51 protein-coding genes (2 of these 51 cut by a window edge) are annotated in these 57,671 nt (G+C 45.2%); 32 read left to right on the top strand and 19 right to left on the bottom strand.

The features are described from left to right. Positions 1-1,358: the 5' portion of a sensor histidine kinase gene (locus KHN79_RS05785; protein WP_182008056.1), read on the bottom strand. 445 nt of this gene lie to the left of the window's left edge; the window shows 1,358 of its 1,803 coding nt (coding positions 1-1,358); its start codon is at positions 1,356-1,358; its stop codon lies off the left edge, out of view. Between the two features lie 279 nt (positions 1,359-1,637). On the opposite strand from KHN79_RS05785, the gene KHN79_RS05780 reads away from it, so the two are divergent. The 12 genes from KHN79_RS05780 to KHN79_RS05725 all read left to right on the top strand — a co-directional run bounded on the left by KHN79_RS05780 (position 1,638) and on the right by KHN79_RS05725 (position 15,487). Further along, positions 1,638-2,621: a rhodanese-like domain-containing protein gene (locus KHN79_RS05780; protein WP_182008057.1), complete on the top strand. Its 984-nt coding sequence runs from the start codon at positions 1,638-1,640 to the stop codon at positions 2,619-2,621. A gap of 27 nt (positions 2,622-2,648) precedes the next feature. Continuing rightward, positions 2,649-4,445: an FAD-dependent oxidoreductase gene (locus KHN79_RS05775; RefSeq protein ID WP_182008058.1), complete on the top strand. Its 1,797-nt coding sequence runs from the start codon at positions 2,649-2,651 to the stop codon at positions 4,443-4,445. Further along, a complete protein-coding gene (locus tag KHN79_RS05770) occupies positions 4,442-5,212 on the top strand; it encodes a (Fe-S)-binding protein (protein WP_182008059.1) in 771 nt (256 codons plus the stop codon). Before KHN79_RS05775 ends, KHN79_RS05770 begins: the two co-directional genes overlap by 4 nt. 24 nt (positions 5,213-5,236) lie before the next feature. Beyond that, positions 5,237-5,914 carry a TVP38/TMEM64 family protein gene (locus KHN79_RS05765; protein WP_182008060.1) on the top strand — a complete coding sequence of 226 codons (678 nt, stop codon included), beginning with the start codon at positions 5,237-5,239 and terminating at the stop codon, positions 5,912-5,914. 205 nt (positions 5,915-6,119) lie between these two features. Further along, positions 6,120-7,265 carry an ABC transporter substrate-binding protein gene (locus KHN79_RS05760; protein ID WP_182008061.1) on the top strand — a complete coding sequence of 382 codons (1,146 nt, stop codon included), beginning with the start codon at positions 6,120-6,122 and terminating at the stop codon, positions 7,263-7,265. 9 nt (positions 7,266-7,274) lie between these two features. Next, positions 7,275-8,984, top strand: coding sequence for a thiamine ABC transporter permease (locus KHN79_RS05755; protein WP_182008062.1), 1,710 nt, complete (start codon positions 7,275-7,277; stop codon positions 8,982-8,984). After that, entirely contained in the window at positions 8,950-9,597 is a 648-nt protein-coding gene (locus KHN79_RS05750; RefSeq protein ID WP_182008063.1) for an ATP-binding cassette domain-containing protein, read from the top strand. Before KHN79_RS05755 ends, KHN79_RS05750 begins: the two co-directional genes overlap by 35 nt. Continuing rightward, positions 9,590-10,201: a CDP-alcohol phosphatidyltransferase family protein gene (locus KHN79_RS05745; protein WP_182008064.1), complete on the top strand. Its 612-nt coding sequence runs from the start codon at positions 9,590-9,592 to the stop codon at positions 10,199-10,201. Before KHN79_RS05750 ends, KHN79_RS05745 begins: the two co-directional genes overlap by 8 nt. A gap of 125 nt (positions 10,202-10,326) precedes the next feature. After that, positions 10,327-10,803 (top strand): glycine zipper 2TM domain-containing protein, encoded by a 477-nt coding sequence (locus tag KHN79_RS05740; RefSeq protein ID WP_182008065.1) that lies wholly within the window; start codon positions 10,327-10,329, stop codon positions 10,801-10,803. 207 nt (positions 10,804-11,010) lie between these two features. Then, positions 11,011-12,540, top strand: coding sequence for a nitric oxide reductase transcriptional regulator NorR (gene norR, locus KHN79_RS05735; protein ID WP_182008066.1), 1,530 nt, complete (start codon positions 11,011-11,013; stop codon positions 12,538-12,540). Between the two features lie 174 nt (positions 12,541-12,714). After that, positions 12,715-14,376, top strand: a complete 1,662-nt coding sequence (gene hcp, locus KHN79_RS05730) for a hydroxylamine reductase (protein ID WP_182008067.1) — start codon at positions 12,715-12,717, stop codon at positions 14,374-14,376. 67 nt (positions 14,377-14,443) lie between these two features. Continuing rightward, positions 14,444-15,487: a hybrid-cluster NAD(P)-dependent oxidoreductase gene (locus KHN79_RS05725; protein WP_182008068.1), complete on the top strand. Its 1,044-nt coding sequence runs from the start codon at positions 14,444-14,446 to the stop codon at positions 15,485-15,487. 63 nt (positions 15,488-15,550) lie between these two features. Here the strand turns inward: KHN79_RS05725 and KHN79_RS05720 are convergent, their stop codons facing one another. The 4 genes from KHN79_RS05720 to KHN79_RS05705 all read right to left on the bottom strand — a co-directional run bounded on the left by KHN79_RS05720 (position 15,551) and on the right by KHN79_RS05705 (position 20,524). Then, positions 15,551-16,483 (bottom strand): class I SAM-dependent methyltransferase, encoded by a 933-nt coding sequence (locus tag KHN79_RS05720; protein WP_182008069.1) that lies wholly within the window; start codon positions 16,481-16,483, stop codon positions 15,551-15,553. A gap of 18 nt (positions 16,484-16,501) precedes the next feature. Beyond that, positions 16,502-17,194, bottom strand: coding sequence for a TIGR01621 family pseudouridine synthase (locus KHN79_RS05715; RefSeq protein ID WP_182008070.1), 693 nt, complete (start codon positions 17,192-17,194; stop codon positions 16,502-16,504). 49 nt (positions 17,195-17,243) lie between these two features. Then, positions 17,244-18,857, bottom strand: coding sequence for a methyl-accepting chemotaxis protein (locus tag KHN79_RS05710; RefSeq protein ID WP_182008071.1), 1,614 nt, complete (start codon positions 18,855-18,857; stop codon positions 17,244-17,246). A gap of 239 nt (positions 18,858-19,096) precedes the next feature. Further along, positions 19,097-20,524, bottom strand: a complete 1,428-nt coding sequence (locus tag KHN79_RS05705; protein ID WP_182008072.1) for a sodium-dependent transporter — start codon at positions 20,522-20,524, stop codon at positions 19,097-19,099. Positions 20,525-21,159: 635 nt separating this feature from the next. Between KHN79_RS05705 and cls the strand changes: the two genes are divergently transcribed. Together cls and KHN79_RS05695 are read left to right on the top strand one after the other, a co-directional pair. Then, entirely contained in the window at positions 21,160-22,614 is a 1,455-nt protein-coding gene (gene cls / locus KHN79_RS05700; RefSeq protein WP_182008073.1) for a cardiolipin synthase, read from the top strand. Positions 22,615-22,855: 241 nt separating this feature from the next. Beyond that, on the top strand, positions 22,856-24,061 hold the full coding sequence (locus tag KHN79_RS05695; protein ID WP_182008074.1) for a cystathionine beta-lyase: 1,206 nt from the start codon (positions 22,856-22,858) through the stop codon (positions 24,059-24,061). A 49-nt stretch (positions 24,062-24,110) separates the two neighbouring features. On the opposite strand, the gene KHN79_RS05690 is transcribed toward KHN79_RS05695, so the two are convergent. The 4 genes from KHN79_RS05690 to pspA all read right to left on the bottom strand — a co-directional run bounded on the left by KHN79_RS05690 (position 24,111) and on the right by pspA (position 26,184). Further along, entirely contained in the window at positions 24,111-24,683 is a 573-nt protein-coding gene (locus KHN79_RS05690; RefSeq protein ID WP_182008075.1) for a DNA-3-methyladenine glycosylase I, read from the bottom strand. Between the two features lie 199 nt (positions 24,684-24,882). Next, entirely contained in the window at positions 24,883-25,272 is a 390-nt protein-coding gene (gene pspC / locus KHN79_RS05685) for an envelope stress response membrane protein PspC (protein ID WP_182008076.1), read from the bottom strand. Next, entirely contained in the window at positions 25,265-25,498 is a 234-nt protein-coding gene (pspB, locus tag KHN79_RS05680; protein WP_182008077.1) for an envelope stress response membrane protein PspB, read from the bottom strand. The genes pspC and pspB overlap by 8 nt, the downstream gene beginning before the upstream one ends. 14 nt (positions 25,499-25,512) lie before the next feature. After that, positions 25,513-26,184: a phage shock protein PspA gene (gene pspA / locus KHN79_RS05675; RefSeq protein WP_182008078.1), complete on the bottom strand. Its 672-nt coding sequence runs from the start codon at positions 26,182-26,184 to the stop codon at positions 25,513-25,515. A 232-nt stretch (positions 26,185-26,416) separates the two neighbouring features. On the opposite strand from pspA, the gene pspF reads away from it, so the two are divergent. From pspF to KHN79_RS05645, 6 genes are all read left to right on the top strand, one after another. Next, positions 26,417-27,442, top strand: coding sequence for a phage shock protein operon transcriptional activator (pspF, locus tag KHN79_RS05670; RefSeq protein ID WP_182008079.1), 1,026 nt, complete (start codon positions 26,417-26,419; stop codon positions 27,440-27,442). Positions 27,443-27,682: 240 nt separating this feature from the next. Beyond that, positions 27,683-29,302 carry an ABC transporter substrate-binding protein gene (locus tag KHN79_RS05665; protein WP_182008080.1) on the top strand — a complete coding sequence of 540 codons (1,620 nt, stop codon included), beginning with the start codon at positions 27,683-27,685 and terminating at the stop codon, positions 29,300-29,302. Next, complete coding sequence (locus KHN79_RS05660) at positions 29,302-30,264, top strand: ABC transporter permease subunit (RefSeq protein ID WP_182008081.1); 963 nt, start codon at positions 29,302-29,304, stop codon at positions 30,262-30,264. Before KHN79_RS05665 ends, KHN79_RS05660 begins: the two co-directional genes overlap by 1 nt. After that, positions 30,251-31,138 (top strand): ABC transporter permease subunit, encoded by an 888-nt coding sequence (locus KHN79_RS05655; RefSeq protein WP_182008082.1) that lies wholly within the window; start codon positions 30,251-30,253, stop codon positions 31,136-31,138. The genes KHN79_RS05660 and KHN79_RS05655 overlap by 14 nt, the downstream gene beginning before the upstream one ends. Beyond that, entirely contained in the window at positions 31,138-32,133 is a 996-nt protein-coding gene (locus KHN79_RS05650) for an oligopeptide/dipeptide ABC transporter ATP-binding protein (RefSeq protein WP_182008083.1), read from the top strand. The genes KHN79_RS05655 and KHN79_RS05650 overlap by 1 nt, the downstream gene beginning before the upstream one ends. Further along, positions 32,130-32,912, top strand: coding sequence for an ATP-binding cassette domain-containing protein (locus KHN79_RS05645; RefSeq protein WP_182008084.1), 783 nt, complete (start codon positions 32,130-32,132; stop codon positions 32,910-32,912). Before KHN79_RS05650 ends, KHN79_RS05645 begins: the two co-directional genes overlap by 4 nt. 67 nt (positions 32,913-32,979) lie before the next feature. Here KHN79_RS05645 and KHN79_RS05640 read toward each other — a convergent pair whose 3' ends face one another. After that, on the bottom strand, positions 32,980-33,369 hold the full coding sequence (locus KHN79_RS05640) for a DUF2750 domain-containing protein (RefSeq protein WP_182008085.1): 390 nt from the start codon (positions 33,367-33,369) through the stop codon (positions 32,980-32,982). Positions 33,370-33,444: 75 nt separating this feature from the next. Beyond that, the gene (locus KHN79_RS05635; protein WP_182008086.1) at positions 33,445-34,350 is read right to left on the bottom strand and encodes a manganese-dependent inorganic pyrophosphatase; all 906 of its coding nucleotides are present in this window, start codon (positions 34,348-34,350) and stop codon (positions 33,445-33,447) included. Between the two features lie 192 nt (positions 34,351-34,542). Here KHN79_RS05635 and KHN79_RS05630 point away from each other — a divergent pair, with 192 nt between their 5' ends. Beyond that, positions 34,543-35,754, top strand: a complete 1,212-nt coding sequence (locus tag KHN79_RS05630; RefSeq protein ID WP_182008087.1) for a putative manganese transporter — start codon at positions 34,543-34,545, stop codon at positions 35,752-35,754. A 72-nt stretch (positions 35,755-35,826) separates the two neighbouring features. On the opposite strand, the gene torA is transcribed toward KHN79_RS05630, so the two are convergent. The 3 genes from torA to torE are packed head-to-tail and all read right to left on the bottom strand — an operon-like array spanning position 35,827 to position 39,729. Further along, a complete protein-coding gene (torA, locus tag KHN79_RS05625; RefSeq protein ID WP_182008088.1) occupies positions 35,827-38,289 on the bottom strand; it encodes a trimethylamine-N-oxide reductase TorA in 2,463 nt (820 codons plus the stop codon). 25 nt (positions 38,290-38,314) lie between these two features. Further along, a complete protein-coding gene (gene torC, locus KHN79_RS05620; protein ID WP_182008089.1) occupies positions 38,315-39,499 on the bottom strand; it encodes a pentaheme c-type cytochrome TorC in 1,185 nt (394 codons plus the stop codon). Between the two features lie 50 nt (positions 39,500-39,549). Then, the gene (torE, locus tag KHN79_RS05615) at positions 39,550-39,729 is read right to left on the bottom strand and encodes a trimethylamine N-oxide reductase system protein TorE (RefSeq protein WP_182008090.1); all 180 of its coding nucleotides are present in this window, start codon (positions 39,727-39,729) and stop codon (positions 39,550-39,552) included. Between the two features lie 438 nt (positions 39,730-40,167). On the opposite strand from torE, the gene KHN79_RS05610 reads away from it, so the two are divergent. Then, on the top strand, positions 40,168-40,971 hold the full coding sequence (locus KHN79_RS05610) for an ABC transporter permease (protein ID WP_182008091.1): 804 nt from the start codon (positions 40,168-40,170) through the stop codon (positions 40,969-40,971). Positions 40,972-41,187: 216 nt separating this feature from the next. Further along, on the top strand, positions 41,188-41,325 hold the full coding sequence (locus tag KHN79_RS05605; RefSeq protein ID WP_182008092.1) for a hypothetical protein: 138 nt from the start codon (positions 41,188-41,190) through the stop codon (positions 41,323-41,325). Positions 41,326-41,405: 80 nt separating this feature from the next. Here KHN79_RS05605 and focA read toward each other — a convergent pair whose 3' ends face one another. Further along, on the bottom strand, positions 41,406-42,266 hold the full coding sequence (gene focA, locus KHN79_RS05600; protein ID WP_182008093.1) for a formate transporter FocA: 861 nt from the start codon (positions 42,264-42,266) through the stop codon (positions 41,406-41,408). A 305-nt stretch (positions 42,267-42,571) separates the two neighbouring features. On the opposite strand from focA, the gene KHN79_RS05595 reads away from it, so the two are divergent. From KHN79_RS05595 to KHN79_RS05585, 3 genes are all read left to right on the top strand, one after another. Then, the gene (locus KHN79_RS05595; RefSeq protein ID WP_182008094.1) at positions 42,572-42,808 is read left to right on the top strand and encodes a TIGR02647 family protein; all 237 of its coding nucleotides are present in this window, start codon (positions 42,572-42,574) and stop codon (positions 42,806-42,808) included. A gap of 227 nt (positions 42,809-43,035) precedes the next feature. Next, a complete protein-coding gene (locus KHN79_RS05590; RefSeq protein ID WP_182008095.1) occupies positions 43,036-43,863 on the top strand; it encodes an NAD(P)H-binding protein in 828 nt (275 codons plus the stop codon). Next, positions 43,860-44,498 carry a YdcF family protein gene (locus KHN79_RS05585; protein ID WP_182008096.1) on the top strand — a complete coding sequence of 213 codons (639 nt, stop codon included), beginning with the start codon at positions 43,860-43,862 and terminating at the stop codon, positions 44,496-44,498. The genes KHN79_RS05590 and KHN79_RS05585 overlap by 4 nt, the downstream gene beginning before the upstream one ends. Positions 44,499-44,593: 95 nt before the next feature. On the opposite strand, the gene ribA is transcribed toward KHN79_RS05585, so the two are convergent. The 3 genes from ribA to gyrA all read right to left on the bottom strand — a co-directional run bounded on the left by ribA (position 44,594) and on the right by gyrA (position 49,027). Continuing rightward, the gene (gene ribA / locus KHN79_RS05580) at positions 44,594-45,190 is read right to left on the bottom strand and encodes a GTP cyclohydrolase II (RefSeq protein ID WP_182008294.1); all 597 of its coding nucleotides are present in this window, start codon (positions 45,188-45,190) and stop codon (positions 44,594-44,596) included. Positions 45,191-45,458: 268 nt separating this feature from the next. Then, entirely contained in the window at positions 45,459-45,635 is a 177-nt protein-coding gene (locus KHN79_RS05575) for a hypothetical protein (protein ID WP_182008097.1), read from the bottom strand. Between the two features lie 746 nt (positions 45,636-46,381). Beyond that, on the bottom strand, positions 46,382-49,027 hold the full coding sequence (gene gyrA, locus KHN79_RS05570; RefSeq protein ID WP_182008098.1) for a DNA gyrase subunit A: 2,646 nt from the start codon (positions 49,025-49,027) through the stop codon (positions 46,382-46,384). 309 nt (positions 49,028-49,336) lie between these two features. Here gyrA and ubiG point away from each other — a divergent pair, with 309 nt between their 5' ends. The 4 genes from ubiG (at position 49,337) to KHN79_RS05550 (ending at position 54,319) form a co-directional block, all read left to right on the top strand. Beyond that, on the top strand, positions 49,337-50,044 hold the full coding sequence (gene ubiG, locus KHN79_RS05565) for a bifunctional 2-polyprenyl-6-hydroxyphenol methylase/3-demethylubiquinol 3-O-methyltransferase UbiG (protein WP_182008099.1): 708 nt from the start codon (positions 49,337-49,339) through the stop codon (positions 50,042-50,044). 489 nt (positions 50,045-50,533) lie between these two features. Continuing rightward, positions 50,534-52,816 (top strand): class 1a ribonucleoside-diphosphate reductase subunit alpha, encoded by a 2,283-nt coding sequence (nrdA, locus tag KHN79_RS05560; RefSeq protein WP_182008100.1) that lies wholly within the window; start codon positions 50,534-50,536, stop codon positions 52,814-52,816. 91 nt (positions 52,817-52,907) lie between these two features. Further along, on the top strand, positions 52,908-54,041 hold the full coding sequence (gene nrdB, locus KHN79_RS05555) for a class Ia ribonucleoside-diphosphate reductase subunit beta (protein WP_182008101.1): 1,134 nt from the start codon (positions 52,908-52,910) through the stop codon (positions 54,039-54,041). Then, entirely contained in the window at positions 54,041-54,319 is a 279-nt protein-coding gene (locus tag KHN79_RS05550; RefSeq protein ID WP_182008102.1) for a 2Fe-2S iron-sulfur cluster-binding protein, read from the top strand. The genes nrdB and KHN79_RS05550 overlap by 1 nt, the downstream gene beginning before the upstream one ends. Before the next feature lie 247 nt (positions 54,320-54,566). On the opposite strand, the gene KHN79_RS05545 is transcribed toward KHN79_RS05550, so the two are convergent. After that, the gene (locus tag KHN79_RS05545; RefSeq protein WP_182008103.1) at positions 54,567-55,799 is read right to left on the bottom strand and encodes a CinA family nicotinamide mononucleotide deamidase-related protein; all 1,233 of its coding nucleotides are present in this window, start codon (positions 55,797-55,799) and stop codon (positions 54,567-54,569) included. 376 nt (positions 55,800-56,175) lie between these two features. Here KHN79_RS05545 and KHN79_RS05540 point away from each other — a divergent pair, with 376 nt between their 5' ends. Together KHN79_RS05540 and KHN79_RS05535 are read left to right on the top strand one after the other, a co-directional pair. Next, positions 56,176-57,078: a DUF3943 domain-containing protein gene (locus tag KHN79_RS05540; protein WP_182008295.1), complete on the top strand. Its 903-nt coding sequence runs from the start codon at positions 56,176-56,178 to the stop codon at positions 57,076-57,078. A gap of 212 nt (positions 57,079-57,290) precedes the next feature. Further along, positions 57,291-57,671, top strand: the 5' portion of a protein-coding gene (locus KHN79_RS05535) for an ACT domain-containing protein (protein WP_182008104.1). It continues 132 nt past the right edge of the window; only the first 381 of its 513 coding nucleotides appear in the window; the start codon lies at positions 57,291-57,293; its stop codon lies off the right edge, out of view.

Raw genomic sequence — 57,671 nt, 5'->3', positions numbered from 1 at the left:
ATCAAGCCACGCAAATCAACCCAACGTTTCTCAACCGGTTTTTTCTTAATTAAAGCACGCAGCCTTTGGATAATGTCACTGGCAACCCCGACCTGTTGTTGAATTCTGTTCAGCACCGGTTCAAGTTCTTCTGGTGTAACACCCTGCTCTAATCGGTTTTTCGCGCCTTGACTGTAATTCTTTATTGCAGCTAGGGGCTGGTTGATCTCGTGCGCGAGGCTACTGCCTAATTCACCGACAATCGTCACACGCTGAGCATATTCCAACAAACTGCTCTTTGTTCTCAGGTCGTTTAATGTTGATGACAATTTCCTTTGGTTGTGCTTGAAGCGCCACGCCAAAGAGATGTGATATAGGGTCAGAACTAAAAAGGATAGCAGTATCACGATGACGACTGAGCGATGTTTCACCAGCCAACCCGTCGCACTCTCAGAAAAGTCTTTCTGCAGCGGGTGTAGATCGAGATGTTTGTATACATTATCAACATCCACACTCGGTACCGCCAGCATCCAGCCTTTATTATTTGCAGCCGAGGCCGCAGGGTGGTCACTCGGCATTGCAAACAGTGTTTGGGCAACGTACTGCCCTACTTCAATTGGCGTTCGCTCTGTCATTGCGAGCGTCCAGTTAGGATAGAGAGGAGTACTCACTGCGCAGATCGAATTGGCTGGCCGCTGTTCATTCAGGACGCGCACGTCTTTTAAATTAACTCGCCCCTCTGCCACTAAACTCTCTAAAGTACAAGCTGGCACAATCGCAACATCACGATCATGATTTATTACATCCAAGATAATTTGATCGGTTGGCGGGCCGGTAAACTCAATGTTCTTAAAGAAAGACGAACTGAAAAAACCTAACTTATCCACTTCATATCTCAATGCCAGAAAACCACCGAAGGCTTTTTCTGACACTGCACCTATTCTCGCTTCGTCAACCTGCGAAAGCTTCTTATATTTCGAGTCTTCTCTGACTATCACCACAGAAGCTATAGACTTATTCGGGATATCGCTATAAGCCGTTTTTTGTGTTGCAAGCCAGCTAATAGGAAACTCACGGGCTAGCTTCGTCGCCTGCCCCGGACTCGTCAGAATGAAGTCTAACTGATTGTTAAGAAACGCCGTTTCCAACTGGTCGAAGTCATAAGTGTGAAGCTGAAATTTATATTCTGAACTCTCGGAACTCAGCCAGTCCACAGTTGGTTCCCAAGCTTGTCTAGCGTGATCATGCCCTCGTAATGCCAACACTCCGACATCAAAGGTTTCTCTTTGTTTTTGTTGCGCATATACCGTCGCGCAGAACATTAAGCCTAGAAGAAGAATTATTAACCGTCTTAATGTTTGAGAATAGTTATCAATCACTTATCAATCGTTTTCCTAAAAAATCACGTGCATATTTTATCACTTTAAACCTTGCTAACTTTGTTGTTTTAGATCAATCACACACCATTATTGTGGAAAACCACAATAGAGTCAGAGTTCTAATTTCCACAAAATCCATACCTATTAAGAGGTAATCGCTAAATCCGCACAGAGCAACAAAAAATGAATAAAAAAATGCTCATGTACCTCACACCAAATTCAATTCGTTTGATTCAAGAGTCAGGCGATAAATTTTCTAAACATTATGGAAGCAATCTAATGAAAAAATCGACTATCGCACTAGGTGTATTGGCAGCGGCTGTAGCTATTGGTTACCCAACGTACAAGTCAATGTTTGCAGCTCAAGCAGTATCGGTAGATACCTCTGAGCAAATCAGCAAATTTGGTCAGTATGCACATGCTGAACACTTCATTTCTGCTGAGCAGCTAAAACAAATGATGAACAGCGATAAAGACGTTGTCGTTATCGGTGCGCTTAACCCTCTAAAGCCTGACAGCCCTATCTCTGGCTCTTTCACTATGTGGCGTAACGACTACTCAGCGAAAAGTGGCGAGTACGAATTCGGTGGTATGCGTAACACAACTGAAGAGATGGAAGAGATCCTTAGCAACTACGGTGCTACTGCTGACTCTACTATCGTAGTTTACGCGGCAAACTCTCACCACGATGCTGCACGTCTGTACTGGCAAATCAAAAACCTTGGTCACCAGGATGTTCGTTACCTAGATGGTGGTCTGAACGCATGGATTGGTGCAGGTTACGAAACGGGTAAAGCTAACGTACAAGTTGCTCGCTCTGATTACAAAGCACCAAACGCGGCTCAGGAAGCAAGCACTCTTGCAACCTTGGATATGGTAATTGCAGCTCAAAACAGTGACGACTGGGTAATCATCGATACTCGTGGTACTGACGAGTTTGATGGCAGCGCAACTAAGAAAGGAGCATTCGGCCCTGGCTCTATCCCGGGCAGTGTTCACATCAACTGGACTCAATCTGTAAACGCTGACACAACGCTTAAGTCTTCTGAAGAACTAAAAGCACTTTACGGTGACGTGATCAAAGGCAAGAAAGTTATCGCTTTCTGTCAGTCTGGTGTTCGTTCTGCGCACACAACAATGGTACTAACTGAAGCGCTGGGTGCGGAAGAGGTATACAACTACGACGGTTCTTGGATCGAGTACAGCCACGCGCACTACGAAGCAAAGCAGCCTGAAGTAAAAGTTATCAACGGCAAAAGCTAATTCGGTCACTTAAAGTAAGCAAAAACTATGAGCAATGTAATTTTTAGTCAAAAGCTGTACGAAACAGCTCAGATCATCGTTGATGGCTGTATGGGTGATGCCGATCCTGCTTGTCAAACTGCCTGCCCAATGCATACGGACGTTAAACAATACGTTCGTATGGCGGGTGAAGGTGACTTTCAGGGCGCACTGGACTTAATCCGTAGCAAGCTATTCCTGCCTCAAACGCTGGGTCGCATCTGTGCGCACCCTTGTGAGGCTTCTTGTCGCCGTAACACGGAATTTGGTCAGCCAATCAGTGTTGCTGGCATAAAACGATTTGTGGCAGAAAAGCTGGACAACCAGGAGCAATGGGATCTTAATATCGCCGCTCTTACCAACAAGCATATTGCAATTGTTGGTGCCGGTCCTGCGGGGGCTCAGGCGGCTATTGAACTGCGTCGCCAGGGCCACGAAGTCACAATTTACGAAAAGCTGGATGTTTATGGCGGTATGATGCGTGTAGGTATTCCTGAATACCGACTACCTCGTGACGTTATCGACTTCGAGTACAGCTACTTAAACCTGCTGGGTATCAACACTCAGTTCGGTATCGAAATCGGTAAAGACATCACTTTCGAACAACTACGCGCGGATCATGACGCAGTCATTCTGGCTCATGGTGCACACGTAGGTTCAATCATCCCTCTTCCGGGTCACGACAACGACGGTGTATTCTCGGCAGTAGAGTACCTGAAAGAGATCTCAGAAACTCGCCAGTTCCCTCGCGCAGGTAAACGCGTGATGGTCATTGGTGGTGGTGACGTTGCAATGGACTGCGCGCGCTCTTCCTGGCGTATCGGTGCAAACGAAGTATACCAATGTTCTCTAGAGAGTATGGACAATCTTCCTGCAAGCCAAATTGAAATTGATGAGTCGCTGGAAGAAGGCGTGGCATTCAATGCTGGCTGGGGTCCTGTCGCTATCGAACACGAAAACGGCAAAGTCACTGGTATCACAATCAAAAAAGTACTTTCTATCCTGGATGAACAAGGCAACTTCGCCCCTCAATACAGCGATGAAAGCAAAACTATCGCGGTAGACACCGTAATATTTGCAACAGGTCAGGTTGTTGCTGACATCACAGACGGCGCACTAGAGCAAACTCGCGGCGGCCGTTACGTTGTCGATAAGCAGACCCTCGCTACCAGCCTTGAAGATGTATTCGTTGCAGGCGATGCGTGTGGCGGTAACATCGTTATCGAAGCGATGGCACTCGGCCGCAAGGCAGCAATGAGTGTTGAACGTTTCTTTGCGAAACAACCTCTTACTGAAGGTCGTGACTTTACTCAAGAGTACGCTTACGAATCTCGTCTAGACGTACCACTGCCAAAAGGTACGGTTGATCTGCCTCGCCTGCACGGTGAGTTACGTGATGCAGACGAACGTAAACAAGACTTTGCTCAGGTTGACTTGGGCTTCACAGAAGAACAAATCAAACAAGAAGCATCCCGCTGTCTGCAATGTAGCTGTAAGCTATGTATGAGCGAGTGCATCATGATGAACGACTTCAGTGACTGTCCTAAGACCATGTTCACTGATTTCATCAACAATGAGTCGATGGATCCGCTACTGGCATACTCATGTAACGCATGTGACCAGTGTACCCTCGTGTGTCCGAAAGATTTCCCTATGAAAGAGATCTTCCTTGGTGCCCGTGCTGACTTTGTTAAAGCGAATAATGGTCAATCCCCTATTGCCGGACACAAAGCTATCAACATGCACCAGAAGCTGGGCTTCTCAAAAATCTTTACTATGGCGAAAAGAGCGGTATCTGCAAAATGAGTAATAAAGTATTTATGCCAGGATGCAGCTTGCCATCCTATTCACCAGAAGGCGTCGCAGCAATCGCGAGTTACTTGAAAAAAGTATACCCAGAGATGGGCGCTGTACAAAAATGCTGTGGTAAACCAACTGCAGCAATCGGTCAAACAGACAAGTTCAAAGAGCGTTACGGTCAGCTTCAGGACGATTTTGATAAGCTCGAAGCACAAGAAGTTATCGTGGCATGTCAAAGCTGTTTCGGCATGATCAAAAAAGCGGGCGCTGCGCAAAAGCCAGTATCACTTTGGAAGCTACTGCCAGAAATCGGTTTGCCTGAAGAGATCCGTGGTAAAGCGAAAGACAGTGATGTGGTATTTACCATTCACGACTCTTGCTCTACTCGTTACGAGCGCGAACTTCAGGATGGTATCCGCTGGATTCTAAACGAACTAGGCTACAAAACGTCTGAGCCTGAACACACTCGTGAAAATACACGCTGCTGTGGTTTTGGCGGCATGGTTGTGCCAGCTAACCCAGATGTAGCGACTCGTGTTATCAAGCGTCGTGTTGAAGAGTTCAAGACTGACCACGTAGTGGTGTATTGCTCTGCATGTCGTGCATCAATGATGGGTGTAGACACAAAAGCGTGGCACATCCTGGACCTGATGTTTGGTCCTGTCGTGATGAATGGCGATGAGCCACCAGTAAACGTACTTGCTAGCCCGGTTAAATCTTGGTTTAACCGCTACAAGTCGAAGTCTGGCCTGATCAAGTGTATGTCTGTTTAACTATTTTGAAGTGAAGATTAATTCATGAAATTCGTAAAAATCGCTCTAATCGTTGCGGTAGTTGCTCTTGTACTATTCGTTGCGAAACAAACTGGCATCCTTGAGATCATCACTGATATCAAGAGCCTACAAGAATGGATCGCAAGCTTTGGTGTTTGGGGTTACGCGGTATTCGTTGCTGCATTCGTGTTTGCTTGTGTATTCCTGCTACCGGGAAGCGCATTCACTATCGTAGCTGGTATTGTTTTTGGTCCGGTTAAAGGTGCTATTTTAGCCCTATTCTCTGCAACACTGGGCGCGGTTGCGGCATTTATCGTAGCTCGTTTCCTACTACGTAACACCATCATGAAGAAGTTTGGCGACAACCCAATCTTCAAGAAAATTGATGATGGCGTAGCGCAGAACGGCACAAGCTTCCTTATCCTGACTCGCCTAGTTCCTGTATTCCCATTCAGTCTGCAGAACTACGCTTACGGTCTGACTAGCTTAAACCTAGGTACTTACGCATTGGTTTCTCTACTGACAATGGCACCAGGTGCATTCATCTTCGCTTACATGGCAGGTGACATTGCAACTAACGGTGTATCACCAATGTTGTTAGTTAAGTTCGCGGTTGCTGGCCTTATCCTATTTGGCATGTCACTTATTCCTAAGTACATCGCTAAGAAAAAAGGCATCAACATGGAAGAATTAGCGAAGTAGTCCGGTCTATCCAGAAACTCACAATCAGAGTGCAACTCAGTATGGGTTGCACTCTTTGTTTCAAGATGCTGACAGAACACCGCTTTGATTCATAATTAGCATTCATATTGATATTAATGGAAGATAGCTTACTATCCATGTAAGAGGTTGATTTTCTCAATCTTATTGCCCATCAGTAAGTAAATAAACATAGCGCGGATAAACTATGAAAAAGCTACTTAGCACCATCGGCCTTTTAGCCACCACTTTCACGACCCATGCTTTGGCTCAAGACTGGAAAGCGATCGAACAACAAGCGGACGGAGAAACCGTCTACTTTCATGCCTGGGGCGGCAGCCAAGAGATCAACCGCTACATTCAGTGGGCAGGTAAAGAGCTAAAATCACGCTACAACGTGACACTTAACCACGTAAAAGTCACCGATATTTCTGAAACCACGACTCGTTTAATCGCCGAAAAAGCAGCGGGAAAAAACAGTGGCGGCAGTGTTGATATGGTTTGGATCAACGGCGAAAATTTCAAATCAATGAAAGACAATAAACTTCTCTTCGGTCCATTCGTAGACAAGTTACCAAGCTGGCAATACGTCGACAAAACATTGCCAGTGAATGTAGATTTCTCCGAACCGACTGAAGGGCTAGAAGCGCCTTGGGGTGTTGGACAATTGGTGTTCATTCATGATGCAGAGGAGCTCAACAACCCTCCTCACTCGTTTGTAGAAATGCTAAGCTATGCAAAAGCGTTTCCTAATCGCCTGTCTTACCCTCGACCACCAGAGTTCCACGGAACAAGCTTCATCAAAGCACTATTGATTGAGCTAACCAATAATGATCCTGCGCTGCAAAAGGCAGTAACACCAGAATCGTTTGAACGCGTTACACAGCCGCTGTGGAAATATTTAGATGAATTTCATCGTGTTGCCTGGCGTGGTGGTAAACAGTTCCCTGCTGGTACGGCAGAAACCATCCAGTTGCTGGATGACGGCCAGATTGACTTAGCCATCACGTTCAACCCGAATGCGGTTTTCTCTGCTCAATCTAGTGGCAACCTGACTGAAACCACTAAAGCGTATGCGATGGACGCAGGTGCATTGTCAAATATTCACTTTTTGGCCATTCCGTGGAACGCAAATGCCAGTGCGGGTGCGCAAGTTGCTATAAACTTCTTACTGAGCCCAGAAGCACAATCACGCAAAGGCGACATTAACGTCTGGGGTGATCCTTCTGTTCTGAGTAGCCAGTACCTCACCGGTTCGGCTAAGAACACTCAACACTTTAAGTCTATCGACGAGCCACACCCAAGCTGGCAAGCCGCATTAGAAAAAGAGTGGTTAAAACGTTACGGGAATTAGTACGAGCCCATGTTAAGAGCGCTCTATTTAGTTATTATCGCAGTTTGTATATTACCTACCGTCCCAGGGTTACTTGGGGTGGTAGTTTCTGCGCTCGGTTATGTACCTCCGATCGGTCTGACCCAGTTCTCGTTAAACGGCTTTTATGCTGTATTTGACTGGGAAGGGGTTTGGACCTCCATCAGCTTGACCTTCTATTCTGCTATTGTGAGCAGCTATTTAGCTTGCCTACTCACTTTTGCCATTCTGCAATCTGCTTGGGGAACTAAGTTCTGGCGTAAGATAGAAATCTGCCTTTCCCCCCTTCTTGCGATGCCACACGTTGCGTTTGCTATCGGCTTTGCCTTTTTGTTCGCGCCAACTGGCATGGGAGTTCGTATTGCCAGCGAACTATTTGGCTACGATCCAAACGCACAGACAGTGAATGATCTAGCGCTGCTGATTAAAGATCCCCATGCGCTTGGCTTAATCATCATGCTGGCGATAAAGGAAACCCCTTTCCTGCTGCTGATGAGCATTCCTGTTTTGCAACAGCTAAACGTGGATAAGATTGAAAAAGTCAGTCACTCAATGGGTTACAGCTCTACGCAAACCTGGTTGAAATGTATATTTCCGCAATGGTTGTCGAAGCTGCGTTTCCCTATGTTGGCTGTTATGGCTTACAGCCTATCCGTCGTTGATGTCGCACTGATCATCGGCCCTACCAACCCACCGACTTTTGCCGTATTAGTGTGGCAATGGTTTAATGACCCTGACTTGTCTTTACTGCCAAGAGCGGCGTCCGGTGCAGTTATTCTCTTTGCGATAGCATCACTGTTGATAGGCTTTGCACGCTTTGTTGAGTGGGCCGTAACTAAAGGCGTTAAGCGCTGGCAATACTCTGGACGCAGCGGGATTCCCCTACCGGGAAAAACGCTATTCTCGCTTATCACTTTGCTTGCTTTTATCATGGTGCCTTTGATGGTGTTGTGGAGTTTTGCTCAGCGCTGGCGCTTCCCTGACCTCTTGCCTAGCCGTTATAGCCTGCGCTTTTGGGAATACGAATGGAGCAGTATTTTAGGCACAGTAGAACAAAGCATGACTATCGCAGTGATAAGTGCCAGCATCGCATTGATTTTGGCTTTGATTGCGCACGAGTATCGCCTGCGCCATCGCTGGCAGGTACCGGGCTATATCATTGCCGTGCCTATGCTTATCCCACAGTTATCCGTACTGTTTGGTATGCAGGTAGCAACCTTATACTTTCACGGCAGCGCTTATTTTTTCTGGGTTTGCTGGGCACATGTATTCTTCGCTTTCCCGTTTGTCTACTTGTCTCTTGATGGGCCATGGCGCAGCTTCAATAACGGCTTAACCCGAGCCTCGCTCAGTCTGGGTAAGTCGCCGTTGCAAACATGGTTAAAAGTAAAATTGCCAATCCTGCTTCCGGCGATCGTTTTTGCATGGGCTGTCGGCATCAGCGTAAGCCTGGCTCAGTACCTGCCAACATTAGTACTCGGAGCCGGTCGTATCAGTACCATTACAACCGAGGCAGTTGCCCTTTCAAGTGGCTTCGACCGTCGTGTCACCGCGATTTATGCGATTTGTCAGGCACTGTTACCACTCATATTCTTCTCTTTTGCAATTATACTTAGCCGTTTAAACGTCAAGTATCGCCGTTTGTCTATTAAAGGTTTACTAACCAATGAGTCTTTGTCTCAAAAACCTCGCCATCCGTAAGGCAAATGGCGACACGCTTTTCTCCGCGTTTAATCTCAGCATAGAGGAAGGAGAAATTGTCACCCTGATGGGGCCAAGTGGGTGCGGCAAATCTACGTTGTTAGATGTCATTGCCGGCCACCTGTCTGACGAATTCGTCTATTCCGGTTCTGTCACACTCGATGAAGACACGCTGGATGCCGTGCCTGCACATAAACGTAAGGTCGGTATCCTATTTCAAGATGACATGCTCTTCCCGCATTTGACCGTGTGGGAAAACCTCGCCTTTGCATTACCGGATTCCGTCAAAGGTTCCGCGAGAAAAGAACATGCAATGCAGGCGCTGAAAAACATCTCATTAACCAAAGTAGCCAACTCCTTCCCTGATCAGATATCGGGAGGGCAGCGTGCGCGTATCGCACTGACAAGGATGCTGCTTGCACAACCTAAAGCGGCGCTGTTAGATGAGCCGTACAGTAAGCTTGATAAAGACCTTAGGGTTCAATTTAGAAACTGGGTAGTGGAGCAGCTTAAACAAGCCAATATCCCGACGTTAATGGTGACACATGATGAAGATGACATTCCTGAAGGCAGCCGCTGTATAAACTGGCCTTGGGAGGCTCAGAATGCTTGATAGCTTTAGTATTAAAGTCATACGGTGGCCACTTACTCAAACCGCTAAGTTCGTCGATAAATGCGGAATAACAGCAAACCAAACCACGTTATTTGGCTTTGCCGTTGGCTGTTTGGCCTTCCCTGCCCTTATCACCGAGCACTATTTGCTTGCCCTGATGTTTATAGGTCTGAACCGAGTCTGCGACGGTCTTGACGGCGCGTTGGCAAGAATTCAGGGAATCACTGATTCAGGCGGCTTCCTTGATATCAGCTTAGACTTTCTGTTTTACTCCCTGATTCCATTCGGGTTTGTACTCGCTAACCCCGAGCAAAATGCCATCGCTGGCGCTTTTTTGATTTTCTCTTTCGTAGGAACGGGAAGTAGCTTTCTGGCCTTTGCGGTCATGGCGGGAAAACAAGGTATTGATAACCCAGTTTATAAACACAAATCACTTTACTACATGAGCGGTTTAACCGAAGGCACGGAGACGATTGGAGCTTTTATAGCGTTTTGCATTTTTCCCCAATATTTTGCCGTGATTGCCTATGTTTTCGGCGCTGCTTGTTGGTTCACAACCTTTACGCGTATCTACTCCGGTTTTCATACACTCAAAGACAAATAACACTATTCAAAATTACTCGCCATTTACATAACAGCCTCTGTTAAATCGCTGTTTTTTCGTATATGTCTGCAGGTACTAAAACATACGTATATACTCTTTACGTATCTGAAGCATTTGGAGGTTATATGAAAAAACACGTCAAGGTAGCCATGATGATAGCGCTTACCATATTCACGTTAGGAGGCTGTACTTCTCCTAATCCGTACGGTGATGCATATGGCTCTGCAGACACTCGTAAAGTTCAGCAGGTTTACTACGGAACCGTGGTAAAAGCGGAACCGGTGACCATTGATGCCTCCACTCAAGCCAACGCGATTGGCACAGTAGCTGGCGCAGCCATTGGCGGGATTTTAGGCTCCGGCGTTGGTGGTGGGTCAGGTTCTGATATTGCAGCCATTGGTGGCGGTCTGTTAGGTGGTTATCTAGGAAGCAAAACCGCTGAAGAAACCGCGAAGCGAAACGGTGTCAACCTAACAATAAAATTAGAAGATGGGAAAATGATCGCAATTGTGCAAGAGGCGAATCCAAATATGATTTTTCAACCGGGTCAAGCGGTTCAAATCAATATGTATGGTAGCGAAGCCAGAGTTGTACCTCGCTAAATCTGAGCGACCATTATTAAGTTACCTCTTCCGCCTTCACAGTTAGATTTCAACATCAGCGCGAGCAAGTGCCCTTTTGCATTTACTCGCTCTTGTTGTCTTCAAAATTGATCGTCGTCAATCATACATCAACCCCTACCACCTTTTGATGTCCAAATAACATCAAACTGCTAGCATAGACGCATTCATTATGTTTGCGAGCTTGTTATGTCACCGACTGTTGACCACGTTTTACTTAATATTGCACTGAACCTCAGCTCTAACCGTTCTCATAAGCAGCAATATCAAAGCCTCATTGACGGTGTTGCTCAAGTCTTTCCATGCGATGCGACTTGTCTGTTTATATTCGATGAAGCTGGCTTTCTGACACCTGTCGCGGTGAGAGGGCTATCCAACTCAGTATTGGGACGTCGCTACTTCCCCAAAGCACATCCACGCTTAGAGGCCATCATTCATAGTCGTGAACCCGTTCGCTTTGACGCCGACTGCTCACTGCCTGATCCCTTTGACGGTACACTATTAGCTGAAGAGCAATGTATTGATGTTCATGATTGCATGGGATTTAGTTTGTATGTGGAGGGGCAACTGGTAGGCGCGTTAACTATGGACGCACTCACTATTGGCGCGTTTGACGATATTGATCCCGTTGCGATCGAAACATTTGCAGCTTTGACAGCTGCAACACTACGTAACATCGCTCAGGTCAAAGCACTTAAGGCACAGAATCAGAAGCAAAAAAATGTCACGCAAACTCTTATCCAACAAGCTCGATCTCAACATGGAGATATGGTTGGTTTAAGCCCTCAAATCAGTCAATTACGTAATAACATTGCTACTGTTGCTCAATCGGATTACGCCGTGTTAATTACTGGTGAAACAGGAACAGGCAAAGAACTGGTTGCCCACGCAGTACACGCTCAATCCCATCGTAGTGATAAACCGATGATATACGTCAACTGTGCAGCTTTGCCTGAAGGACTAGCAGAAAGCGAGCTGTTTGGTCATACAAAAGGAGCGTTTACTGGCGCAAACAGCCACCGCGCCGGTAAGTTTGAACTCGCAGATGGCGGGACCATTTTCCTCGATGAAGTCGGTGAACTACCGCTGATTTTACAGGCAAAATTACTACGAGTGATTCAGCAAGGAGAGCTGCAACGTGTGGGTAGTGACCAGAATTTGATGGTTAATGTCCGAATTATCGCCGCAACGAACCGACAACTGGAAAACGAGGTGGAGACAGGTACCTTTCGGGCTGATCTTTTTCACCGCTTAAATGTATTCCCAATCCATGTTCCACCACTTCGTGCCCGTGAAGGTGATATTCCTGTCTTAGCGGGATACCTGCTAGAAAAAGTGCGCCAGCAGTTCAATGCACCAAATCTGCATGTACACCCGAAGGCCCTGATTCAACTAGAGTCTTCGCCTTGGTACGGAAACGTCCGTGAACTGGAACATACACTCACACGCGCCGCTTTGCACGCAATTCAACAAGGCGCAAGCACCATCTTGCTAAACCATTTTGATACGTCACTGGCTGAAAATGATGTAAAAAACACATCACACTATCTTCCTAACGAAAGTCACCCCATGCGTGAACTCGTTGAGCGCTATCAATGTGATTTAATTGAACATGCTTTAAGCCAATCAGGAGGAGTTTGGGCAAAAGCGGCAGAGTTTCTGCAAATGGATCGCGGTAACTTATACCGGATGGGAAAAAAGCTCGGGATCAATAAATAGTCAACGTCAATCATACGATGTAATTAAGACATCAGTTACGCTGTCTTAATTACATCACAAATCTAGCAAATAACCATAAAAACACAAAATAATCAATGAGATAATAACTGGCACGCAACCTGCTCTCTAGTGGTCAACAACATAGCGATTATAACAAACACTGGAGAACCCAATATGTTCTGTATTCAATGTGAACAGACAATTCAAACCCCTGCTGTTAAAGGCTGTTCTTTTGCACAAGGTATGTGTGGCAAGACTTCCGAAGTCTCTGACCTGCAAGACGTGTTAGTTTACACGCTGCAAGGGGTTTCTTTTTGGGCATCACAAGCACTTAAATTCAACATCGTTAACGATGAAATCAACCAATGGGCTCCGAAAGCATTCTTCTCTACGTTAACCAACGTGAACTTCGACCCAGAGCGCATCCTAGAACTGACGTCTCAAGCGGCTATGTTCAAAGCCATTTTGAAAGAGCAAGCAGTCTCTGCTGCAACGTTAGCAAACGAAGAGTTAGTCAACATCCCAGCTGTCGCCAACTTTGAGCTTCCTAACAGCGCTGAAGCGATCTTAGCCTTCGCTCCTCAAGTTGCTGTCAACCGCGGTAAAGACCAGGTACACGAAGACGTAATCGGTCTACGTCTACTTTGCCTGTATGGCCTAAAGGGTGCTGCAGCATACATGGAACACGCGCGCGTACTTGAGCAAACCAACAACCACATTTATGCGGAATACCATGAAATCATGGCATGGCTTGGCACAGACCCAGAAGATCTAGGCGAGCTACTGGAGTGCTCTATGCGTATTGGTTTGATGAACTACAAAGTAATGGAAATGCTAGACCAAGGCGAAACTGCAACCTTTGGTCATCCAGAACCGACTACAGTTAACGTTAAGCCAGTTAAAGGCAAGTGTATTTTAGTATCAGGCCATGATCTGCATGACCTAGAGAAAATTCTGCAACAAACCGAAGGTAAAGGCATTAACGTATACACCAATGGTGAAATGTTACCTGCACACGGCTACCCTGAGTTGAAAAAATACCCTCACCTAGTCGGTAACTACGGTAGCGCTTGGCAAAACCAACAGAAAGAATTCGCCAACTTCCCTGGCGCAATCGTCATGACATCAAACTGTCTGTTAAACCCAAATACTGGCCAGTACGCCGACCGCCTGTTTACTCGTAGCATTGTAGGTTGGCCTGGCGTTGCACACCTTGAAGGAGATGACTTCAGACAAGTGATCGAATGTGCACTAGCACAGGAAGGCTTCAAACATGACGAAATCGAACACAACATCACTGTTGGTTTTGGTCGTAATGCGTTAATGAATGCAGCTCCTGCTGTCATCGACCAAGTGAAACAAGGTAACATAAAGCACTTCTTCCTAGTTGGTGGTTGTGACGGTGATAAATCAGAACGTAGCTACTACACGGATTTCACTGCCGAAGCACCAGAAGATACGCTAATCCTTACCCTAGCGTGCGGTAAATACCGCTTCAACAAAAACACCTTTGGTGATATCAACGGCATCCCTCGCCTATTAGATGTGGGTCAATGTAACGATGCGTACTCTGCGATTCAGCTTGCACTTGCACTGGCGAAAGAGTTCGACTGCGACATCAATGAATTGCCACTCACACTGGTGCTTTCTTGGTTTGAGCAAAAAGCAATCGTGATCTTACTGACGCTATTCGCTCTGGGCGTGAAAGGCATTTACACTGGCCCAACAGCGCCAGCCTTCCTCACGCCTAACCTAATCGCGATCATCCAAGAAAAGTTTGATATGCGCAGCATTAGTAATGTGCAAGATGATCTAAAAGCTATCCTAGCAGCGTAACCTCAACGCCTACTCAAACCGCCCCTTCATTGACGGGGCGGTTATACCTGAAATTGAAGAGAATACTATGTTTTTTGAATGGCAAGGCAATCAACCTGTCACACTACGTTGTATCGATAAATACTTCGAAACCCCTGACACGGTAAGTCTAAGATTGGCGGATTTATCCGAGTCACTTTTGTTCGAATTTAAAGCGGGTCAGTTCATCAATCTCGGTATTGAAGTTGATAACAAGATGGAGTATCGCGCTTACTCGCTGAGCTCTTTACCTGGTGCTGACCACCTTCAACTGACTGTCAAGCGTGTGGACGGCGGCAAAGTTTCTAACTTTATCATCGACAAACTTTTGATTGGCGATACCGTACAAGCGCTTCCACCAGCGGGTGAGTTTAACTGTATTGACCATCCACCCAAGGTGCATCAAGGTCAAAAGAAAGCATTACTGGTCAGTGCTGGCTGTGGAACTACACCGGTGTTTGCTATGGCAAAACAGTGGCTGAGCAACAAACAGGATATTGATATCGAGTTCTTACATATTGCTCGTTCACAACAAGAAACCATCTATTTTGATTTGCTAGAAACGTACAACTCAGTCTACCCAAATTTTAAGTTGAAACTCTTACTCAAAAACCGCGGTGAGACACTTCATCCCGAAGGCCGATTAGATGCACATTGGTTGCAAACCTTGGTGCCTGATTTTAAAGATCGAACCGTCTATCTATGTGGTCCAAATCAGTTCATGCTCGATGTTCAAGGCTACTTGAGCGAGCTAGGTTTTGACATGGAGAACTTCTGTCAAGAGAGCTTCACGCCAGCAGCCAGTGAACCATCAGAAGTATACTCTGAATCTGCCAGTATTTACGTGCCCGACTTTGCGCAAACCCTAGAGGCACAAAAAGGTGAAGTGCTTGCCGATGCTTTAGAAAATGCAAGTTTACCACTTATCGTGGCTTGTCGAAGCGGTATTTGTGGCTCTTGCAAGTGTAAAGTGAACAAAGGCGAAGTTTCATCTACTAGCCAAGAGACATTGACACCGGAAGAGATTGATCAAGGCTATGTCCTTGCGTGCTCGTCAACGGTTGAATCGGATCTCGACGTACAGATTGGTTAACAGAGACCTAGCCGAAATTTAAAAAGCGCCAACAAAGGCGCTTTGTCTAATCGAGATTTGCTTCTAGCTAAACAGCAACACTTTCAGTGCAGATTCACTGTCAACGTCCATAAACTCCGGCGGGTTATCTAGACGCTCACGGAAAGTCAGCTCTGGCGCTTCCTCTTGCATGCTTTCAATCAAGAAGTCACTGGTCACTGATGGCGAGTTTACACAAGCAAGAACTTGTCCCCCTTCCGCTAGTAAATCAGGTAATCGACGCAGGATCTTTTTGTAGTCTTTAGTCAGCGCGAAGCTGCCCTTTTGGAACGAAGGCGGGTCAATAATGATCAAATCGTACTGACCAGATTTCTTAATTTTTCCCCATGACTTAAAGATATCATGCCCCAAAAAGCTGACTTGATTGATGTTATGGTCGTTCAGCTTGTGGTTCTCGCGTCCTTTTGAGAGCGACGCTTTTGCCATATCCACGTTGACTACTTTATCCGCACCACCAGCAATAGCAGCCACAGAAAAACCACAAGTGTATGCAAATAAGTTAAGCACGTTTTTGCGTTGGGCATTATCACGCACCCAGTCACGACCATAACGCATATCCAAGAACAATCCGAAGTTCTGGTTACGACCAATATCCAGCTGGTATTTCAGACCACTTTCTTCCACAACCGGGCGAGCGTCAAGTTCACCAAGCAGCACTTCAGACGGCGCGCCATCGGCATAGCGGTGTTGAAGAACCATAGTCCGGCCTTGTTTGTCTAACCAAAGTGGCGACTCCGCCAAAGTTTTCAGACCGCTTTTGAGTTCAGCAAGAAACTCTTCGTCCACTTCTCTGAACAAGTTGATGATCAGCTGACCTTGCAACCAGTCACACGTTATCTGCTCTAGACCTTCAAAACGGCGACCACGACCGTGAAACAATCGACGAATCTCATTCGGAGCTTGAGTGAGTTCGGTTTCTAAATGCTGAAAAAACAGCGGAAGTTGTGATGCTTGCATCGAGTTCTCTTATCTATTTTATTTAATGGTTGGCCAGTTCAAATCCCAAGGATTTAGCCAGGTATCAATGCCCTGCGACACCTCCTCGGAATGCCATTCTCTCCCAAGCGCTTTGTAATCCCGCGGGTCGCAAACAAAACGAAATAGTTCATCCTGATAAGTAAAGCACAGGGAAAATGCGTGCAGATAACCCCGGTCGGCATCATTACCCGCATTATAAATCGGATCACCAACAATGCCCGAGCCAACAGACTTCAATGCCACGCGTATCTGGTGCGTTTTACCAGTATGTGGCTTGCACAGAAACAACCGCTCACCCGGTTCAGCGGCCAGAGAGAAGAACTGAGTCACAGCAGGATTGTTTTTGCTGTTTACCAGCTTCCAAGATGAGCGACGAGAACGCTCCATATCGCCGACAACCAGACCCTGTTTTTTCTTTGGCTTTTTGGAACCAATTGCAAGGTAGAACTTTTCGACTTGGCGATTCGCAAAGGCTTGTGACAATGTACTCGCGGCTTTGGCGTTACGTCCCAGGAGTAACATACCAGAAGTCATCTTATCCAGACGGTGAATAAGATAGAGCTGATCATCACCACTTTGCTTCGCCACTTCCTGCAGCAACATGGTGTCACCATCGTCTTTATGTACTGAGACGTTTGGGTGTTTATTAATGACCAAAAAATCTGGATGAGTATGTAAAATATTGAACATAAAAAAATGGCTCCGCATTGGGAGCCAAAAGTATACCGATTCTGTTTGATTAGGCGAGCTTAAACTTGCCTACTAATGTTTCCAGTTCCTTAACCTTGCGGTTTAGACCTTCAACGCTCTGCGAGCTCTCATTCGCCAGTTCTAGTGAGCGTAAAGAAATATCACTGATAGACGTAATGTCCGATGCAATTTCTTTGGTTACCGCAGTTTGCTGCTCTGCTGCGGTAGCGATGGAATTAACCATGCTTTGCACATCTCCCGCACCGGATACGATTTGCTCCAATGCGTCGACAGCATCAGAGCTTTGACTCACACCGATATCAACTAATCGACAGCCATCCTGGGTGTAGTTCACCGCATCTTGCGTACCGACTTGGATTGCCTGAATGATTTCCCCTACTTCCTGTGTCGCATTGGTAGTGCGTTCCGCCAGTGCTCGCACTTCATCAGCAACCACAGCAAAACCACGACCAAGATCGCCAGCGCGAGCCGCTTCTATCGCCGCGTTAAGCGCCAGTAGGTTTGTCTGTTCTGCAATCCCCTCAATCACTTTAATGACCGCGCCAATCTTCTCACCATGTTCGCCCAGATGGTTCATCTGTACTGACATATCCGCCATTTGATTAGATACTTGCTGGATACTGCTCACCATTTCAACAATGACCTGGCGTCCCTGCTCCGCGGTCTCTTCTGATTTGCGTGCCTGTTCAAAGGTAGAAGAACCCTGCTCGGCAACCTGCGAAATCGTAAGGCTCAGCTCTTCTGCGGCTGTCGCAATCAGATTTGCTTTATCTGCCTGGCTCCGAGCTCCGGATACCATGTCCTGACTCACCATAGATAAGTCACCGGATACCGATTTAACTTCTTCAGATACCACCGAAATCGAACCGATCAGACCGGTAAGCGATGACTGCATTTTATTTAGAGAAGAAGCAAGGTTAGCCAACTCATCGCCGGACTTATCTTCAATTGGCGCAGCAGTCAAATCACCTGCAGCAACCTTCTGTGCCAGCTCATCCAATCTGCTTAAACGTTTGGTGATGGAATTTGACAGTAAATAAGCGATTACAGCCGTAGTAATTAAGGCAACCGTGCTTAGCACAAAGATAGAGTTTTCAATACTGTTAAACGAGTCATTCAGACCTAACAGAGCCTCACGTGTACCTTCGCGCCCATCCGATGATTCTGCGTGAATAATTGACTCGATAGGTTCAATGTTGGTTTGATACAACTTACTTAGGAACGCCACATTGTCATCCATACTCGCCAAGCCAAGGTTAGTCAGAACCTGGGATTCAAAACCTTGAGTAAAGGCTTCCATGTAGCGCTCTATTTTTTCTATGTTGCGGTAATCTTCTCCGCCAACCGTCTCTAGTTTCTTAACTTCTTCGATTGCTGATGCAAAGTCTTTTTTACCCGACTGATAACGACTCTGAGCCCCTTCTACCTCGATCATACTGTTCAGGGCATTGCGATACATTTCGCCGACTTCGTGATTCAGAATTAAGTACTGGATCGTTTCAGGAACGTCGTCTGTTCTTACCTCTTCTGCGACCGCATGTGAACTAAACACTTCTTTGGTAATGACGGTCACCATCACCAACATAATTGCCAAAATGGCACCAAAACTCATATAAAGTTTTTTACGCACAGACATAGCCACAACTAACGCTCCTTAGCTTTTATTATATTCTGGAAAAACCAGACAATTTTACGTTTTCCTTATAGTTGTCGGCACAATCATCTAAATCTTGAATGTATTTTCATAGAAAGATAAACAAACGTGAAATCAATCCCATACTCTGCAGAATTTAATGTTATTTCAATCACTTCGGTATTTTTAAATACAAAAAAAGGGAGCCTTTACAGAGGCTCCCTTTTGCAAGCTATAAAATTAACTGGTTATAGTTTCTTAGAAAAGATACCTGCAACCACAATAGTTGCTAAACCAATTAGCATGATCTCACCCTTGCCGCTATCGAAACCTGATTTGATACCCATAAATGCAACAATAGCGATTGCGAAAGGAATCACGTATTTAACCAAGTTGTACCATAAGCCAAACATAGGGAACGAGACTTGACCGTCGTTGGTAATTTCTTTCTCAAGGTCTGCACGGTTAAGGCGCCAACCTGCAAAGATACACAGCAACATACCGCCAACAGCCATGAAGATTTTGTCAGTAAGAAGATCGAAAATATCAAAAGCGCCAGTACCGAACAGTGTTGGCCCCATACCGCCAAGAGACAATGATGCGAATACACAAAGTGTTGCCATCACTGCACTTGCTGAAAGTACTGCACTTGAGCGCTTCATGCCTTTTTCGTCAATTAAGTAAGCCACAACAACTTCAAGCAAAGATACTGAAGAAGTCAGTGCCGCAGCCGTCAAGCCAATGAAGAACATCAAAGCAAGCGCGAAACCAACCAATCCACCCATTTCAGCAAACAGTTGCGGAACTACAACGAACACCAAGCCAGGACCCGCTGCTGGCTCCATGCCAAAGGCAAACATTGCCGGGAACATTGCGATACCTGCAAGGATTGCCACGCCCGTATCCATCGCAGTAATAATACCAGTTGTCTGAACGATGTTTTCTTTCTTCTTCAGGTAAGAACCGTAAGTAATCATACAGCCCATACCTAAACTTAGTGAGAAGAACGCCTGACCTAGTGCAGCAAGTACAACGCTACTGTTAACCTGTGAGAAATCGGGCATGAACAAGAACTCGATGCCTGCCATTGCGCCAGGAAGCGACAATCCTTTCACTGATACAATGATCAGGATAAGGAACAATAACGGCATCAGGATCTTACCAGCTTTCTCGATACCACCAGAAATGCCCTTCATTACGATCATTACATTCAGGAACAGATATGCTGCCATCCATAGTAATGGCTGAACGGGATCAGAAATGAATCCACCAAAGCTGTCGCCGATAGCTTCAGGTGTGCTAAGAAGTCCGCCACCTACTTTAAATATGTAAGCCAGAGCCCAACCGCCCACTACAGGGTAGAAGCCCATGATTAAAAGACCACTTAAAACGCCCATTACGCCGGTAAATGTCCAGCGACGGTCAGCAGATTTAAATGCACCTACAGCTGCACGGCCAGTATGGCGGCCTACAGCGAATTCGGTCAGCATAACGCTAAAACCGATAAAAATAACAAAGACTAGGTAAATAGCAACGAACGCACCGCCACCACTCTCGCCTGCCGTATATGGAAATTTCCATATGTTACCCAGACCAACAGCGGAACCCGCTGCGGCCATGATGAAGCCTAGTTTAGACCCCCACGTATCACGTGGTGCTGCAGTTGTTGTAGCCACGCTTTATCTCCATATATTTGTGTTGTGTTTGCATCCCAATAGGCGTCGAAAATGTGTGTATAAATTTAGTTATAGTCTTATAAAATTATTGTTAGACGCCCAATCAGTCGCCAGTAAACCAGTTCCGCGTTAAAATTAAAAGCCTCAAGAAGTACATTTAACGCACAATTTCAACATTTCTCATGTTAAATGCTGATTTTTTATCCAAAATTTAACAAATAGCCTTACATATCAACCAACAGTAACAGATTCCCCTGTTATGAAATTCATTACTTATATAGAGTTAGCTCTAATTCTTAACGGGAAAACTATTTCCCCAAGCCACTTTTACGCTTAATATCCTAAAGGAATCTATTAGGGTCTGTTGACCTTTCGAGCTGATTTTTGCAGCAGTTTGTGGATTCTTTATACAAGGCAGAGGCTTTGAAATGTAGTTGCCCTACCTGATAAGCCGATAACGCAGTAGAAAGGAGCCACAAACGCTGCCCGAAGGGTTCGGCTAAAAGCGTTTTACTCTTTGTTGAGAGGTATTTTGCTTAGAATGCTAGGCTACAAACCTCTCGCCGCGATCAAAACGCTTTTATCTCGAACAAAATTTAACCGCGAAAGGTCAACAGACCCTAACTTGAGCATATATGGATAAGTTCTATCACTTTCTTACTATTGCAAGCATCGTACTCTATTGGCTTTTAGTCGCTGGTGTGACAATCAGGGTCGTTATACAACGCCGCTCCGTTAGTGTGTCACTGGCCTGGCTGATGATCATTTATATTCTTCCTGTACTTGGTGTTGCGTGCTACTTCCTGTTTGGTGAACTTAACTTAGGAAGAAAGCGAGCTGAACGTGCTAAAGAGATGTTTACTCCTTTTGCTAAGTGGTTCAGTCAGCTTAATGACTGCCACGCTCATATGCCGGAAACGATGGGACGCCACATCTACCGGATTGATGAGTTATGCAATAACCGTCTTGGATTACCAGCGCTAAGCGGCAATACACTTTCTTTACAGCAGCTCCCTGAAGAAATCCTACATTCAATCATTGAGGACATCGAAAATGCACAAACCAGCATTCGCATGGTGTTCTACATTTGGCATCCCGGAGGTTTGGCTGATGCTATCGCTTCATCTCTAATTCGTGCGTCCAAACGCGGTGTTGATGTAAAGCTCTTACTTGACTCTGCCGGCAGCCCGCGCTTTTTCAGAAGTCCTTGGTACAAAATGATGAAAGACGCCGGGATTCACGTGAGGCAAGCACTGGAAGTGAGTATGTGGCGTATTTTCCTGCGCAGACTGGATCTCAGACAACATAGAAAAATCATCGTCATCGATGACGAGATTGCTTATACCGGTTCAATGAACCTTGTCGATCCTGCTTACTTCAAACAGAGCAGCGGCGTAGGTCACTGGATCGATATTATGGTTCGAATTACCGGGCCAACGGTCAATGTACTTAGTGCAATTCATTGTTGGGATTGGGAGGTCGAAACAGGTAAACGACAACTACCTAAGCTTCCTGAATGCAAAATCGATAACTATGAATACCAGCATCCCATCCAAGTCGTCCCATCAGGCCCGGGGATGCCAGAGAACCTTATTTATCAGGTACTAACTCTGGCAATTAATCAGGCTAACCGTTCTGTCAGGATTACGACCCCATATTTCGTACCGAGTACGGACTTACTCGAAACACTTAAAATGACAGCTCACCGTGGCATTGAAGTAGAACTGATCATTCCACATAAAAACGACTCTGTGATGGTTCAGTGGGCTTCACGAGCCTTTTATAGCGAATTGCTCACCGCTGGGGTAAAAATATATGAGTTTTACGGCGGCCTTTTGCATACCAAATCCGTTGTTATCGACGACCAGTTTTGTTTAGTAGGAACGGTAAACATGGATATGCGAAGTCTGTGGCTTAACTATGAAGTCACCCTTGCTGTTGATGATGAACACTTCACCAAAGAGATGGCATTGTTACAAGATAGCTATATCAAACGATCCTATCCTGTTGAGCAAAAAGTCTGGGAAAAGCGGACTCTGTTCTCGCGCTTTCTGGAACGAGTATTCTATCTGTTTAACCCCCTGCTTTAATGATACTTTCCTCAAACGACAATCCCCTAACCCCTTACCTTAGGTAGCGCGATTGTCGTTTCTCCTATCCCGTCTTGCTTCATTAGAACAACTAATTCAGCTACAACTAACCAGCTATTCCATAGTGCTATGAGTTGTTCCAAGAGGTTATTGGCTGATAATTGAGTTTTCCCTTGCAAACAACAGGTCGTCCATGTTTTAAATAACGCATATCGTTATATTTATTTAGACAGGGATTTTTATGTCAGAGGGAAAGAAAACCAAACTGATAACCGCAGGGCGCGATAAAAAGTGGACAAACGGGGTAGTTAACCCACCAGTTCAGCGTGCTTCTACCATCGTATTTGACACGGTCGCGGAAAAGAATAACGCGGCGATTAACCGTGCTAACAAGACGCTATTCTACGGACGCCGAGGTACCAACACGCATTTTGCTTTTCAGGATGCAATGGTTGAGATTGAAGGTGGCGCGGGATGTGCTCTTTACCCTTGCGGTACTGCTGCGATTGCAAACACCATCCTCTCTTTTGTCGAGACCGGCGATCACATCCTTATGGTTGATACCTGTTACGAGCCAACTCGCGGCTTCTGTGACACCATCATGAAGAAAATGGGCATAGAAACGACCTATTATGACCCTATGATTTGTGAAAATATCCGTGATTTGATTCAACCAAATACCAAAGTACTTTTCCTTGAGTCTCCGGGCTCTATCACTATGGAAGTACAAGATGTTCCGACTCTGGCGCGTATTGCACATGAGCACGATATTATCGTGATTCTGGATAACACTTGGGGTGCTGGCGTTAACTTTTCTCCGTTTGATCATGGCGTCGATATCTCTGTGCAAGCAGCAACAAAATACATTGTCGGCCACTCTGACGTGATGCTGGGCACTGCCGTCGCATCTGAGAAGTACTGGGATCAACTACGTGAGCAAAGCTATCTGATGGGTCAGTGTGTTTCTCCTGACGATGTTTACCTTGGACTGCGCGGGTTACGTACTCTGGATGTCCGCCTTCGCCAGCACGCAGAAAGCAGCCTGAAAGTAGCAAAATGGTTAGAGTCTCGACCAGAAGTTGATCGTGTACTTCATCCTGCTCTGGAAACATCACCGGGACACGAGTTTTTCAAACGCGATTTTACCGGTGGTAATGGTCTGTTCTCCTTTGTTCTCAAAACGTCATGCCCTAAAGCAACAACGGCACTTCTCGACGGTATGAAGCACTTCAGCATGGGTTACTCTTGGGGCGGATACGAGAGTTTAATCCTTGCCAATGAGCCTAAGAGCTTTAACAGCCTGCGTACTGTCTCACACCCACATTTTGAAGGTACTTTGATCCGCCTTCACATTGGTCTGGAAGATGTGAATGACTTGATAGCTGATTTGGAAGCTGGATTTGCGCGGTATAACGCCCTGATTTTGGAGAAAGAAGTTTCTCTTTAAAAAGAAGTTTAATTAAAAGTATGCCCTCGATATGAGGGCATATTTTATATCAGTCAGTCTGTGAGGTCTTACACTTACAGCCAACAATGTGGTCATCTACCATGCCAACCGCTTGCATAAACGCATAGCAGATGGTCTCCCCAACGAATTTAAATCCCTTCTTCTTAAGGAACTTACTCATCGCTTTGGATTGCTCCGTCGAAGCGGGAACTTCGCTCATATCCTTCCACTGGTTAATGACGGGTTTGCCATCAACAAACTGCCACAACGCGTTTGATAAACTTCCGTACTCTTCAATCAGTTGTTTGGCGGCCTTCGCATTGCTGAACACCGAATTGATTTTTCCTCGGTGCTTCACCACATCGAAATGTTCGACAATATATTCAGTGCGAGACTCATCTCGATTGATCAACGCATCCAGATCGTAGTTTTCAAACGCTTCTCTGTAGCCTTCACGTTTCTTGAGAATGGTAATCCAGCTCAGACCTGCTTGTGCACCTTCCAGGGTAATGAACTCAAACAGAATCCTATCGTCATATACTGGTATGCCCCACTCTGCATCGTGGTATTCGCGCTCTAGCGGGTGATTCATCGCCCATGCACAAGATAATTGCTCTGTCATTATCAATCCTTATAGCAACGTTCCTTTGAGCCGCCTCTCATAGGGGTAACTAAATTACCCTGTTGACCAAAGTGAAATAAAAAAACCTGACTCCGACAGTGTACCGGAATCAGGTTTTATTAATAGCGGCTTATCAGATTTGTCAGCGTTGCGCAGACACTACCTAAAAGCTGGCTTTAGATATTCGCTAGGACTTACCTCAGAGTTTACTAAACTCTTGGTTTACCTTGAAAGTATCGGACGTTACGTAAGCTTCCATGTTGCGAATTTTTCCGTCGATACGGTCAAAATCACGTTCTAATACACTCAATAGCTGCTCTGGGCTTTGGCCTTGCTTCCACGGCTTGCTTTTCAGTGTATGGTCTTGTTGCGCTTTAATATTTTCCGAATACGTTACCGGCTGTTTTTCTAACATAAACGCTAACGCGACATACGCTAGTAATACCAGAAACGTCCCGCCCAGCAGCGCTGCAGAAATAACGATGATACGAATCAACCAAACCTCTGCACCAAAGTAGTTGGCAATACCGGCACACACGCCGGCGAGCTTGCCGTTGACGGGATCACGGTATAGCTCTCGCTTATTCATACTTACGTCTCCATGTTGGTGACTCAGTATCTAGAATGCGCTCCAATGTATCCACCCGGGACTGCATCGCTTCTGCTTTTTCAGACAGTACCTGAAGGCGCTCTAAGTCTTGGCTCGACAGTGCACTATCCGTTTTACGCTTACTGCGATAGTGTAAAAAGAGCCATAGTGGAGCGACAAAGATTAAAAAGACAATCAGCGGTCCTGTTAAAAAAAATGTCGACATAAATGGCTCCTTAATTATTTATCTTGAGATGACATCTGCTCTTTCAGTTTTGCCAACTCTTGTTCAATTTCATCTTGTGCCTGAAGCTCTGCAAACTCTTGTTCTAAAGACTTTGCTTTACCTGTAGCTGAATACAGATCCGCTTCTGCTTCCAGCTCATCAACTTTGCGTGAGTATTGCTCAAACTTCGCCATCGCTTCGTGAGTGCGGCTAGTATGAAGGTGCTTTTGCACATCACGACGATTAGATGCCGCCTGGCTACGAATCACTAATGCTTGCTGTTTCGCACGAGTTTCTGTGATTTTGCTTTCCAGTTTTCCAATTTCACCAGTTAGCTTCTCAATTGTTTCTTCAACCAGAGTCTGTTCTGTGTGAAGACCTTTGAGCATGTGTTCCAGCTTTTGCTTCTCAATAAGTGCAGCACGAGCCAAATCTTCGCGCTCTTTAACCAATGCAAGGCTGGCTTTTTTGCTCCACTCTCCAATTTGCTCTTCTAGTGAATCTACTTTACGAGCCAACTCTTTTTTGTCTGCGATTGCTTTCGCTGAGTTAGTGCGAACTTCAACAAGCGTATCTTCCATCTCTTGGATGATTAGACGGATCATTTTTTCAGGATCTTCCGCCTTGTCCAACAATGCGCTGATGTTTGAGTTAACGATATCTGCAAAACGAGAAAAAATACCCATGACGGAACTCCTACTTTTTTCTATTAAATCTCGACAAGGTGGTGATCTACCTTGTGTCTCCCTGAATATATAACAAGTAGCGTGCCAACTTTTATATGTTAACAAAATCAGCCTGTTACAGGTTTAGTTGTTGTTAGGCACTGTTGTGCTATGATGTTTTTCACCAACAGTTGGTGAATTTCACTAACACTCAATTTAATTCACACCTAGGCAGCTAAATAAGAAGGAATCTATGAAGCAAAACCTAATTGGTGAATCACCTGCTTTTCTCGCGGTCTTAGATAAAGTATCACAACTGGCTCCAATTGAACGCCCTGTTCTTATTATAGGAGAGCGCGGTACCGGTAAAGAGCTCATCGCACAACGTTTACACTACTTATCAAGACGTTGGGACAAACCACTTCTATCATTAAATTGCGCTACATTAAGCGAAGGGTTGATCGATTCAGAACTTTTTGGCCACGAATCCGGCTCTTTCACAGGCTCAAAAGGCAAACACAAAGGCCGCTTTGAGCGCGCAGAAGGGGGCACCTTGTTCTTGGATGAGCTTGCAACAGCCCCGCTTTTAGTTCAGGAAAAGCTGCTACGTGTGATTGAGTATGGCGAGTATGAGCGTGTCGGTGGGCATACGGCGTTAAACGCTGATGTGCGCTTAGTCTGTGCTACCAATGCGGATTTGCCCCGTCTTGCACAGCAAGGTGATTTCCGGGCGGACCTGCTCGACCGGTTAGCTTTTGATGTCATCATGTTACCGCCGCTTCGCGAGCGACAAGAAGATATACTCTCGCTAGCAGAACACTACGCAATGAAGATGTGCCGAGAGCTTCAACTTGAGTATTTCGTCGGCTTCACTCCAAGTGCCCAACAAGCACTACAAGCGTATTCCTGGCCCGGTAATGTACGGGAGCTAAAGAACGTCATCGAGCGTGCGATTTATCAGCACGGACTAAATCCTGAGCCAATCGACCAGTTAATATTTAATCCGTTTGAGACACATTGGAACAATGCTTTAGGGAACAACGCTTTGGGCCACAGCGCAGAAAAAGAGTCTTCAGAGCAGGAAAGCAAAGAACAGACATCATCAGCGCAATTCCCGCTCGACTATAAGCAATGGCAAGAAGAACAAGATATTGAACTGCTTAATCGCGCACTAGAAGAGGCTAAGTTTAATCAGCGTCAGGCTGCAGAGCTACTTGGGCTCAGTTATCACCAACTGCGTGGAATGGTGAGGAAGTACGGTTTAGTTGGACAAAGTTAACTTCTCCGATTTAACTCACAATCCCATACCGAAAATTGCAACTTGGCGTCAACAAGCAGCGAAAATTGCGTCTACAGTGATATATAGAACAGTAATTTCACCTAACACACTGCGAGTAAAAAGATTTTGTGTTTGGAGCAAGTTCTCAAAGGTGTTAAATTAGCGGGATCATTTTCGCTTGTTAACTCGGGAAGAGTCGCTCCAAATGAAACAAGCAGGATCCAATGAACATTTCATGATATGAATGCTTTTATAAGATTATCGCTGAGCCTTATCGGGATTAGCTTACTGACAGCCTGTGGTGATGAGATCGACCACAACGATATTCGCCAAACCGGATTCGTGTTTTGTGGCCAGGGTAAGCCAACCACGTTTAACCCGCAACTGATTGATAGTGGGATTACCGCTGAAGTGTTAAGCCCTCAGCTGTATGACACTCTGCTTACTCTCGATTCGACATCTCATCAACCTGTCGCAAATATCGCGGAGAGCTGGTACGTTAATGAAGATGGGACTGAATACACATTCAAGCTCAAACAAGGCGTTCAGTTTCAGACAACAGCGTGGTTTACTCCCAGCCGGGCTCTAAACTCCAAAGATGTCGTATTTAGTTTCAAACGAATCATTGATGATAGCCACCCTTTTCATGACGTTGGCGGCGGCCTATACCCGTGGTTTGCCGGACTGGATTTTAAGAATTTGCTGCAGGATGTTATTGCTGTAGACAATAACACCGTGACGTTCATACTTTCAAAACCTAACTTTTCTTTCTTATCTAATATTGCAACCAGCTATGCCGTGTTGTTATCGGCTGAGTACGGACAACAGTTAGCCGCAAAAGATCACAAAGAGCAGATAGATCAACTGCCTGTCGGAACAGGGCCGTACCAGCTCAAAGAGTTTCAAGTCAATGACTTGATTCGCTTAGAACGTCATTCCAAATACTGGAACTTCCCTGCAAAAATGGAGCAAGTTGTCTTTGATATTTCCCATCGTGGTACCGGAACCCTGGCAAAGTTGCTACGAAATGAATGTGATGTACTAGCGTCACCGATCTCTAATCAGATTCCGATCATCCAACAGAACGAAAACTTGGAGTTAACAGCAACGCCAGCTAACAACGTGTCTTTCATTGCGATTAATACCAGTAATCCAGCGCTCAGCGACGCCAGAGTACGTCAGGCGCTCAACCTGGCCATCAACCGTCAAAACATTCTGGACTCGGTCTATTACGGCACGGGAACTCAGGCTTACACCTTGCTCTCACCTAACTCATGGGCATATCAGAAAGACAGCGTAAAAATTCGCTACGACAGAAATTACGCTCTTGCCCTGCTTGACGAAGCTGGCTATCAAGATGGATTGGAGCTAAAAATGTGGGTACCTTTGGAGCCACGCGCTTTCAACCCTAGCCCGCGCAAAACCGCAGAACTTATTCAGTCAAGTTTCGCTGATATAGGCGTGAAGTTAACGCTGATTACTGAAGACCGTTTTGAACGTTCTGATCTGGACAACATTAATAATCTGGACCTGCTGCTCACCGGTTGGATTGGAGATACGGGCGACCCTGATAACTTCTTCCGACCACTGCTATCTTGCGAGTCTGATCGCGTAGGGCTGAACGTATCTATGTGGTGTAACGATGACTTCGATTTCTTGTTGGATCTGGCTTTAGAGACACAAGAACCCAGGTATCGACTGAACCTGTACCGACAGGCACAAAATATACTGAATGAACAGTTTCCGGTCATTCCATTGGCGCATGGTGTACAGTTCCGTGTTCATGACAAGTCACTGACCGGCTTCAAAACCAGCCCTTTCAACGCACAGCCATTTGATAGAGTAGAGAGAATCCACTGATGTTTTTGTATACCGTTAGAAGATTTAACCTGTTTATCATTACGTTGATGATTCTCACTATAGGTGGCTTCTCTCTGCTAAGGCTTGATCCTCTTTCACACTGGGCACAAGTCGATTTCTGGTCCGGGTGGAAAACGTATTTAGTCAGCCTGTCTCAACTCGATTTTGGGGTAAGTAAGCGCGGCAATGCGATTTATGATGAGTTGGCCGTCGTGTTTCCTGCTACCTTAGAACTGTGCTTTTTTGCCTTTCTTGTCGCTCTTTTAATCGGTCTTCCTCTCGGAACCATTGCAGGTATGAAGCAAGGCAAATGGGTAGACACTGGTATTTCATTCCTGTCTATGTCCGGCTACTCCGCACCCATTTTTTGGGTCGCGCTACTTATGATCATGGTCTTCTCTCTTGAGTATCAGTTTTTCCCGGTTGCGGGGCGATACGATCTTCTGTATGAAATTGACCATGTTACTGGATTTGCAATCATTGATGCTTTTATGGCGAAGAGTGAATACAGAGCTAACGCTTTACAAAGTGTTATCGAACATATGGTACTTCCTTGTCTGGTATTAGCGCTCGCTCCGACCACACAGGTTATTGGCCTGATGCGATCTTCAGTGGCAGAAGTAATGCGACAAAACTACATTCGCGCCGCAAGAATCAAAGGCCTGTCTAATCAAGAAATCGTCACGCAGCATGTACTGCCGAATGCAATTCCGCCCATCATCCCTAAAGTTGGTGTTCAACTATCAAGCATGATCACCCTCGCTATTATCACGGAGTCGGTATTTAACTGGCCGGGAATTGGTCGATGGCTATTGGATGCTCTTGCAAACCGGGATTATGTTTCTATTCAGGCTGGCGTTATGGTGCTTGCGACATTGGTTCTGACCGCGAATATACTCTCGGACTTGATTGGTGCCATGGTTAACCCTTTGGTGAGAAAGGAATGGTATGCTAACAAATAACGTTTATCAGGAAGAACACATTCCGACTCAGTTTGAGAGATTCTGGCGCAGTTACCGCGCAAACGGTTTAGCTATGTTTGGCCTATGGTGCCTTATATTCATTGTTTTAATAACCATATTTGCCCCACTTATAGCCCCCTTTGATCCGCAGGCACAGTCTGGTGAGTTACTCGTCCCGCCTTCCTGGTCACCATCAGGCACTGTCGATTACTTCTTAGGTACGGATGACTTAGGCCGAGATATTCTTTCGCGCCTTATCATAGGTTCTCAGCTGACATTTGGTGCAGCAGTCGGCATTACGCTAACAGCCGGTATCATCGGTTGTTTAATTGGCGTCTTGGCCGGTATGACCAAAGGCTTGCTTTCCAGCACACTAAATCACCTGCTCGATACTGTCATGTCTATTCCATCGCTGCTTTTAGCGATCATTTTTGTGGCATTTTTGGGCTTTGGTGAGTTTAATATTTTGCTCGCGATTTGCCTGGCGCTCATTCCGCGTTTTATTCGTTCCGTCTACATCGCAGTGCATACCGAAGTTGAAAAAGACTACATCATGGCGGCACGACTGGATGGTGCGAATGATTTCTACCTGCTATGGAACTCAATGCTGCCAAACATTCTCAATGTTATTGCAGCCGAGTTCACTCTGGCCTTGTCTACCGCTATCCTCGATATTACCGCGCTAGGTTTCCTCGGTTTGGGTGCACAAGCACCGAGCACTGAATGGGGTGCTATGCTGGGAGACTCCGTCGAACTGATTTATATTGCACCCTGGACAGTGACCTTACCCGGCCTGACCATCATGTTCACTGTAATTACCCTAAACTTAGTAGGTGAAGGGATACGCCGATCGCTTAATGCGGGGATCGAATAATGCCGTTATTAGACATTCGTCATTTGACCATTGAAATTGAAACACCTCAAGGAATGGTGCGAGCTGTTGACAGAATGAGCCTTACGCTAAATGAAGGCGAAATTCGCGGCTTAGTGGGTGAATCCGGTTCAGGGAAAAGCCTTGTAGCGAAAGCCATTGTTGGCGTGACTAAAGAAAACTGGCGAGTTACAGCCGACAGGATGCGCCTGGGTAATATTGACTTACTGCAGCTCACGCCGAAAGAACGCCGCCGGGTGATCGCTCGTGATATCGCGATGATTTTTCAGGAGCCGTCTACTTGTCTAGACCCGTCTGAACAAGTTGGCCGACAACTCATCGAGTCGATTCCATCCCGATCATTTGACGGCAAATGGTGGGAGCGATTCAAATGGCGTAAAAAACAAGCCACTGCCCTACTCCATAAAGTGGGAATCAAAGATCACAAAAGGGTAATGAGCAGTTACCCTTACGAACTGACTGACGGTGAGTGTCAGAAAGTCATGATTGCGATGGCAATTGCAACCAAACCAAAACTCTTGATTGCTGACGAACCAACCAATGATCTGGATCCGATTACTCAATCTCAGATCCTGCGTCTTCTGAGCCGAATGAATCAGCTTAACAATACGACAATATTGCTAATTGGCCACGATTTGACCACGATTACACAGTGGGCGGGCCGTATCACCGTTATGTATTGTGGTCAGTCAGTGGAATCGGCAGACACGCACAAGATCATTGCCGCACCTAAGCATCCTTATACCGACGCACTGCTTAAAGCGATGCCAGACTTTAATGACTGGGTGCCGCACAAACAAAAATTGCAGTCTCTACCAGGCTCAATTCCACCACTACAGCATCTTCCCATTGGTTGTCGATTAGGGCCTAGGTGCCCGTATGCACAAAAGCAATGTGTTGAGATTCCTCACACGAAAACAATCAAAAATCATAAGTTTAACTGTCACTTTCCACTGAACACGGAGAAGAAGTCATGAGTGCGCTACTAGAAGTCGATAACCTGTCGAAGCAGTTTGTCACGCGCTCTCGTTTTTTTAAACGTCAGACTAACGTGGCTGTAAAGCCTGTCAGCTTCACTCTAGAACCGGGACAGACCATCGGCTTTATTGGTCAGAATGGTTCGGGAAAATCGACGCTTGCCCGCATGTTAGCAGGCGTAGTAGAACCAAGCTCCGGAGAAATTCGCGTTAACGGTGAAAGACTGGAACATAAGGACTACGCAACTCGTTGTAAACTGATACGTATGATTTTTCAGGACCCAAATACTTCGCTAAATCCTCGTATTCAGATTGGTCGTATTTTAGAAGGGCCATTGAAGCGAAACACAAATATGCCGCCAGACGCACGTATGAAGCGTGTTAAAGAAACACTATTGCGTGTTGGACTGCTTGCCGAGCATGCCTATTTTTATCCGCAAATGTTGGCTGCAGGTCAGAAACAGCGTGTTTGCCTGGCTCGTGCTTTGATACTTCAACCGTCCATTATCGTTGCTGATGAAGCGTTAAACGGTTTAGATATGGCCATGCGTTCGCAGATTCTTAACTTATTCTTAGAACTGCAGGAGGAAATGGGGCTGTCTTTCGTTTATGTATCACAACACATCGGTATCGTGAAACATATCACCGATAAGGTCATGGTCATGCATGAAGGTGAAGTAGTTGAATCTGGCGATACCCAGCAGGTTCTTACTCACCCAGAGCACGCGATTACTCAACGGTTAGTTGAAAGCCATTTCTATAAAGCACCCAACCACTAAGCGTTATTGAAAAAGCCTGCATTATTGCAGGCTTTATTGGTTTTTACGCTGGATAATACCCTTTAGGCTATCGTCTTCCAGCAATCTTACGAAGTTCGAAGTCAAACTCATCCGGAAACAGAACAACACCCTCTTCGTTCTGATTTGGAAATACTACAACTGACAGCTCGTCGTCTTCCAAACCGGTAGTCCAGCGACTGTGCCATTTATTCAGTGAGATCGCTTCCGGTTCACAGTTTTCCCATTCACCTGTCGCCCACTGTTGGGCAAACTCTTCATTTGGCCAAACCGGGACACAATCGTCATCTTCTGTATTGAGCATTACACAGCCGTGTTCATCTTTAAGAATCCATACTTTACGATTCGCAACGATCTCTTTTACACAGTACTTTAATCGTTGCTCCTCGTTATAACGGTTAATGGTATCCATTTGCTCTTGGGTTAATGCTTCAGACATGTTCGTCTCCTGTATCCCATAGAAAAATGCCCACCTGATGGCGGGCATTTAAATTATAAACGGGTAATGTAGAAATTACGCAAGTTCGCCTTGAAGCCAAGGCCAACCTTGCTTCTTACGGCTTAGGGTATTTTCCATCATTAGCATGCCGTCTTTCTCATGCTTAACCAGCTTCTCAGCCCACTCACCTTTATAAAGAAGACGAGTTTGAGCCGTAGTGATGTCTGTCAGCATGACAGCAGCGAACGCTAGATTATCTTTCTCACAACGAGAGACTAGATCTGCTTCTAGCGCTTCGATCATGCCGTCAACCTGCTCAAGAGTTGCAAGTTCAACCTGACCAACAACGACGTCACGACCGTTGAATGGGTAACCTTTAAGGTCTTTTTCAACTAACTCAGCGGCAGATAGACCTTCGATGTTTGTCTTAGCAATCAGAAGATCTTTCGTGAATGCGTCAACATCTTGTACGTCAGCGATTTCAGCTAGCTCAGCAACTGCATCTTTGTCTTTTTGAGTACAAGTCGGAGAAGCAAAACCTACGGTGTCAGATAGGATAGCTGACATCATTAGCTTAGCAATTTGTGGAGTAATCGCATGGCCTTCAATCTTAAACATGTTGAATAGAACCGTGTTAGTACAACCAACAGGCCAGATCCATGCTTCCATTGGGTTCACTGTCATCACGTCACCTAAGCGGTGGTGGTCAACGATACCTGCGATTTCAGCTTCTGCGATGTCGTCTGGTGCTTGCGCTAGATCTGAGTAATCTACCAGCCAAACTGTCTCGCCCGCTACTGACGTGCGTAGTTCTGGAACTTCTGCACCAGCCACTTCAAGGATGTGCTGAGTTTCACGGTTGATTTCGCCCTGACGAATTGGCATTGCTTCAACACCACGCGCCTTTAGAAGTTCAGTTGCAACAAGTGCACTACAAATACTGTCACTGTCTGGGTTCTTATGACCTACAACTAGAATCATGTTTCTTCCTATTCAAGTCAATTTTATACGCTTCCGAAAATAGCACCCTGTGCTGAGGAAGCCGTTTGCTCACAAAGGCCCGTACTTTACCTGATTTAAGGTAATTTGACACGTAGAAAAGTTTTTATCAATATTACGAATTATTCGCATTTGCATATAATGAAAATATAACTATCGAATTCAGAGCCAATTATGAATGCAACCAAGCTGTATAACTCGGCCTACCAGTTACTGCAACCAACGCAGTTTCGCTTAGCCTATAAGCGACTATTGTTACCAATGGCTCTTCTTGCTTTGTTAGTAAACGAGTACACCAGGGATATCACCGTCACAACGCTTTCAGACTCTTTCTGGGCTGTGTCCTGTTACGTCGCAGCTACACTAGCTCTTTACCATTACTTATCAAATTTCATGTCAGACTCGAACCGTTTGACTGTGCTCTACCATACCTCCCGCAACCACCAAGTCTTCTTCTCAGCACTTCTTGGCGCACTTCCCGGGTGTGGTGGCGCTATTGTAGTCACCACTCAGTTCATTAGCGGACGGGTAGGCTTTGGCGCAGTAGTTGCCGTGCTTACCTCAACTATGGGTGACGCAGCTTTCCTTTTACTTGCTGCACAACCGACAACAGGCATTGGCGTAATCGTACTGGGTGTTGTTGTCGGCACACTATCTGGTTGGGTGGTGAACTCATTTCACGAGGATGATTTCCTTCGCCCTCAGAGAAAGGAAAAAACAGAGACACCGCAGTGCAGCAATATTCAAAGTGATATCACACCAACGGAACAACGTGCTATCAACCTGCAAGGGATGTTCTGGAAATGGCTGCTTGTTCCTGTAACAACCGTTGCCGTGCTAGGCTCATTCCAGGTGAATACCAATCAGATTCTGGGGCTGAAAGAGAACAGCATAGAATGGTTGGGTGCAATCTTGGCTGTGGTTAGTATGCTCTTATGGGCGATGACCAAAGAACTTGGTGATTATAAATCTACAGTATCAGAAGATGATAAGAGTATTAATTCTCACCCGATACAAAAGGCAGCGCAAGACACGAACTTTGTCAGTGCCTGGGTGATCATAGCTTTCCTGGTATTTGAACTCACTACGTACTTCTCCGGGCTGGATCTGGAAACGGCTTTCTCCGGTTGGGGAGTATGGATGCCGCTTGTCGGCCTGACGGTTGGAATGCTGCCGGGTTGCGGCCCTCAAATCTTAGTAACAAGCCTTTACATTTCCGGCGCTGCACCATTATCAGCGCAACTGTCCAATGCAATATCGAATGACGGTGATGCCCTGTTTCCCGCTATCGCTATGGCACCGAAAGCGGCACTAGTCGCGTCGATATATTCAGCAATCCCGGCGTTGATAGTAGGCTACAGTTACTTCTTCTTATTTGAGGTTTAGAGGTCGCATAATATTCAGCCAGATAAAAAAGAGCCGCAATTGCGGCTCTCAGATTAACGCTCGTGTCGCTAATTAAGCAACTTCGATTGGACCACCGAACGAAGTCACTGGAGGCACTGTTCCTGTGAACTTCTCAAAATCGACAATACAAGTATTCGCAGAAGTAGCCTGAGCAAGCTCAGAGGAACCGATATCCTGCGTTAATGTGTTCGGGTCTCCGTAAGTACAGATGGCACCTTCTTTTTCATTTAGAGGGCCGTACCATGCACCTTCTTCGATACGAATAACACCGAGCGGGTAGCTGTCAGTGACAACAGCACCAGCCAAAAGCTGACCACGGTCGTTAAACACACGGACCAAATCACCATCTTTAATGCCTTTAGCCTTGGCATCTACCGGGTTGATGTAAACAGGTTCACGTCCCTGTACCGCATAGGTTGCGCGGAACTCTTCAGATTCACACATCTGAGAGTGCAGACGTTTATCCGGGTGACAGGACTGTAACCAGAACGGGAACTTATCTGACCCCGGGCCACCGTGAGAACGCTCTGATTTTTCGAACCACATCGGGTGCTCCTGGCAGTGCTCGTAGCCATAGCGGCCTATTTTACGGGAAGTAATCTCGATAAAACCGGAAGGCGTGCCTAGTGGGTTAAGTTCAGGGTCTTTACGGAAATCCGCATGACGAACCCAAGGCTTACCTTCGCCAAAGTCCAGTACGCTCGTCTCCCAGAACTCATTGAACTCCGGCATTTCGAACTTACCTTCATTGGATTTCTTACAATCATTGTAGAGGCTTTCGATCCACTCCATCTCACTCATACCGCGAGTGTATTCTTCACGACGGCCAAAACGCTGAGTCAGTTCACTCATGATCTGGAAATCAGGTTTAGACTGGAACAATGGATCCACCAGACGGTGCATAGCCACTAAACCACGGCTTGAGTATGAGCCATAAACGTCGATATCGTTACGCTCCCACTGCGTACAAGCTGGCAGTACGATATCAGAGAAACGACATGTTGCAGTCCAGGCAAATTCAATCGTCACTACCGTTTGTAACTTTTTGAAGGCCTTTTTCATGCGGTTGCGATCCTGGTGATGGTGCCAAGGGTTACAACCCGAGATAACCATCATTTTGAAATCTGGCAACTTCACTTTGCCGCCGTTGTAATTGATCTCTTTACCCGGCTCAAGAATAGCGTCAATCCAACGCGCAACCGGAATAGTGCGGCTGTAACCGTTGAAATCGTTATTGTCCCACTTCGGCTTCATGCCTTGGTCAAGGTTACGCGGGAAACCACCAGGGCCGGCGAAACCTGTAGACGGAACACCGATACTTGAGTAATGGTGACCATAAGAGATACCACCACCAGGCAGACCGATCTGCCCTACCATTGCAGCGACTACTGCGGCTGCCCAGTATGGTTGCTCACCGTGCTCCTGACGCTGAATACACCACCCCATCAGGATTTGTGTACGACCGTTAACCAACATACGTGCGAATTCGCGAATCTTATCCGCTTGTACGCCACAGATAGATGCTGCCCATTCAGGTGTCTTTTCCGTCTTATCTTTAGTCTGTCCCTGAACGTATTGAATGAACTCTTCAAAGCCCAGACAGTATGTCTCGATGAACTTCTTATCGTATAAATCTTCGTTGTACAGCACGTGTGCAACAGCCAGCATGAACGCTACGTCTGTCATCGGGTTGATGTACAGATGGTCGTTGTCAAGATAACGCTGCGTCTTGTTCTTAACAGGGTCCACAGAAAGAACGTTGATCTCACCTTTCGCGACTTTCTCTTTTAACTGTTCAAGATACTTAAAAGATTCGTGCGTTTCGCAATTCCAGCCCACCTGAAGGTTTTTCACTGGATCGTTCGCCCACAGAACAATGTTATCTGAGTTATCTAAAATTTCAGACCAGGACGTACCTTGTGCATAAACTTCTGTCGAACCTAGCACGTAAGGCATGATGGTTTGACCAGCACCGGTTGAGTAGTCACCAACTTTAGTGATGTAGTTACCATGCATGCCGACAGCACGCTGCATATGTGCCGTACAGTTGTTGAAGGAACCGGTTTGGTTCCAGCCAGTCTGACCCGCGTGCAATGCCCACGGACCGTAGTCTTTCTGAACACGCTCTAGCTCGCGGTAGAACAGGTCCAGAGCTTCGTCCCACGTGACGCGGATAAAACGGTTATTGCCGCGTGTATCCGCACTGTATTTGTGTTTTTTCAGCCAGTCCAGACGAACCATTGGGTAACGAACACGTGACGGGCTGTAAATAATGCCCTTAATGCCGTTGAGCATTTCTGTCGGATTCTTATCCAGTTCTAATGGCTTGATTTCCTGAACCTTACCCGCGTATATGTGAGCGCGAAATGCGCCCCAGTGGGAACCCGTAACTTTCCAGGTACCTGTGGATTCCGCCGCTTTTGCAGTTGCTGACGCCAATAAGCTTGGACCGATAACCGACGCCGCACTTGTCGTCGCGACGCCTTTAAGAAAACTTCTTCGTGTAATAGCCATTTAAAATTCTCCAATCCGACGCTTATTAGTGATGACCTTCAGCATAATCTGAAGAGTGCTTCTGTAGATATTTCAGGATCAGTGCTTCGCTGTCCGTGTCCAGGTTAACGAACGCAAGCATGCCGTCGAACATACCTGGCCAGGTGTTCGCATCAAAATGCGCTTCAGCAGGTTGTGTGTGACACACCGAACAGTTGGTTTTATACGCTTCGCGAGATTTTTCCCATACAGGGTTAATGTCGTTCAACGCCGACTCTTTCTTAAGCCAAGCTTTCGCTGTCACTTTTTCCCATGGAAGGCCGGTCAGCTCATCAACGCGCTTTTCGCCCGCAGTCACAACGTTGCTGTCGGTTGAGGCTTCTTTTAACAGTGAAGCAGTTGCGATGTTCTTACCGAAATCTTCCTGGATTACACGGCCAAAGCCTTTTGCTTTACGCCAGCCATCGATTTCGATTTCAACATAATCGCCCTTTTCTTCGATCACTTTTACTGTCGATGCCGGATTCAGAAGCCCCGCTTCCTTAATACCTTGTGCATCGAAGTAAATCGGAAGATGGCGAACGCTCACTAACTGCTGACCCACAGCGTAGTTAGTGTTTGATGTCATTTGCTCAAGATCACCAACAATACCGCCGATACTATCCATACCTGCTGGCAGGTTGTGTGCGATACCTTTATGACAGTCCACACAGCTTTGATCTTTCTCTGCCGCTTGCTTCATTTGGATGCGAGCGGTCGGCGACATCTGCTCAAAATCCATCGAGTCATAGTTGTGGCAGTTTTTACACTCAAGAGATTTGTTCGCAGAGAAGCGATCCCATTCATGCTTGGCTAACTCAATGCGGCGCTCTTCAAACACACCTTCTTCATCGTAGTTGCCAAACACTTGTGCAAATACTTCTTTAGATGCCTGCATCTTACGCGCAATTTTGTCTGTCCAGTTATGTGGCACATGGCAATCAGGACAAGTCGCACGAACACCTGAGTGGTTTTTCCAGTGAACTGTATCTTGTAGTTCAACGTACACATTGTCGCGCATGGTGTGACAACTGATACAAAACTCTTCTGTGTTGGTTGCTTCTAATGCGGTATTGAAGCCGCCCCAGAATATAACGCCGGCAATAAAGCCACCCATAGTCAGCACGCCTAAGCTGATATGGACAGCAGGGCGTGTCATCGTACGCCACAGTTTAATGATTAGTGATTTCATTATTTGCTCTCTTAAAATCTTTTCAAAAGTGTGGTTATGAGCTCAGTGGCTTACATGCCGTGTCCACCAGGAGGCCCAAAGAAGAAAACTTGCAACATCCATACGATGAATCCGTAGCCACCTACAAAAGCCACACTCAGGATTGGAAAGAGAACAACTGCAATGAAGAAAAAAGACTTCCACTCCAGCGAACGCTTTTCACCACATTCGATCTTATTAACATCTCTCATACATTTGCCTACTTTGTATTTAGTGTTATTGAAAACTCGGGATACCAAGATTAAATTTTTTACAATCTACAATGGAAAATGTTAAGCGATGCGAATAGTGTAATTCAATCAAATAACGCCCCACACCCCTTGTTATTCAACACTTTTTTGAGTTCAACCAGAGATGTGTTGGATTGATATTATTTATTTAAAAAGATGAACAGATATGAAAAAATAAGTCTTTTGAATTAATGTTAAATGATCAACAAAATATCTACATAAATAACATTGATACGCGAACTAACATGGCAAAAAATCGCGTTCATATCGAATAAAAATTAATTTATGTAAACAAATTGTTCAGAACTAATTTATAAAAGGACGTAAATCTTCCAATCAAAATCACCACAAAAATGAGTACTAATGAATGTGGCTGAGGAGGAAGTTTAAGGAGAAATGATGGACAGCGTAGTAGACATGAGCTGGATAAAACTGGCGATGTTTAGTTTAGTTTTACTCATCCCTTTCGCGATAAATAAACGCTACAAACTAGGTATTGCGCAAGACGTTGTGATAAGTGTTCTCCGGATGACGCTGCAGCTTATCCTTATCGGTATTTATCTGGAGTACCTTTTCCACCTCAATAGTCTACTCGTCAATATACTATGGCTGATGGTCATGCTTGTAGTTGGGGCAAGTACAATTGCAGATAAGGCCCGGCTTCCCAGAAGACCTTTGATGCTTCCGCTATTGGTCGGGCTAATATGTGGACTGTTTCCGCTTCTGTTTGCAATGATAGCGGGTCTGGTTCGTCCGACTCCGCTATATAGTGCCCAGTATATGATTCCTCTGGCCGGAATGCTGTTAGGTAATAGCTTAAGCAGCAATATTATCGCACTGCAAAATCTCTTTACCGCCTTTGAAGAACGAAAGACAGAGTATGAAGCAGCGATCTCTCTCGGAGCTTCTCCTAAATACGCGTCATTACCTTTTGTTCAAGAAGCACTAAGGAAGTCTATGGCACCGACGTTAGCGTCAATGACAGCCACAGGCCTTGTTACCCTTCCGGGCATGATGACGGGACAGATTCTTGGTGGTGCAAGCCCAATGGTCGCAATTAAGTATCAGCTTGTGATCATGCTGGCGATTTTCGTCATGTTAAGTGTTTCGGTCACCATTACACTAGAAATGACATTAAGCTGTGTACAAACCAAAGAAGGAAGAATTAGGGTAAAAATCGATCAGAAAAGTCCTACAAACTAAACTCATAAGCAATTAATTTTACTAATTTTTCAGATACACACCACCTTTAAGACAGGTTATCCACAGAAAATGTGGATAAACAGGGCAAAAGCATACGCAACTATAAACATAAGACCCTTTCTGAAGTTATCTCCAACTTACGATGATCATAATTTGATCACCGCGCTGTCATGATCTAATTTTATATTTCAGGGAGTTAAAAAAGGAGCGATTAACATGGAAGTATTAATGTTCTCTGAAAAATACGATGAGTTGTTGTCTGACACGCCACTTGAGTGGCTGGTCCAAGTTCCAAACGAAGTAACATCCCACTGGGTGCCCGCGGAGTTCGGAATCAATGAAGAATTGATATAAAGTATAAAGGTCAGCAATCAGCAAAAAGGCGTGCTTATTAAGCCCGCCTTTCATTACTCTTAATCTGATACCTGTAGCGTCTATCTCAGGTGCTTGTGTTCATCACGCAAATAGATCATCCAATACCACATACCAACAAACACACCACCACCAATAATATTCCCCAACGTTACCGGAATAAGGTTTTTGACGATAAAACGAGTCATGTTTAGATCCGCATAGTTCGCAATATCAGCTCCGGTCATTTGCCAGAAGGCCTCTGGAGCGAAGAACTTTATACCTATCGCCATAGGTACCTGGAACATGTTCGCGATGCAGTGTTCAAAACCAGCCGACACAAACATCGCTACCGGTAAAATCATTACCACTATTTTATCCGTTAACGTACGCCCGCTGAATGTCATCCAAACCGCGATACAAACTAAAACATTACACATAATACCAAGCGCCACAGCCTGAAAGAAGCCATGGTGCAGCTTGTGCTGAGAAATCGCCATTGCATTAAGACCGACCTGTCCGCCATCAAACATATACTGCTTGCTCATAAGCATTAAGCCCACCAGCATAATCGCACCGGCCATATTACCGAAGTAAACCACAAACCAGTTTTTAACTAAGGTCTTCCAGGAGATCTTGCCACTGGCGCGCGCGACAAGGGTTAACACTGAACTGGTGAAGAGTTCGCCTCCCGTTACCACGACCAGAATCAGGCCGAGACTGAATGCGAGACCACCAATTAAGCGAGTCATCCCCCAAGGTAAGTCCCCAGCTCCTGTCGTTACAGTGGTATAGAAAACGAAAGCAATACCAATATGCAGCCCTGCCGACATTGCCAGCAGAAAGGATTTTGTAGGCGCTTTAGTCGCTTTGCCTACACCAACTTCAGCCGCTCGTTCAGCAGCTTGTGGGGGTAATAATGAGTCGAACTGGTTGAAATTCATAATCGCGTAATATTTAGTTACATTTAAGAAGATGGGGATAATCCACCTATCACCTTACTTTTTCAAGGAATTTTCAAAACGTTCACTAAAAATAATCTTATCGAGACGACCAACCCTCTTGCTCAGTTTCAAAAATAGCAGCGAATTTAATCTGTCATTGATATTTAACAAAGATATTATCTTTCGAATGAAAATCCCGCGTCCTATCAGCCTGATAGCTATACAGTTAACACTTCTTATGGTTTTGTGTTGCTCATCTTGCCTTTTAAGTCTAGCTTGGATAAAAAAGCGCAAAGGAATTATTTATGAAATATTCAGCTGAACACATGGCCGAACTGAATCTACTTCTTCAATTCGATTTAAGCAGTGCAGCTACTGGCATTAAAGTTCACAAAGATGCCTCAGAAGAAGCACAAGCTGCTGTCGCTCGCCTCTATGCGAAGAAGCTCTGCACGCAACCTGATGGCGGCTATCTGACGGATGAGGGTATCGAAGTCGCTGAACATGCAGATAAAATCTTACGCGTTCTTGCCACCAATTGATTGACTGACTCTAAAATGCCACCTGTCTTGGTGGCATTCCCATCTCTCCTTATTAGGTTTACACTTAATCTAATATACCCAAATGACTTCAAACATCTGTAACTTGGCTTTCCCAATCAGTTCCCTAAGCCGTGCATCTGATACGCAGGACTAATAAGATATCTATTAGCTCATGTGACGCTAATACTCTTGTTTGAGCACCCGAAACTAATTTAGGAAGAGACTAAATGGCAAACATATTGATCGTTGGTGCAGGATGGCTGGGTACTCCACTAGCCCAGTCTTTAGTTAATGAAGGGAATAATGTTGTTGTTACTCGCCGAAGCCAGGAAAAGCTGGATGAATTACCACCTGAATTAGCTGAGGCTGAATTGCTCGATCTAGGCCAGGCAAACGCAGAGATAAAACTGCCTGAGTTAATCCAGCGCTACAAAATAGAACGTATTGTCGGTGCTTTTCCTCCGGGCTTCCGTAAAGGAGGAGGTGAAGAGTATGCGCAACAGTGGGCAACTTTGGTCAACATCGCAAAGCAGCATAATATCGAAAAGTTAGTGATGATCAGTTCCACAACAGTCTACCCTAACCTGCCATCTGAAATGAGAGAGGAATCAGCTTCCTTATCGCTGGCAAGACGTCATGCTGATTTTTCTGAGAACGCGCAAATCATGCTGGAGGCGGAACAGTCCGTAATAGACTCTGGTATCACCTACGCCATCTTACGTTGCAGCGGATTGATTGGCCCTGACCGGAACCCGGCACGATTTGCAGCGAGACTGAAACAGATTAGCCGTAAAGCACCTGCGAATATGCTCCATCAGAATGATGCTGTAGCTGCCGTAAGGTTTTCGTTGGATAATCTTGATAATCAAACCGTCAACGTGACAACACCAAAGACTGTCAGTAAAGCTGAGTTCTACCAAGCTGCAATAATGAAGAGCGGCAGCGATATTGCTCTGCCTCCGATTACCGATGACGCAGATAAACGTATTGTGGCAGACAAGCTGCTTGCCCTAGGCTACAAGTTCCAATTCAACTCAACACTGGACGCGCTATGAAGCTATACCAACACATAGAAACGTTGTGGGATTTCATGCAACTCAAACATGAACTAAAGCCCGCAGACTGCTTATTTGTCATGTGCAGCAATGATGTCCGCGTGGCAGAGCACGCAGCACAGCTTTACCATCAAAAACTCGCTCCGTTTATCGTATTTTCAGGTGGCGAAGGCCGCTTTACCGATGGTTTATTTGACAAAAGTGAGGCTGAAACATTTGCTGATATTGCCCGCGCATCTGGCGTCCCGAGCGATGCAATTTTGTTGGAAACACAATCAACAAACAGCGGAGAAAATGTTCGCTTCACCGAAAAATTGCTCAAAGAAAAAGGGGTACAGTGTGACTCCTTTATCCTAGTACAAAAGCCATTTATGGAACGCCGTGCCATTGCTACCTTCGAAAAGCAGTGGCAAGCGCCCTATTCACTCCTGCAAGTGAGCTCAACCGCTCACCCATTCTTCGAATACATCAATGAAGATATGACGCTGATGATGGTTCTGGAAGCACTTTTAGAAGATTATTCTCGGGTCAAAGACTACCCAGAGAAAGGATTCCAGACCGAACAAGTAATACCGGAACATGTCGAGTCGTCTTATCAAGTACTACTGGCAAAATTCGGATGTAACTTGGTTTAATACAACTAGGTCACTTAAAACGTAAAAACACCCTCAAGCGCGAAGTTTGAGGGTGTTTTTTTACGTATAGTTAAGTTAGAAAGCTACCTGAAGAACTAAACCTTAAGATTGTGCTTTCCGTGCGAAACTTTTGCTTTTAGGTAACTTTCATTACCGTCTTTGATATGAGCTGAGGTATTAACCACTTCCACAATTTCGATTCCGTATTCCGATAATTCGCGAATCTTTTTCGGATTGTTGGTCACCAGACGAATCTTGTTAACACCCAGAGCTTGCAGCATTTGAGCCGCTTCTGTGAAATCACGCAGGTCGTCATCAAAGCCAAGATGATTATTGGCTTCGTAAGTGTTCATGCCCTGGCTTTGTAACTGATACGCATCAATCTTATTGTAAAGACCAATACCACGACCTTCCTGGCGCAAATACAGTATAATACCGCCACTTGCTCCCATACGTTGTATCGTTTCCTCTAACTGTTCACCACAGTCACAACGAGAAGAGTGAAAAACATCGCCTGTAAGACACTCAGAATGCATACGCACCAAGGGCGTATCTTGTGTCTGATCCGCTTGATTAAAGATGACTGCTACATGCTCTTTATCTGTCTTCAGGCCACGGAAAGACAGAATTTCAGCATCAATGTCACTCTTGGCGCCGACTTTAAAATCTACTCTGGCACGTACTTCCGCCATATCTATACTCACTCGATTTAATTCTTGATGCGTTTTTATTATTACATTCATGGGATACACCCATTGCTTATCAACTATGGGGATTGATACCACATTTTTCAATGTTCAGATCACTGATGGTAAATCATTTACTGAAACCAGTAGCTAAAGTATCAACCCAGTTCTACGCGATTGGAGTGTTATAATATAACATTTCTGTAAAACTACAATAAAAAACCCCAGACAATTTTTGCCTGGGGTCAATGAATGCTGACGTCTAAAACAGGAGTTAGTGTGTCTGGCGACGCTTCCAGACTGCAAATTCTATCCATACTGCTTCGAGCTCCCGAATTTCCTCGTCGGTTAAAACCGCGAGAGTCGAAGTGACTTGTGGCAACTTAGGTGCCTGCAATGCACGAATACGCGCATGAAAATCCTTTCTTAACTGCGATATAACTACATCCACTCGTATACCCACTTAGCTCTTTTATTACTTATCCAGTTCAAATACTTTGATTTGCTATATTCTGGGGCCTGCATAAATTATTTGGAAATAATAACATTCTGTTTGTTATATGCACAGTTTATTGCAAATTATGGAATTATAATCACATTAACAATGTAATATTAACTTGATCTAAATAGAGATCAATTTCCAGAAAAAGATCTTAATAGAATTATGTTGAGAATCAGATATGACTAACTAAATGATTTCGCTGTGCTTAGCTGATGTCTAGCCAAGCCTCATTAACAAAGTCTTAGAAGTTTGAGAGTAGGATGGCCATAGCCCCGAGTTTATACATAAGATAATAAACTAGCCTTCGGTCTTATTATATAAGCTAATTCTTAATTAGCTGGCATATTAACTTGTTATCCTCAGCCAATAGCGAAATAAATAATACTAAACTGCGTACGCTTATATTCTGTTATTTAATTCCGTACGTATACACCTTAAATGCAACTAATTTCATTTGTGTATTTATACCAATCGTAGTAAATAACTGGTCATTCTAGCTGGTTAAATCACTCGATAACTTCGTTGCAATTTTTGATTGTAGAATAGCTACTTATCGAAAAATGTCGCCTTGTTCTCAAGCGTTTTTCCTGCGCTATTTCTGATCACTTATTTACTGTGATTGGTATTATTTACTCCGATACAAAAAAGCCGAGCATTACGCTCGGCTTTTAGATTTAAGTTTTAAAAACTGAAAGTTATTCTTCAGTATCTTCTGCCGAATCATCCTCGGCAGGCGCTTCAGGAGCTTGTTGTTCAGCATTCGCTTCAACTGCTTCAGTTGCTTCCGCTTCTTCGCCTTCTGGCAATTCTACTTCTTCAACTTCGTCGATACGCTGAAGACCAACAACTGATTCATCTTCTGCAGTACGGATCAGTGTAACACCTTGGGTATTACGGCCAACCTGACTAACTTCAGCTACACGTGTACGTACAAGAGTACCAGCGTCAGTGATCATCATCATCTCATCACCTTCTTCTACCTGTACTGCACCAACTACCGGGCCGTTACGCTCAGAAACTTTGATAGACACAACGCCCTGAGTTGCACGCCCTTTAGTTGGGTATTCAGCAAGCTCAGTACGCTTACCATAACCATTTTGTGTAACAGTTAGGATATCGCCTTCGTTAGCAGGAACAATCAGCGATACTACTTGATCGTCGTCTGCCAGCTTCATACCACGTACACCAGCGGCTGTACGTCCCATTGCACGTACTTTGTCTTCACTAAAGCGAACTACTTTACCCGCTTTAGAGAAAAGCATGATGTCGCTATCACCATTGGTGATATCTACACCGATCAATGAGTCATCGTCACGCAGGTTTACTGCGATTAGACCGTTGGCACGCACATTTGCAAACTGATCCAGAGAAGTCTTCTTAACGGTACCGTCGCCAGTTGCCATGAAGATAAACTTATCAGCTGAGAACTCATCGACAGGAAGAATTGCAGTTATACGCTCACCTTCTTCCAATGGCAGGATGTTGACGATCGGCTTACCACGAGCAGTGCGGCTCGCTAACGGAAGTTGGTACACTTTAAGACGGTATGTCTTGCCGCGAGTAGAGAAACATAGAATGTTGTCGTGAGTATTCGCCACTAGAAGACGCTCAATGTAGTCTTCATCTTTCATTCGGGTTGCACTCTTACCTTTACCACCACGGCGCTGAGCTTCGTAATCGCTTAGGACTTGGTACTTAACGTAACCTTCGTGTGACAGAGTCACAACGACGTCTTCACGAGCGATCAGCTCTTCCATGTCAATGTCATGGCTAGCTGCAGTAATTTCAGTACGACGAGCATCGCCGAAGCTGTCACGAACGATTTCTAGCTCTTCACGAATCACTTCCATCAAACGCTCAGTGCTTGCAAGAATGTGCATTAACTCAGCGATTTCTTCCAGAAGCTCTTTGTATTCACCAAGAATCTTCTCGTGTTCAAGACCTGTCAATCTGTGCAGGCGCAGATCCAGAATAGCTTGTGCTTGTTGCTCAGTCAGGAAGTACTGACCGTCACGGATACCGTATTGTGGCTCAAGCCACTCTGGGCGAGCAGCATCAGTACCAGCACGCTCTAACATCGCAGCTACGTTGCCAAGATCCCAACCACGAGCGATAAGACCTACTTTTGCTTCCGCTGGCGTAGGCGCTTTACGGATTAGGTCAATGATTTCATCAATGTTAGCAAGTGCTAGCGCTAAGCCTTCAAGGATGTGCGCACGTTCACGAGCTTTACGAAGTTCGAAAATAGTACGACGAGTAACGACTTCACGACGGTGATCCACAAAGCATTTCAACATATCTTTCAGGTTGAATAGCTGTGGCTGACCATTGTTCAGCGCTACCATGTTGATACCGAAAGTCGTTTGCAGCTGAGTCTGGGCGTAAAGGTTATTCAGAACCACTTCGCCTACAGCATCACGCTTACATTCAATAACGATACGCATACCATCTTTATCAGATTCGTCACGTAGCGCACTGATGCCTTCTACTTTCTTATCCTTGACCAGCTCTGCAATCTTCTCGATCAGACGAGCTTTGTTCACCTGGTAAGGGATCTCGGTAACGACGATAGTCTCTTTACCGCTCTTCTCAGTTTCGATTTCCGCTTTAGAACGCATGTAGATCTTGCCGCGACCTGTTTTGTACGCATCTACAATGCCTTTACGGCCACTAATTAATGCAGCAGTTGGGAAATCCGGACCTGGGATGTAGTCCATGAGTTCATCAATAGTGATTTCTTCATTATTGATGTATGCAAGACAGCCATCAATCACTTCGCCAAGGTTGTGTGGCGGGATGTTGGTTGCCATACCTACCGCGATACCAGAGGCACCGTTTACCAGAAGGTTTGGAATTTTTGTTGGAAGAACCGCTGGAATTTGCTCGGTACCATCATAGTTTGGTACGTAATCTACGGTTTCTTTATCCAGGTCTGCCAAAAGTTCGTGGGCAATTTTTGCCATACGTACTTCGGTGTAACGCATTGCCGCAGCAGAGTCACCATCGATTGAGCCAAAGTTACCTTGACCATCGACCAGCATATAACGAAGTGAGAACGGCTGAGCCATACGTACGATTGTGTCGTACACAGCACTATCACCATGTGGGTGGTATTTACCGATTACGTCGCCGACAACACGGGCTGATTTTTTATATGGTTTGTTCCAATCGTTGCCTAGTACGTTCATCGCGAATAAAACGCGGCGGTGTACTGGTTTTAGGCCATCACGCACATCTGGAAGAGCACGACCCACGATTACTGACATCGCGTAGTCTAGATATGAACCTCGAAGCTCATCTTCAATGTTTACGGGCGTGATCTCTTTAGCTAACTCGCTCATAGAGCCATTATCCCTCTATTTTCTGATCGTAATTACGATACGTTTAAGGTGGCAAAATATAACACACATTTGTTCACTTCGGCATCCCTTTCCCTCTCCTTTTATCAGGTTGTGAGCTTTGTAGAGAATCAAATGTCGAGAATTTGCACACTCATCTTATATCTTTATGAAAAGTGGTTATATTTCGGCCAATGTTAATCAAAATGCGGATGCCGACCAGAAAAGATAGATTATTCGGTTAACCCTATTAAAACGTTAGAGTATACTGACGCTCCTTAAACGACTCAGATTCAATGCAGTACAACCATTATGACTAAAGCACAAAACGTTGATCCAAGTGAAATTAAGAAATTCGAGGACATGGCTTCTCGTTGGTGGGATTTAGAAGGTGAGTTTAAACCCCTTCATCAAATTAACCCGCTTCGTTTGAATTATGTGCTTGAAAAAGCGAATGGCTTGTTTGGTAAACATGTACTCGATGTCGGTTGTGGTGGTGGCATTCTCGCAGAGAGCATGGCAAAAGAAGGCGCAATTGTAACGGGTCTTGATATGGGCAAAGAGCCGCTGGAAGTAGCCCGGTTACATGCACTAGAAACAGGCACCAAGCTCACCTACATCCAAAGCACTATTGAAGACCACGCGTCAGAAAAGGCAGGAACTTACGACGTAGTAACGTGTATGGAGATGCTGGAACATGTTCCTGATCCGCTTTCTGTTATTCAGTCTTGTGCAGCATTAGTAAAGCCAGGCGGCCACGTTTTCTTTTCAACGTTGAACCGAAACGTTAAGTCATACTTATTTGCTATCGTTGGCGCAGAGAAACTACTTAAGATTGTGCCTGAAGGTACACACGACCATGAGAAATTCATCAAACCTGCGGAAATGATGAAAATGATCGACCAAACCGATCTTACAGAGTTAGGTATTACCGGTCTGCACTACAATCCGCTTAATGACACTTATAAACTTGGCCGTAATGTAGACGTCAACTACATTGTCCACACGACAAAATACTAGCTGCTTGGACGTTACAACCTAGTACGGCAGCCGATAAAAACGTCAGGAAAACCAACCAAAGCGGTAGCACAAAGCTACCGCTTTTTCATATAAGACACCTGATGCAGATGACAAATTAGCCGACCTATTTTTCAAAGATAAAAATGGTCAAAGATCAAGAAAAATATTTTTTAGCTCGGTTATTTATAAACCAATATGAAAACTGCACTTTTAACCATTCAAGTCAGCTCTTTTCTCATCGGTTAGTGTTCACTTACTGAAATTAATTATTTTGTTAGTTATCCACAAGTCATCCCAAACATGTGCCTTGAACAATCTGACTAATAGCACTATCTTGTAACCCGCAAACAATTGAACCCCTATATATTGTGTTTACACTACAATATATAGATAGACTCCGATCACAAAGCCACCGCAAAATTTACGAGTTTTGCATATAAATAGACAAAAACACGGCTTTAATCAGTTTTTTTTGGGAAATAAAGCAGAATGAACCAACAACTTACCGTCACCAAGCGTGATGGCCGTAAAGAAATCATCGACCTGGACAAGATCCACCGCGTTATCACATGGGCAGCAGAAGGCCTGCATAACGTTTCTGTCTCTCAGGTAGAACTACGCGCTCACATTCAGTTTTACGATGGCATCACAACGTCAGATATCCATGAAACTATCATCAAATCTGCGGCCGATCTTATCTCTGAAGAGACACCTGATTACCAATACCTGGCCGCTCGTCTAGCCGTATTCCATCTACGTAAAAAAGCTTATGGTCAGTATGAGCCACCTAAGCTGTACGATCACGTATCTAAACTTATTGATATGGGCAAGTACGACAAACACATCGTAGAAGACTACACAAAGTCAGAGCTGGACGAACTTGATTCGTACATTGACCACAAACGTGACCTTAACTTCTCGTATGCTGCAGTAAAACAGCTAGAAGGTAAGTACTTTGTGCAGAACCGTGTTTCTGGCCAAATTTATGAGAGTGCGCAGTTCCTGTACATCCTAGTGGCAGCATGTCTATTCGCTAAGTATCCGAAAGATACGCGTCTTGATTACATCAAACGTTTCTATGATGCGACGTCTACATTTAAGATTTCTCTGCCTACGCCAATCATGTCTGGCGTACGTACGCCTACCCGTCAGTTCAGTTCATGTGTACTGATTGAGTGTGGCGATAGCCTGGATTCTATTAACGCAACAGCAAGTTCAATTGTTCGTTACGTCTCTCAACGCGCTGGTATCGGTATCAACGCGGGTCGCATTCGTGCTCTGGGTTCGGAAATTCGTGGCGGTGAGGCATTCCACACTGGCTGTATTCCTTTCTACAAATACTTCCAGACTGCTGTGAAATGCTGTTCACAAGGTGGTGTTCGTGGTGGTGCAGCAACTGTGTTCTACCCGATGTGGCACGGTGAAGCACGTTCACTAATGGTGCTTAAGAATAACCGCGGTGTTGAAGAAAACCGTGTTCGTCATATGGATTACGGCGTTCAGTTGAACAAACTGATGTACCAACGTTTGGTTGAAGGTGGCAACATTACGCTGTTCTCTCCGTCAGATGTACCTGGGCTATACGACGCGTTCTTCGAAAACCAAGACGAATTTGAGCGTCTATACGTTAAATACGAGAACGATCCTTCTGTTAAGAAGGAAACCGTTAAAGCAATCGAAATGTTCACTCTGCTGATGCAAGAGCGTGCTTCTACCGGCCGTATCTACATCCAAAACGTGGATCACTGTAACACTCACAGCCCGTTCGATTCTGAAGTTGCTCCGGTTCGTCAGTCTAACCTGTGTCTGGAAATCGCACTTCCGACCAAGCCACTGACTAACGTTGAAGATGACTCAGGTGAAATTGCACTGTGTACGCTTTCTGCATTTAACCTTGGTGCAATTAAGTCTCTAGATGATTTCGAAGAGCTATCAGATCTGGTTGTTCGTGCTCTTGATGCGCTATTGGATTACCAAGATTACCCACTGCCAGCAGCCTACAAGTCAACGATGAACCGTCGTACTCTAGGTGTTGGTGTAATTAACTTTGCTTACTACCTAGCGAAGAATGGCGTTAAATACTCTGATGGCAGTGCAAACGGCCTAACTCACCGTACGTTCGAAGCTATGCAATACCACCTATTGAAAGCATCGGTAGCGCTAGCGAAAGAACAAGGTAAGTGTCCGCTATTCAATGAGACCAACTACGCCAAAGGTTTGCTGCCAATCGATACTTACAAGAAAGATATCGACCTGATTTGTGACGAAGCGCTGCACTACGACTGGGACAGCCTACGTAAAGAAATCATGGAACACGGCCTACGTAACTCAACACTGACTGCGCTAATGCCTTCTGAGACTTCTTCTCAGATCTCTAACGCGACAAACGGTATTGAGCCGCCACGTGGTTACGTTTCAGTGAAAGCGTCAAAAGACGGCATCCTGAAGCAAGTTGTGCCAGAATTTACTGAGCTTAAAGATAACTACGAGCTACTGTGGAACATCGGCTCTAACGATGGCTACCTACACCTGGTTGGTATCATGCAGAAGTTCGTAGATCAGGCTATCTCGGCTAACACAAACTACGACCCATCACGCTACGAGACGGGTAAGGTTCCTATGAAGAAACTTCTTCAAGACCTGCTCACTGCGTACAAGTTTGGTGTGAAGACGCTTTACTACCACAACACTCGTGACGGCGCGAAGGATGATCAGAAAGACGCTGTTCAGCCTGAAGAAGAAGATTGCGCAGGCGGCGGTTGTAAGATTTAATCTTCCGTTCCAGACAATACGCAATAACTGAACTAGTAAAGAATATCGAAAACCTCCCCAACGCGGGAGGTTTAAAAGGAATTGAGGCATCATGGCTTACAGTACTTTTAACCAGAATAAAAACGACCAGCTAAAGGAACCGATGTTCCTGGGTCAATCAGTAAACGTGGCTCGCTACGACCAGCAAAAATTCGAAATCTTCGAAAAGCTGATCGAAAAGCAGCTTTCTTTCTTCTGGCGTCCGGAAGAAGTAGACGTATCTAGCGACCGTATCGACTACAACAAACTGCCAGATCACGAGAAACACATCTTCATCTCTAACCTGAAGTACCAAACACTTCTGGATTCAATCCAAGGCCGTAGCCCTAACGTCGCGCTACTACCTCTTGTTTCTTTGCCTGAGCTTGAAACCTGGATTGAAACCTGGTCTTTCTCTGAAACGATTCACTCTCGTTCGTACACGCACATTATTCGTAATATCGTAAATGATCCAAGCGTAGTATTTGACGACATCGTTGAGAACGAACACATTCTTAAGCGTGCCAAAGACATCGCTCACTACTACGATGATTTGATTCAAGCGACCAATGACTACCACCGCTATGGTGAAGGCGAACACGTTCTTAATGGCGAAACAGTTAAGATTAGCCTGTACGAGCTTAAGAAGAAGTTGTACGTCTGTCTGATGTCAGTGAACGCTCTCGAAGCGATTCGTTTCTACGTCAGTTTTGCATGTTCATTTGCTTTCGCAGAGCGTGAGCTGATGGAAGGTAACGCGAAAATCATCAAACTGATCGCACGTGATGAAGCCCTTCACCTGAACGGTACTCAGCACATGATCAACCTGCTACGCAACGGGCAGGATGATTTTACGTTCATGCAGATTGCAGAAGAAGCAAAACAAGAATGTTTTGACCTATTCAAAGAAGCAGCAGAGCAAGAAAAAGAGTGGGCAGAGTACCTGTTCAAAGACGGTTCAATGATCGGTCTGAACAAAGACATTCTGAGCCAGTATGTTGAGTACATCACGAACATTCGTATGCAGGCAGTTGGTCTGCCAGCGGCATACCCTAATGCAACAAGCAACCCAATTCCTTGGATTAATGCTTGGTTGTCTTCAGATAATGTTCAGGTTGCTCCTCAGGAAGCTGAAATTTCATCTTACTTAGTTGGTCAGATTGACAATGAAGTAAGCGCAGATGACTTTGAAGGATTTGAACTGTAATGCCGTCCATAAAAATCAACAAACTCGTCAGCATTGAATCCAACGCTTCAAATACGATTTTGGAGACCATGGAACAGGCAGGCCTGCTACCTGAATATAACTGTCGTGACGGCCACTGCGGTGCATGTCGTTGCAAGTTAGAATCCGGTGAGGTTGAGTATGTTGGTTTTAAAATGGCTTATACAGAAGGTGATGAAATTTTGCCTTGTATCTGTAAAGCAAAATCCAGCGTTTCACTCAGCGACGTTAACTACACAATGAAAGAAAAGCGTGCATAACTCAGCTTATACCAATCTGGATAAGTAAATGGTCAATTTATTGCGAAGAGAAAATCACTTAGAGCAAGGCATAGATTGAAGTAACTAGTTATTCTAATTGCAAAATCTATAACGCGGCTGTCAGTGATTTTAACTAGCAAGAATGAGCAGATACTTGTGTAGATTGGTATTAAACAGCACAATTAAAAAGCCAAGGTTAGTGAATAGCCTTGGCTTTTGTTTATTTGGAGAGTTTAGATTCGATGAGTTAAAGCGATCTTGCCGGAATATGCATGTCTTTAACTTTTTCTAAGAAAGCATAATGGGCAAACATCGGCTTGCGCTCCAGGTAACGGCGCAGCAAATCGAGTGCAGCAGTGCCGATGATTTTCACTTCATCACTGCGTTGATATTTTCTGGCTAACTTATACAGTGCGCCCCACTCTCCCGTGGGCGTAGAAAGTGCAACAGAAAATACCCCTTCATCTATTTTACCTGTGACCAGCGATAAGTGAGTTCCGCACTTATCACGAGTCGCCCCCGCAAGCGCAAACGTTGCTGCTAATGCATCACCATCATCTTGAATCGCGTTGTTCTTATCTGACAAAACCCAACCGTGACCAAGCTGATTTCGCGCGTTTTCATCACTATTCAGCCAGTAATTCAGATACCCGGCACTACTCTTTTCTGATATTGCTACCGTTAAGTTTTTTTCTGTAAGAAGCTGACCGATATGCTCAACCATCGGAACATCAACACTCACTGTGTTAGATTCTAAATGCTTGTTAATCAACTGCATTAACTTTAAACGCTGCTCTAATTGATCGTTCGGTCCAAACAGTTTTACTTCAATAAACGGCAGATAAGAGCGATAACCAAGTTCGTACCCCTTCGGTAGCTTAATTGGATCCAACTTGTCTGAGATACCCGATTCAGAAAGGCCAAATGTGTATATGCGGCTGCATGAGGAACCTTGAACCTGCGGGAAAGAACGCTTTAAATCGAGCAGAATTTGAGTTTCTGCCATCAGTTTGAATTCACTCGGTACTCCAGGTGTAAAATAGAAAACCGCATCATTGATCTTCATCTTAAAACCACAAGCGGTACCAATCGGGTTATCTAATATCTCTGCAGTTTCAGGCAACATCGCCTGCTTTAAGTTACTGTCTGGCATTGGAATTCCACGTCGAGCATAGATGCTTTCCAAATGCTCCAGCCACTCTTTAAACAGTACCAATTTACACTCAGCCGCTTTTGCAGCCGCTGCGGCACTCATATCATCAGTTGTCGGCCCTAAGCCTCCATTGACAATAACGACGTCATTGTTGAAGCTCAGCATTAGAAACTCTTCAACCAGGCTGGACAGCTTATCTCCAACGGTTGAGCGTTTTGTCAGGCCAAATCCTTGTTGATAAAACAGGCTGGATAACCAAGCCGCATTTGTATCAACTATATCACCGTGAAGGACTTCTTCTCCGGTACTAAGCATTGCTATTTTCACAACTGACTCCTAAATACGAACACAATTCTATTTTTTGTAAGCTGTGCTCACTTACCTTTCTTATTTATCTAACAAACTAACATGTTTATGCCCGCACTCAAATTCCGCTATATTTTTGGTTCCGCGAGAATGACTTGGCTTGCAGACACAGTAACTTACAGTCATTTAGCTATATCTGTGTATAGGTTTAACCACATGACATTTGCTTATTCGAGGGAGCCTAAGTTAACATACTCAACAAAGCTCTTATCCATCTTCCACTTAGTCATTTGGATTAAATTTAAGGCCAAGTATTTAAATGGTTTTTCTTTTAATGGATAATTGTGAGCTAGATCATTAAAGCATTTATTCGGAGACCTTTGTGTCAAAATCATCCATGTTCAAGAAGACACTAGCTGGGTTAAGCCTTGTCGCCACAACGGTCGCAAACGCAAGTCAGTATGATATGACCAGTCACGCAGAGTTTTCTTACAAACCTGAGTGTTTGTCAGGTTACTGCGAAACCACCAACCTGTACACCTTCAAGGCTCAAAACAGCAGTCTTTCTTTAGAACAGAATAGTGATGATCATCTAAATCTTGATGCTGGCTTACTACCTAAGCACCGTATAGTCCCGGAGGACAAGGATTGGGATTACCTGATGGGGCAAACTTATACCATTCTTGGTCTGAGTGTGGCGACTGTCGGGCTAATGACATTCCTGCCTGAGAGCATTACTAAGTGGGACGAAGAGGACCGAGATATGAGTCAGCTCGGGAAGAAGTGGAAAGACAATGTCTCTGATGGCCCGGTGTGGGATCGCGATGAGCATTTCCTGAACTATATCATGCACCCATATTTCGGCGGTGTTTATTACACGGCAGCCCGTCATGCTGGTTACAATGAATTTGAATCATTCTTATACTCCGCGACGATGTCAACGTTCTTCTGGGAGTATGGTGTAGAGGCTTTCGCGGAAGTCCCTTCCTGGCAAGACATCTTCATTACTCCGTTCTTCGGTGCCGTCGTTGGTGAAATGATGCTGACTGCTGAGCAGGACATACTCGCAAATGGTGGAGAAGTTTTAGGCTCAGAGACGGTAGGTGGAGTCTCACTGTTCCTTCTTAATCCTGTAGGCCACATCCATTATTGGGTGACTGACGCTTGGGGTGGCAGTGCTGAACTTCAGTTTAGCTCATCACCTTGGTTCGGTAACCAAGACGTAGCTAAGTACGCTATGAACGCAGGAGCCGGTTATGACAGTCAGTTCTATGGCTTAGAATTAAAAGTTACCTTCTAAGAACAGTTAAACATGAAGCAGCCACGATACGGCTGCTTTTTTGTGGGTCAAACATTGTTTTGAAAATTTGCATCAAGAATTAGCTAGAAAAATTGACCTTCATCAAACATATCCCTCCCCTAACACCTACACTGAATAAAATAACTTATTCCAATAACTTAAGCGCTACATAGACCCGTGCCGCGTCCAAACCTTTTTCAGGAGGGGAGCATATGAATACCGTGTTTATCGTTAATTTTGTCGGTCAGGCATCACCTGCGACCATTAAGGAACTTGCTGCTATCACCCATGAAAATGGTGGTAAATGGCTAATCAGTAAAGTGAACTTTATAGAAGACCAAGTGGCGGGGGTAATTAAAATTGAATTACCAAAAGAGAATGCCGACATCGTTAAAGGCGCATTCGCAGATTGCCAAACCCTAGTGGTTAAGTTTGTCGATTCAGAATCTCATTCTCACAACGCCGAGACCATCTACCAACTAAGACTGGATGCAAATGACCGGGCAGGCATTGTAAATGAAATAACACATGTGCTTGATGATCAGGGCATTTCGATTTTAGATATGGACTGTCAACGCGTCTTTATCGCAGGT

It is taken from the genome of Vibrio sp. B1FLJ16, from assembly GCF_905175385.1.
Taxonomy (GTDB): domain Bacteria; phylum Pseudomonadota; class Gammaproteobacteria; order Enterobacterales; family Vibrionaceae; genus Vibrio.
Note: the sequence above shows the minus strand (reverse complement) of the source record. Positions and strands in the feature narration are given on the sequence as shown.

What these genes read in the sequence shown, in the direction of transcription:
- ubiG (WP_182008099.1), top strand. Translation starts at nt 49,337, where the DNA reads ATGACTAAAGCACAAAACGTTGATCCAAGTGAAATTAAGAAATTCGAG.
- KHN79_RS05645 (WP_182008084.1), top strand. Translation starts at nt 32,130, where the DNA reads ATGAGTGCGCTACTAGAAGTCGATAACCTGTCGAAGCAGTTTGTCACG.
- KHN79_RS05635 (WP_182008086.1), bottom strand. Translation starts at nt 34,350, where the DNA reads ATGATTCTAGTTGTAGGTCATAAGAACCCAGACAGTGACAGTATTTGT.
- KHN79_RS05715 (WP_182008070.1), bottom strand. Translation starts at nt 17,194, where the DNA reads ATGTTCAATATTTTACATACTCATCCAGATTTTTTGGTCATTAATAAA.
- pspB (WP_182008077.1), bottom strand. Translation starts at nt 25,498, where the DNA reads ATGTCGACATTTTTTTTAACAGGACCGCTGATTGTCTTTTTAATCTTT.
- KHN79_RS05550 (WP_182008102.1), top strand. Translation starts at nt 54,041, where the DNA reads ATGCCGTCCATAAAAATCAACAAACTCGTCAGCATTGAATCCAACGCT.
- KHN79_RS05755 (WP_182008062.1), top strand. Translation starts at nt 7,275, where the DNA reads ATGTTAAGAGCGCTCTATTTAGTTATTATCGCAGTTTGTATATTACCT.
- KHN79_RS05780 (WP_182008057.1), top strand. Translation starts at nt 1,638, where the DNA reads ATGAAAAAATCGACTATCGCACTAGGTGTATTGGCAGCGGCTGTAGCT.
- KHN79_RS05590 (WP_182008095.1), top strand. Translation starts at nt 43,036, where the DNA reads ATGGCAAACATATTGATCGTTGGTGCAGGATGGCTGGGTACTCCACTA.
- KHN79_RS05750 (WP_182008063.1), top strand. Translation starts at nt 8,950, where the DNA reads ATGAGTCTTTGTCTCAAAAACCTCGCCATCCGTAAGGCAAATGGCGAC.
- KHN79_RS05720 (WP_182008069.1), bottom strand. Translation starts at nt 16,483, where the DNA reads ATGCAAGCATCACAACTTCCGCTGTTTTTTCAGCATTTAGAAACCGAA.
- KHN79_RS05660 (WP_182008081.1), top strand. Translation starts at nt 29,302, where the DNA reads ATGTTTTTGTATACCGTTAGAAGATTTAACCTGTTTATCATTACGTTG.
- KHN79_RS05760 (WP_182008061.1), top strand. Translation starts at nt 6,120, where the DNA reads ATGAAAAAGCTACTTAGCACCATCGGCCTTTTAGCCACCACTTTCACG.
- KHN79_RS05690 (WP_182008075.1), bottom strand. Translation starts at nt 24,683, where the DNA reads ATGACAGAGCAATTATCTTGTGCATGGGCGATGAATCACCCGCTAGAG.
- KHN79_RS05640 (WP_182008085.1), bottom strand. Translation starts at nt 33,369, where the DNA reads ATGTCTGAAGCATTAACCCAAGAGCAAATGGATACCATTAACCGTTAT.
- KHN79_RS05665 (WP_182008080.1), top strand. Translation starts at nt 27,683, where the DNA reads ATGAATGCTTTTATAAGATTATCGCTGAGCCTTATCGGGATTAGCTTA.
- torE (WP_182008090.1), bottom strand. Translation starts at nt 39,729, where the DNA reads ATGAGAGATGTTAATAAGATCGAATGTGGTGAAAAGCGTTCGCTGGAG.
- nrdA (WP_182008100.1), top strand. Translation starts at nt 50,534, where the DNA reads ATGAACCAACAACTTACCGTCACCAAGCGTGATGGCCGTAAAGAAATC.
- norR (WP_182008066.1), top strand. Translation starts at nt 11,011, where the DNA reads ATGTCACCGACTGTTGACCACGTTTTACTTAATATTGCACTGAACCTC.
- KHN79_RS05770 (WP_182008059.1), top strand. Translation starts at nt 4,442, where the DNA reads ATGAGTAATAAAGTATTTATGCCAGGATGCAGCTTGCCATCCTATTCA.
- KHN79_RS05630 (WP_182008087.1), top strand. Translation starts at nt 34,543, where the DNA reads ATGAATGCAACCAAGCTGTATAACTCGGCCTACCAGTTACTGCAACCA.
- torC (WP_182008089.1), bottom strand. Translation starts at nt 39,499, where the DNA reads ATGAAATCACTAATCATTAAACTGTGGCGTACGATGACACGCCCTGCT.
- pspA (WP_182008078.1), bottom strand. Translation starts at nt 26,184, where the DNA reads ATGGGTATTTTTTCTCGTTTTGCAGATATCGTTAACTCAAACATCAGC.
- KHN79_RS05605 (WP_182008092.1), top strand. Translation starts at nt 41,188, where the DNA reads ATGGAAGTATTAATGTTCTCTGAAAAATACGATGAGTTGTTGTCTGAC.
- KHN79_RS05585 (WP_182008096.1), top strand. Translation starts at nt 43,860, where the DNA reads ATGAAGCTATACCAACACATAGAAACGTTGTGGGATTTCATGCAACTC.
- KHN79_RS05655 (WP_182008082.1), top strand. Translation starts at nt 30,251, where the DNA reads ATGCTAACAAATAACGTTTATCAGGAAGAACACATTCCGACTCAGTTT.
- pspC (WP_182008076.1), bottom strand. Translation starts at nt 25,272, where the DNA reads ATGAATAAGCGAGAGCTATACCGTGATCCCGTCAACGGCAAGCTCGCC.
- nrdB (WP_182008101.1), top strand. Translation starts at nt 52,908, where the DNA reads ATGGCTTACAGTACTTTTAACCAGAATAAAAACGACCAGCTAAAGGAA.
- KHN79_RS05725 (WP_182008068.1), top strand. Translation starts at nt 14,444, where the DNA reads ATGTTTTTTGAATGGCAAGGCAATCAACCTGTCACACTACGTTGTATC.
- KHN79_RS05775 (WP_182008058.1), top strand. Translation starts at nt 2,649, where the DNA reads ATGAGCAATGTAATTTTTAGTCAAAAGCTGTACGAAACAGCTCAGATC.
- torA (WP_182008088.1), bottom strand. Translation starts at nt 38,289, where the DNA reads ATGGCTATTACACGAAGAAGTTTTCTTAAAGGCGTCGCGACGACAAGT.
- cls (WP_182008073.1), top strand. Translation starts at nt 21,160, where the DNA reads ATGGATAAGTTCTATCACTTTCTTACTATTGCAAGCATCGTACTCTAT.
- focA (WP_182008093.1), bottom strand. Translation starts at nt 42,266, where the DNA reads ATGAATTTCAACCAGTTCGACTCATTATTACCCCCACAAGCTGCTGAA.
- ribA (WP_182008294.1), bottom strand. Translation starts at nt 45,190, where the DNA reads ATGGCGGAAGTACGTGCCAGAGTAGATTTTAAAGTCGGCGCCAAGAGT.
- KHN79_RS05695 (WP_182008074.1), top strand. Translation starts at nt 22,856, where the DNA reads ATGTCAGAGGGAAAGAAAACCAAACTGATAACCGCAGGGCGCGATAAA.
- pspF (WP_182008079.1), top strand. Translation starts at nt 26,417, where the DNA reads ATGAAGCAAAACCTAATTGGTGAATCACCTGCTTTTCTCGCGGTCTTA.
- KHN79_RS05650 (WP_182008083.1), top strand. Translation starts at nt 31,138, where the DNA reads ATGCCGTTATTAGACATTCGTCATTTGACCATTGAAATTGAAACACCT.
- hcp (WP_182008067.1), top strand. Translation starts at nt 12,715, where the DNA reads ATGTTCTGTATTCAATGTGAACAGACAATTCAAACCCCTGCTGTTAAA.
- KHN79_RS05745 (WP_182008064.1), top strand. Translation starts at nt 9,590, where the DNA reads ATGCTTGATAGCTTTAGTATTAAAGTCATACGGTGGCCACTTACTCAA.
- gyrA (WP_182008098.1), bottom strand. Translation starts at nt 49,027, where the DNA reads ATGAGCGAGTTAGCTAAAGAGATCACGCCCGTAAACATTGAAGATGAG.
- KHN79_RS05595 (WP_182008094.1), top strand. Translation starts at nt 42,572, where the DNA reads ATGAAATATTCAGCTGAACACATGGCCGAACTGAATCTACTTCTTCAA.
- KHN79_RS05540 (WP_182008295.1), top strand. Translation starts at nt 56,176, where the DNA reads ATGTTCAAGAAGACACTAGCTGGGTTAAGCCTTGTCGCCACAACGGTC.
- KHN79_RS05765 (WP_182008060.1), top strand. Translation starts at nt 5,237, where the DNA reads ATGAAATTCGTAAAAATCGCTCTAATCGTTGCGGTAGTTGCTCTTGTA.
- KHN79_RS05740 (WP_182008065.1), top strand. Translation starts at nt 10,327, where the DNA reads ATGAAAAAACACGTCAAGGTAGCCATGATGATAGCGCTTACCATATTC.
- KHN79_RS05610 (WP_182008091.1), top strand. Translation starts at nt 40,168, where the DNA reads ATGGACAGCGTAGTAGACATGAGCTGGATAAAACTGGCGATGTTTAGT.